This is a genomic window from Zobellella denitrificans (assembly GCF_002237365.1).
Classification (GTDB): domain Bacteria; phylum Pseudomonadota; class Gammaproteobacteria; order Enterobacterales; family Aeromonadaceae; genus Oceanimonas; species Oceanimonas denitrificans.
In genome coordinates this window covers 1-44,556 of the sequence record NZ_NMUO01000022.1, presented here as the reverse complement: position 1 = coordinate 44,556, position 44,556 = coordinate 1, and the positions used below count along the sequence as shown (strand labels likewise).

At 62.7% G+C, this 44,556-nt stretch carries 42 protein-coding genes; 35 read left to right on the top strand and 7 right to left on the bottom strand.

Features of this window, described 5'->3' with window-relative positions; genetic code table 11:
• From rlmD to mazG, 3 genes are all read left to right on the top strand, one after another.
• Window positions 1-924, top strand: a 924-nt coding sequence (gene rlmD, locus CGX12_RS06975) for a 23S rRNA (uracil(1939)-C(5))-methyltransferase RlmD (protein WP_094039175.1), incomplete at its 5' end; no start/stop codon positions are given.
• A gap of 9 nt (window positions 925-933) precedes the next feature.
• Complete coding sequence (gene relA / locus CGX12_RS06970; RefSeq protein ID WP_094039172.1) at window positions 934-3,147, top strand: GTP diphosphokinase; 2,214 nt, start codon at window positions 934-936, stop codon at window positions 3,145-3,147.
• Between the two features lie 11 nt (window positions 3,148-3,158).
• Entirely contained in the window at window positions 3,159-3,962 is an 804-nt protein-coding gene (mazG, locus tag CGX12_RS06965) for a nucleoside triphosphate pyrophosphohydrolase (RefSeq protein WP_094039171.1), read from the top strand.
• A 127-nt stretch (window positions 3,963-4,089) separates the two neighbouring features.
• Here the strand turns inward: mazG and ptsG are convergent, their stop codons facing one another.
• Window positions 4,090-5,529, bottom strand: a complete 1,440-nt coding sequence (gene ptsG, locus CGX12_RS06960) for a PTS glucose transporter subunit IIBC (protein ID WP_094039170.1) — start codon at window positions 5,527-5,529, stop codon at window positions 4,090-4,092.
• A gap of 230 nt (window positions 5,530-5,759) precedes the next feature.
• On the opposite strand from ptsG, the gene CGX12_RS06955 reads away from it, so the two are divergent.
• Window positions 5,760-6,416 (top strand): tetratricopeptide repeat protein, encoded by a 657-nt coding sequence (locus tag CGX12_RS06955; protein ID WP_094039169.1) that lies wholly within the window; start codon window positions 5,760-5,762, stop codon window positions 6,414-6,416.
• A 136-nt stretch (window positions 6,417-6,552) separates the two neighbouring features.
• Complete coding sequence (locus CGX12_RS06950) at window positions 6,553-7,002, top strand: Rrf2 family transcriptional regulator (RefSeq protein ID WP_094039168.1); 450 nt, start codon at window positions 6,553-6,555, stop codon at window positions 7,000-7,002.
• A 2-nt stretch (window positions 7,003-7,004) separates the two neighbouring features.
• Here the strand turns inward: CGX12_RS06950 and CGX12_RS06945 are convergent, their stop codons facing one another.
• Window positions 7,005-8,273: an HlyC/CorC family transporter gene (locus CGX12_RS06945; RefSeq protein WP_094039167.1), complete on the bottom strand. Its 1,269-nt coding sequence runs from the start codon at window positions 8,271-8,273 to the stop codon at window positions 7,005-7,007.
• 67 nt (window positions 8,274-8,340) lie between these two features.
• A complete protein-coding gene (locus tag CGX12_RS06940) occupies window positions 8,341-9,129 on the bottom strand; it encodes a cytochrome C assembly family protein (protein ID WP_176442017.1) in 789 nt (262 codons plus the stop codon).
• A gap of 145 nt (window positions 9,130-9,274) precedes the next feature.
• On the opposite strand from CGX12_RS06940, the gene ffh reads away from it, so the two are divergent.
• The 6 genes from ffh (at window position 9,275) to CGX12_RS06910 (ending at window position 14,061) form a co-directional block, all read left to right on the top strand.
• Entirely contained in the window at window positions 9,275-10,657 is a 1,383-nt protein-coding gene (gene ffh / locus CGX12_RS06935) for a signal recognition particle protein (RefSeq protein ID WP_094039165.1), read from the top strand.
• A gap of 122 nt (window positions 10,658-10,779) precedes the next feature.
• The gene (gene rpsP, locus CGX12_RS06930) at window positions 10,780-11,031 is read left to right on the top strand and encodes a 30S ribosomal protein S16 (protein ID WP_094039164.1); all 252 of its coding nucleotides are present in this window, start codon (window positions 10,780-10,782) and stop codon (window positions 11,029-11,031) included.
• Window positions 11,032-11,054: 23 nt separating this feature from the next.
• Complete coding sequence (gene rimM / locus CGX12_RS06925) at window positions 11,055-11,576, top strand: ribosome maturation factor RimM (RefSeq protein WP_094039163.1); 522 nt, start codon at window positions 11,055-11,057, stop codon at window positions 11,574-11,576.
• Between the two features lie 27 nt (window positions 11,577-11,603).
• Entirely contained in the window at window positions 11,604-12,350 is a 747-nt protein-coding gene (gene trmD / locus CGX12_RS06920) for a tRNA (guanosine(37)-N1)-methyltransferase TrmD (protein WP_094039162.1), read from the top strand.
• Window positions 12,351-12,382: 32 nt separating this feature from the next.
• Complete coding sequence (rplS, locus tag CGX12_RS06915) at window positions 12,383-12,745, top strand: 50S ribosomal protein L19 (protein ID WP_094039161.1); 363 nt, start codon at window positions 12,383-12,385, stop codon at window positions 12,743-12,745.
• A 149-nt stretch (window positions 12,746-12,894) separates the two neighbouring features.
• Window positions 12,895-14,061, top strand: a complete 1,167-nt coding sequence (locus CGX12_RS06910) for an MFS transporter (RefSeq protein ID WP_094039160.1) — start codon at window positions 12,895-12,897, stop codon at window positions 14,059-14,061.
• 46 nt (window positions 14,062-14,107) lie between these two features.
• Here the strand turns inward: CGX12_RS06910 and mutH are convergent, their stop codons facing one another.
• A complete protein-coding gene (gene mutH / locus CGX12_RS06905; protein WP_094039159.1) occupies window positions 14,108-14,824 on the bottom strand; it encodes a DNA mismatch repair endonuclease MutH in 717 nt (238 codons plus the stop codon).
• A gap of 639 nt (window positions 14,825-15,463) precedes the next feature.
• Between mutH and rppH the strand changes: the two genes are divergently transcribed.
• The 8 genes from rppH (at window position 15,464) to CGX12_RS06865 (ending at window position 24,310) form a co-directional block, all read left to right on the top strand.
• On the top strand, window positions 15,464-15,976 hold the full coding sequence (rppH, locus tag CGX12_RS06900; RefSeq protein ID WP_094039158.1) for an RNA pyrophosphohydrolase: 513 nt from the start codon (window positions 15,464-15,466) through the stop codon (window positions 15,974-15,976).
• Window positions 15,977-16,004: 28 nt separating this feature from the next.
• Window positions 16,005-18,263, top strand: coding sequence for a phosphoenolpyruvate--protein phosphotransferase (gene ptsP, locus CGX12_RS06895; protein WP_094039157.1), 2,259 nt, complete (start codon window positions 16,005-16,007; stop codon window positions 18,261-18,263).
• Window positions 18,264-18,324: 61 nt separating this feature from the next.
• A complete protein-coding gene (lgt, locus tag CGX12_RS06890; RefSeq protein WP_094039156.1) occupies window positions 18,325-19,143 on the top strand; it encodes a prolipoprotein diacylglyceryl transferase in 819 nt (272 codons plus the stop codon).
• The gene (gene thyA, locus CGX12_RS06885) at window positions 19,140-19,934 is read left to right on the top strand and encodes a thymidylate synthase (protein ID WP_094039155.1); all 795 of its coding nucleotides are present in this window, start codon (window positions 19,140-19,142) and stop codon (window positions 19,932-19,934) included. Before lgt ends, thyA begins: the two co-directional genes overlap by 4 nt.
• Window positions 19,935-20,116: 182 nt before the next feature.
• The gene (nhaA, locus tag CGX12_RS06880; protein ID WP_094039154.1) at window positions 20,117-21,307 is read left to right on the top strand and encodes a Na+/H+ antiporter NhaA; all 1,191 of its coding nucleotides are present in this window, start codon (window positions 20,117-20,119) and stop codon (window positions 21,305-21,307) included.
• Window positions 21,308-21,753: 446 nt separating this feature from the next.
• Window positions 21,754-22,950 carry a Na+/H+ antiporter NhaA gene (nhaA, locus tag CGX12_RS06875; protein ID WP_094039153.1) on the top strand — a complete coding sequence of 399 codons (1,197 nt, stop codon included), beginning with the start codon at window positions 21,754-21,756 and terminating at the stop codon, window positions 22,948-22,950.
• A gap of 87 nt (window positions 22,951-23,037) precedes the next feature.
• Complete coding sequence (nhaR, locus tag CGX12_RS06870) at window positions 23,038-23,982, top strand: transcriptional activator NhaR (protein ID WP_094039152.1); 945 nt, start codon at window positions 23,038-23,040, stop codon at window positions 23,980-23,982.
• 28 nt (window positions 23,983-24,010) lie between these two features.
• On the top strand, window positions 24,011-24,310 hold the full coding sequence (locus tag CGX12_RS06865; RefSeq protein WP_094039151.1) for an ArsR/SmtB family transcription factor: 300 nt from the start codon (window positions 24,011-24,013) through the stop codon (window positions 24,308-24,310).
• Window positions 24,311-24,470: 160 nt separating this feature from the next.
• Here CGX12_RS06865 and rpsT read toward each other — a convergent pair whose 3' ends face one another.
• On the bottom strand, window positions 24,471-24,731 hold the full coding sequence (gene rpsT, locus CGX12_RS06860) for a 30S ribosomal protein S20 (protein WP_094039150.1): 261 nt from the start codon (window positions 24,729-24,731) through the stop codon (window positions 24,471-24,473).
• A gap of 197 nt (window positions 24,732-24,928) precedes the next feature.
• Between rpsT and murJ the strand changes: the two genes are divergently transcribed.
• From murJ to ispH, 6 genes are all read left to right on the top strand, one after another.
• On the top strand, window positions 24,929-26,485 hold the full coding sequence (murJ, locus tag CGX12_RS06855) for a murein biosynthesis integral membrane protein MurJ (RefSeq protein ID WP_094039149.1): 1,557 nt from the start codon (window positions 24,929-24,931) through the stop codon (window positions 26,483-26,485).
• Window positions 26,486-26,552: 67 nt separating this feature from the next.
• A complete protein-coding gene (gene ribF, locus CGX12_RS06850; protein ID WP_094039148.1) occupies window positions 26,553-27,500 on the top strand; it encodes a bifunctional riboflavin kinase/FAD synthetase in 948 nt (315 codons plus the stop codon).
• Window positions 27,501-27,505: 5 nt separating this feature from the next.
• Window positions 27,506-30,331, top strand: coding sequence for an isoleucine--tRNA ligase (gene ileS, locus CGX12_RS06845; RefSeq protein ID WP_094039147.1), 2,826 nt, complete (start codon window positions 27,506-27,508; stop codon window positions 30,329-30,331).
• Window positions 30,331-30,819: a signal peptidase II gene (gene lspA, locus CGX12_RS06840; RefSeq protein ID WP_094039146.1), complete on the top strand. Its 489-nt coding sequence runs from the start codon at window positions 30,331-30,333 to the stop codon at window positions 30,817-30,819. The genes ileS and lspA overlap by 1 nt, the downstream gene beginning before the upstream one ends.
• Entirely contained in the window at window positions 30,816-31,262 is a 447-nt protein-coding gene (gene fkpB, locus CGX12_RS06835) for an FKBP-type peptidyl-prolyl cis-trans isomerase (protein ID WP_094039145.1), read from the top strand. The genes lspA and fkpB overlap by 4 nt, the downstream gene beginning before the upstream one ends.
• 1 nt (window position 31,263) lies before the next feature.
• A complete protein-coding gene (gene ispH / locus CGX12_RS06830; protein ID WP_094039144.1) occupies window positions 31,264-32,208 on the top strand; it encodes a 4-hydroxy-3-methylbut-2-enyl diphosphate reductase in 945 nt (314 codons plus the stop codon).
• Here the strand turns inward: ispH and CGX12_RS06825 are convergent.
• Both CGX12_RS06825 and CGX12_RS06820 read right to left on the bottom strand, forming a co-directional pair.
• Complete coding sequence (locus CGX12_RS06825; protein WP_176442016.1) at window positions 32,192-33,274, bottom strand: sensor domain-containing diguanylate cyclase; 1,083 nt, start codon at window positions 33,272-33,274, stop codon at window positions 32,192-32,194. The two genes, ispH and CGX12_RS06825, sit on opposite strands and share 17 nt — an antisense overlap.
• 149 nt (window positions 33,275-33,423) lie before the next feature.
• Window positions 33,424-33,816 (bottom strand): type IV pilin protein, encoded by a 393-nt coding sequence (locus tag CGX12_RS06820; protein WP_094039143.1) that lies wholly within the window; start codon window positions 33,814-33,816, stop codon window positions 33,424-33,426.
• Window positions 33,817-33,910: 94 nt separating this feature from the next.
• Here CGX12_RS06820 and CGX12_RS06815 point away from each other — a divergent pair, with 94 nt between their 5' ends.
• The 10 genes from CGX12_RS06815 to CGX12_RS06770 all read left to right on the top strand — a co-directional run.
• Complete coding sequence (locus CGX12_RS06815; RefSeq protein ID WP_094039173.1) at window positions 33,911-34,396, top strand: GspH/FimT family pseudopilin; 486 nt, start codon at window positions 33,911-33,913, stop codon at window positions 34,394-34,396.
• Window positions 34,390-35,058, top strand: a complete 669-nt coding sequence (locus CGX12_RS06810; RefSeq protein WP_094039142.1) for a PilW family protein — start codon at window positions 34,390-34,392, stop codon at window positions 35,056-35,058. The genes CGX12_RS06815 and CGX12_RS06810 overlap by 7 nt, the downstream gene beginning before the upstream one ends.
• Window position 35,059: 1 nt before the next feature.
• Window positions 35,060-36,214, top strand: a complete 1,155-nt coding sequence (locus CGX12_RS19840; RefSeq protein ID WP_094039141.1) for a pilus assembly PilX N-terminal domain-containing protein — start codon at window positions 35,060-35,062, stop codon at window positions 36,212-36,214.
• 4 nt (window positions 36,215-36,218) lie between these two features.
• Complete coding sequence (locus CGX12_RS06800; protein ID WP_094039140.1) at window positions 36,219-38,294, top strand: type IV pilus modification PilV family protein; 2,076 nt, start codon at window positions 36,219-36,221, stop codon at window positions 38,292-38,294.
• Between the two features lie 73 nt (window positions 38,295-38,367).
• Entirely contained in the window at window positions 38,368-39,987 is a 1,620-nt protein-coding gene (locus CGX12_RS06795; RefSeq protein WP_094039139.1) for an NAD+ synthase, read from the top strand.
• A gap of 10 nt (window positions 39,988-39,997) precedes the next feature.
• Window positions 39,998-40,336 carry a nitrogen regulatory protein P-II gene (gene glnB, locus CGX12_RS06790; RefSeq protein ID WP_094039138.1) on the top strand — a complete coding sequence of 113 codons (339 nt, stop codon included), beginning with the start codon at window positions 39,998-40,000 and terminating at the stop codon, window positions 40,334-40,336.
• 122 nt (window positions 40,337-40,458) lie between these two features.
• On the top strand, window positions 40,459-40,968 hold the full coding sequence (luxS, locus tag CGX12_RS06785; protein WP_094039137.1) for an S-ribosylhomocysteine lyase: 510 nt from the start codon (window positions 40,459-40,461) through the stop codon (window positions 40,966-40,968).
• 130 nt (window positions 40,969-41,098) lie between these two features.
• Window positions 41,099-43,429 (top strand): ribonuclease R, encoded by a 2,331-nt coding sequence (gene rnr, locus CGX12_RS06780; RefSeq protein WP_094039136.1) that lies wholly within the window; start codon window positions 41,099-41,101, stop codon window positions 43,427-43,429.
• A gap of 78 nt (window positions 43,430-43,507) precedes the next feature.
• Window positions 43,508-44,245, top strand: a complete 738-nt coding sequence (gene rlmB, locus CGX12_RS06775) for a 23S rRNA (guanosine(2251)-2'-O)-methyltransferase RlmB (protein ID WP_094039135.1) — start codon at window positions 43,508-43,510, stop codon at window positions 44,243-44,245.
• 17 nt (window positions 44,246-44,262) lie between these two features.
• Window positions 44,263-44,556: GNAT family protein (locus tag CGX12_RS06770; RefSeq protein ID WP_497044636.1), on the top strand; the 294-nt coding region annotated here is incomplete at its 3' end.

The window sequence follows — 44,556 nt, the reverse complement described above, 5'->3', positions numbered from 1 at the left end:
AGGCAGATCCACCGGCGGGTGCCCCGGCTGGCGATCCGCCGCCAGGGCAAGGGGGTGGCGCTGGGCTTTCGCCGGCACCAGTCCCACGAACTGGTGGAGATCGACCATTGCGGCGTGCTGGCGCCATCCCTGTCGGCCCTGATCCCGCCCCTGCGTGCCCTGCTCAACCGGCTGCAGGCGGTCAGGCAGCTCGGCCACCTGGAACTGTACCAGGCGGCCGAAGGCATCGCCCTGCTGCTGCGTCACGGCGGCGCCCTGTCCAACCGGGATCTGGACAGCCTGCTGGCCTTCGCCCAGGAGCGGGAACTGGCGCTGTTTTTACAGGACGATGTCGGCCGGCGCCCTTTACATGTTCCCTTTCCGCTTTATTATCAAATAGATAATATTAAGCTTTCGTTTACTCCCGGGGACTTTATCCAGATCAATGGCCGGCTCAACGAACAGCTGGTGCGTCAGGCGCTGGCCTGGCTGGCGCCCGAGCCCGGGCAAGCGGTGCTGGATTTGTTCTGTGGCGTGGGCAATTTTTCCCTGCCGCTGGCCGCGGCCGGACATCCCGTGGTCGGGGTGGAGGGAGTGATGGAGATGGTGGAGCAGGCCCGCGGCAACGCGGAAGACAACGACCTGCCCGGAGCCCGCTTCCATAGGGCCGATCTGGCCGCCGACTTCACCGCCGAGTCCTGGGCCCGGCAGGGCTTCGGCGCCGTGCTGCTGGATCCGGGGCGGGCCGGGGCCGAGCAGGTGATGCCCTATCTGCTGAAGCTCTCGCCGCGGCGGCTGCTCTACGTCTCCTGCAACCCGGCCACCCTGGCCCGGGACAGCGAGGCCCTGCTGGCGGGGGGCTACCGGCTCGCCCGCCTCGGCCTCATTGATATGTTCCCCCATACGGCCCATTGCGAAGCGATGGCCTTGTTTGAACTCAGTTAAGGGACGCTTATGGTTTCAGTGCGCGACACCCACCTCAGATCAACCTTCAGCCTGGCGGAATGGGCGGCGGCCCTGCCGCTGGATGCCAGGGAGCGGGAGCAGCTGACGGCGGTCTACGACTATTGCCGCCGGTTGGGGGCGCCCGCCGAGGTGGAGCAGCGACTGCACGCCCAGGGCGTGGAGATGGTGGGCATACTGCTGACCCTGAGCATGGATCTGGATACCCACAAGGCGGCCCTGCTCTATCCCTTTCTGGAAAGCGGTTACCTCGGCCTGGAGCGGGCTCGGGAAGATTTCGGCGACAATATCGCCCGCCTGCTGCAGGGGGTGGCCGACATGGAGGCCATCCGCTCGTTGCAGCATGTGCACAGCGACAAGAGTTCCGAGGCCCAGGTCGACAGGGTCCGTCGCATGCTGCTGGCCATGGTGGAAGACGTACGGGCCGTGGTGATCAAGCTGGCCGAGCGGATCACCTGCCTGCGCGAGGTGAAAAGCGCCGACGAGGAGACCCGGGTGCTGGTGGCCAAGGAGATCGCCAACATCTATGCGCCGCTGGCCAACCGGCTCGGCATCGGCCAGCTCAAATGGGAGCTGGAGGATCTGTCGTTCCGCTACCTGCATCCGGACACCTACAAGCGCATCGCCAGGTTGCTGGACGAGAAGCGGCTGGCGCGGGAAGCCTATATCGACAACTTCGTCGCCGGGCTCAAGGCGGCGCTGCGCGACGCGGGCATCGAGGCCGAGGTGTACGGCCGGCCCAAGCACATCTACAGCATCTGGCGCAAGATGCAGAAGAAGCACCTGGACTTCGACGAGCTGTTCGATGTGCGCGCGGTGCGGGTGGTGACCAAGCACCTGCAGGACTGCTACGCGGCCCTGGGGGTGGTGCACACCCAGTGGCGCCACATCCCCCGGGAGTTCGACGATTACGTGGCCAATCCCAAACCCAACGGCTACCAGTCCATCCATACGGTGGTGATCGGGCCCGAGGGCAAGACGGTGGAGATCCAGATCCGCACCGATCAGATGCACCAGGATGCGGAACTGGGGGTGGCGGCCCACTGGAAGTACAAGGAAGGCGCCGTCGCCGCCAGGCAGAGCGGCTTCGAGGAAAAGATCGCCTGGCTCAGGAAACTGCTGGCCTGGCAGGAAGACATGGCCGAGAGCGGCTCCCTGGTGGACGAGCTGCGCAGCCAGGTGTTCGAGGACAGGGTCTATGTGTTCACGCCCAAGGGGGAAGTGGTGGACATGCCCGCCGGCGCCACCCCGCTCGATTTCGCCTACTACATCCACAGCCAGATCGGCCACCGCTGCATCGGCGCCAAGATCGACGGCCGCATCGTGCCCTTCACCTACCAGCTGCAGACCGGTGACCAGGTGGAGATCATCACCCAGAAGCAGCCCAATCCCAGCCGGGACTGGATGAACCCCAACCAGGGCTTCTTGCGCACCAGCCGGGCCCGCTCCAAGGTGGCCACCTGGTTCAAGAAGCAGGACAGGGACAAGAACATCCACGCCGGCCGCGAGGTGCTCGACAAGGAGCTGGACCGCCTGGGGCTGACCTTCTCCCAGATCGACAAGAAGGCGCTGGAGCGGTTCAACGTGGCCACCCTGGACGATCTGCTGGCCGGCATCGGCGGCGGCGACCTGCGCATCAACCAGCTGCTCAATTACCTGCAGGGGCAGCACAAGAAGCCGACCAGCGCCGAGCAGGACGAGCAGGTGCTGCGCCAGCTGGAGCAGAAGGCGGCGAAGAAGCCACAGGATCACAAGGCCCATGGCCATATAGTGGTGCAGGGGGTGGGCAACCTGTTGACCAACACCGCCCGCTGCTGCCAGCCGATACCGGGCGACGAGATCGTCGGTTTCATCACCCAGGGGCGGGGCATCTCCATCCACCGGGCCGACTGCGAGCAGCTCAAGGAGCTGGCGGCCCAGCACCCGGAGCGGATGGTGGACGCGGTCTGGGGCGAGAACTATTCCGGCGGCTACAACCTCACCATGCGGGTGGTGGCCAACGACAGATCCGGCCTGCTGCGGGACATCACCACCATCCTCGCCAACGAGAAGATCAACGTGATGGGCGTCAACAGCCGCTCCAACCGCAAGCAGCAGACCGCCATCATCGACATGGAGCTCGAGGTCTACAATATCGATACCCTGAGCCGGACCCTGGCCAAGATCAGCCAGTTGCCGGACATACTGGAAGCCAAGCGGCTGTAACGGGAGCAAGGATGGAACATTACAACTACTCGCTCGGCGATCTGCTGGCCATCATGGCGGCGCTGCGGGATCCGGAAAACGGCTGTCCCTGGGATCTGAAACAGGACTTCGCCAGCATAGTGCCCTACACCCTGGAAGAGGCCTACGAGGTGGCCGACACCATAGAGCGGGGGGCGCTGGCGGAGCTGCCCGGGGAACTGGGCGACCTGCTGTTCCAGGTGGTGTTCTATGCCCGCCTGGGGGAGGAGCAGTCATTGTTCAACTTCGGCGACGTGGTGCAGTCCATCAGCCACAAGCTGGTGGCCCGCCATCCCCACGTGTTCGGCAACGCCGACTTCGACAGCGAAGAACAGGTCAAGGCCAACTGGGAAAACACCAAGGCCGAGGAGCGAAGAGCCAAGGACGCCGCGGCCACCAGCGCCCTGGACGACATTCCCCGCAGCCTGCCGGCGCTGTCCCGGGCCAACAAGATCCAGAAGCGCTGCGCCGCGGTCGGCTTCGACTGGCGTGAACTGCCGCCGGTGGTGGACAAGATCCGCGAAGAGCTGGACGAAGTGATGGCCGAGCTGGACGAGCCGGAGCGGGATCAGGACAGGGTGGCGGACGAGCTCGGCGATCTGCTGTTCGCTACCGTCAACCTGGTACGCCACCTCAAGCAGGATCCGGAGGCGGTACTGCGCCGGGCCAACGACAAGTTCGAACGCCGTTTCCGGGCGGTGGAGCAGGCGCTGCGGGCCGATGGCAAGGACAGCCGGGCCTGCAGCCTGGAAGAGCTGGACGGTTACTGGAACCGGGTCAAGCGGCAGGAGTCCTGAACAGCTGTTGATGACCTTTGCGAAGCTTGCCCCGTGATCGACTTATGCGGTTATGGCAACGACTTTGTCATCAAACAAAAAACGCCACCCCTGCGGGTGGCGTTTTGCTATCGGCGGAATAACGGGATCAGTTGTCCCTGATCCAGTGATCCATGTCGGTCTTCAGGTTGTCGGAACGGGTGCCGAAGATGGCCTGTACTCCGGAGCCGGCCACCACCACGCCGGCGGCGCCCAGCTTCTTCAGTTGGGCCTGGTCCACCTGGGCCACGTCCTTCACGCCCACCCGCAGCCGGGTGATACAGGCGTCGAGGCTGGCGATGTTGTTCTTGCCGCCGAAAGCGGTGACCAGTTGCTCGGCCATTTCGGAGCCGCCCTGTTTGGCGCCTTCCTCGCTGGCCTCTTCCCGGCCCGGGGTCTTCAGATCCAGCTTGACGATGGCGACCCGGAACAGGGTGTAGTAGAGGGCGCCGTAGGCCAGGCCCAGGATGGGGAACATCCAGCCTTTGGTCGATTGCGAGAAGAACACCACGAAGTCGATAAAGCCGTGGGAGAAGGTCATGCCGTGCTTCATGCCCAGCAGTATGGTCAGCACATAGGCGGAGCCGGCCAGCAGGGCGTGGATGCCGTAGAGCACCGGCGCCACGAACATGAAGGCGAACTCGATGGGCTCGGTGATGCCGGTCAGGAAGGAGGTCAGGGCGGCGGAGATCATGATGCCGCCGACCTTGGCGCGGTTTTCCGGCTTGGCGGAGTGCCAGATGGCAATGGCGGCGGCGGGCAGGCCGTACATCTTGAACATGTAGCCACCGGCCATGTTGCCGGCGCTGGGATCGCCGGCGATATAGCGGGCAATTTCGCCGCGGAACACTTCACCGGCGGCGTTGGTGTAGGTGCCGGCCTCGAAGAAGAAGGGCACGTTCCAGATGTGGTGCAGGCCGAAGGGGATCAGCGCCCGCTCCACCACGCCGTAGATGCCGAAGGCCAGGGCCGGGTTCTGGTAGGCGGCCCAGTCGGAGAAGCTGTTGATGGCGCTGCCGATGGGCGGCCAGATAAAGGACAGGGCCACGCCGGTGAAGATGGCGGTGACGCCGGTGATGATGGGCACGAAGCGCTTGCCCGCGAAGAAGCCCAGGTAGTCGGGCAACTGGATGCGGTAAAAGCGGTTGAACAGGTAGGCGGCGATGCCGCCGGCGATGATGCCGCCGAGCACGCCGGTATCGGTCAACTGTTTGATCAGGGTAGCGTCGGTGGCCGGATCCAGGCCGGTGACGATGGGGCCCATGACGCCGATGGCGGCGGTCAGCACGAAGTAACCGACCACGGCGGCCAGGGCGGCCACGCCGTCGTTGTTGGTGAAGCCGAGGGCCACACCGACGGCGAAGATCAGCGGCAGGTTGCCGAAGATGGCGCCGCCGGCCTGGGCCATCAGCATGGACACGATATGGGGCAGCCAGCTGAAGTCGGCGGCACCGATACCGAGCAGCAGGCCGGCCACCGGCAGCACCGATACCGGCAGCATCAGCGACTTGCCGACTTTCTGCAGGTTGGAAAAGGCGTTTTTAAGCATAAAAAACACTCCAGGACAAAGGATGTAACGGATTTTCAGGTAGTATAGAAGCTTGTTGGCCATATATTGATTGAATCGATTCAGCTTGTGCAACCCGGAGTGTAAAAAGGGGGATCGAGTGCGCATTTCGCCGGCGTTTATCGGTAACAAAGCAACAGTTTCTTACAAAACGTTACACAAGGCTCAACCTTTGCCAGGCGGCGCCGATAGATAGCCCAGGAGGACGACCGATGAAGCGAATATCCTGTTTACTATTGCTGTGCTGCAGCCTGCAGGCCTTTGCCCAAGAGCGGGATCCGGCTGCCTCCGGCACGGTCGCGACCGACGATCTCAGGGCCGTGCCCCTGTACGAGGAGCACGAGCTGATCCGCTGGATCAACGACAACCGCCACCTGCAGCAGGTGCGGGACAAGGATAACTGTCAACTGGTGCAGGATATCGAGGCCAGGGCCGAGGTACTGCGGCTGCCTTCCTACCAGTTCCTGTGGGGGGACATGCTGGCCTGGGGGGTCTGTGTGCCCAAACAGCCACGGCGGGGCATGGCGATGATCTGGAAGGCGGCGGAGCAGGGCTTGCCGGCGGCGCTGGAACAGCTGGGCCGGTATTACTACAGCGGCACCCTGGTGCAGCAGAACCGGGAGCGGGCCGCGCCCCTGATGCAGGAGGCCGCCAGCCTGGGCTTCGAGAAGGCCCAGTTCACCTGGGCCCGCTGGCTGCTGGAGGGCGCCGGCAGCCCGCTGGACTATCCCCAGGCCTATCTGTGGCTGAAGCAGATAGTCACCGCCGATCCGGCCCGGCACCGGGAGGCGGAGCGCCTGAGCCAGGGCCTGGCCGCCCGCATGCCGCCCCACAAGGTCAAGGAGCTGAACCACCAGCTGCTGTTCTGAACCGGAATGCCGGCGGGCGTCGTGCTCCGGCGCCCGCTACCGGGACGCGCTTGTCATCGCCGACATTTCATGTCACCTTAGTGCACTAATGTGTATCATGTATATATATTAGCCGCCGACCCAGGATACCCGCTGAATGAAGCTGACCACCTATACCGATTTCGGACTGAGAGCCATGATGTACCTGGCCACCCTGCCCAGGGGCGAACTGACCAGCGTCGCCCATGTCTCCAGGCTGTACGATGTGTCCCGCAACCACATGGTCAAGGTGGTCAACCAGCTGGCGCGGGAAGGCTACATCCATGCGGTACGGGGCAAGAATGGCGGTATCCGCCTGGCCCGGGCGCCGGAAGACATCAATATCGGGCAGGTGATCCGCAGCCTGGAACACAACCTCAGGGGCATCGACTGCGGCAGCCCGGCCTGTTACCTGGTGCCCGCCTGTCGCCTGAAGGATGCCCTTCAGCTGGCGATGGAAGCCTTTCTACGGGTGATGGAAAGCTATACCCTGGCCGACCTGGTGGGCAACAGGGACGAACTGACGGTGATCTTCAGGCAGCTCGAGCCGCGTGCCAGTCAGGCCTGAACTCAGGACCGGTAGTATTGGGGCAGCACCCGGGCCAGTTTCACCATGTTGTTTTCCACTTCCAGTATTTCGATGGGGTAACCCGCCAGCCGCAGGCCTATATTGGCCTGGGGGATCTCTTCCAGGTATTCCAGGATCAAACCGTTGAGGGAGCGGGGGCCGTCGGTGGGCAGCGCCCAGCCCAGTTCCTTGTTGATGTCCCTGATGCTGGCCGAGCCCTCGATCAGGTAGGAGCCGTCCTCCTGGGGCTTGATCTCGTCGCTCAGGGTCGGGCTGATGGTGGTGGTGAAATCGCCGACGATCTCCTCCAGAATGTCGTCCAGGGTGACCAGGCCCTGGATGTCGCCGTATTCATCCACGATAAGGCCGATGCGCTCCTTGTTGCGCTGGAACTTGAGCAACTGCACGTTGAGCGGGGTGGCCTCGGGGATGTAGTAGATTTCGCGCACCGCCCGCATCAGGCTCGACTTGCTGAACTCCTCCTTGGCCAGCAGGCGCAGGGCGTCGCGGGCATGGATAAAGCCCAGGGCGTCGTCGATGCTGTCCCGGTACAGCAGGACCTTGGTGTGCGGGCTCTGCAGCAGCCGCCGGCTGATGGTCTTCCAGTCCTGGGTCACGTCGATGCCGTAGATCTCGTTGCGCGGCACCATGATGTCGTCCACCGTCACCTTTTCCAGATCCAGGATGGACACCAGCATGTCCTGGTGGCGGCGGGGGATCAGGGCGCCGGCCTCGTTGACGATGGTGCGCAGCTCCTCCGAGCTGATGGCGGTATCCTCCCGGCCCTGGGGATTGATGCGCAGCAGCGCCAACAGGCCGTTGGAGATGGCGTTGATGGTCCACACCGCCGGGTAGAGCAGCACCATCAGCGGCTTGAGCAGAAAGGAGGCCGGAAAGGCGACCCGTTCCGGATAGAGCGCCGCCAGGGTTTTGGGGGTGACTTCGGCGAAGATCAGCACCACTATGGTCAGGGCGATGGTGGCCACGGCCACGCCGTAGTCGCCGAACAGGCGGATGGCGATCAGGGTGGCGATGGCCGACGCCAGTATGTTGACCAGGTTGTTGCCGATCAGGATCAGGCCGATCAGCCGGTCGGGGCGGGCCAGCAGTTTTTCGACCCGGGTGGCGGATTTGTGCTTGTTCTGGGCCAGGTGGCGCAACCGATAACGGTTGAGCGACATCATGCCGGTTTCGGAACTGGAAAAAAAGGCGGAGATAAAGAGTAAGGCTATCAGGATACCGGTAAGGGTACCCGTGGATATGTCGTCCAAGCAGACCGTCCTGTGTAAAAAAGCTGATCAATTTCTAAGGGTTTAGGCCGGTACTGTCAAGTCGCGGCTAACCCAGCAGTACCTCGCGCACGAAACGGCTGCCGAAATAGGCCAGGGTCAGCAATACGCTGCCGGCCACGCTGGTCCAGATCACCTTGCGTCCGCGCCAGCCGAGGCGGTGGTGTCCCCACAGCAGGCCGACATAGACGCACCAGGCCAGTATGGTGAGGATGGCCTTGTGGGCCTTGCCGGGGCTGAACATCTCCTGCAGGAAGAAGAGCCCGCTGGAGATGGACAGGGTCAGCAGCACCACCCCGACGAAGATGAGGCGGAACAGGTAGCGTTCTATGGTCATCAGCGGCGGCATCGCCGGCAGGTTGGACAGCTTGTGCTTTTTCAGCCGGTTGTCGAGAAAACCCAGCAGGATGGCGAGCAGGCAGGCGATCACCAGCAGGGAGTAGGAGATAAGCCCCAGGCCGATGTGCAGCAGCACCGCCGGACGGGTTTCCAGATGCATGCCATAGTAGCTCGGCAACAGCAGGTCCGCCGCCAGCAGCAGGCCGGCAAAGCCGTAGACCAGCGGCATCAGCAGCCAGACGTTGAACCGGCTGACCAGCAGGGTCATCAGTGCACAGATGATCAGGCTGACGACGGAGGCCACGTTGAGCATGCTCAGGTTCTGGCCGGGAACCAGCACCACGGTGTCGAACAGCCAGAGCCCATGCAGGCCCAGCGCGAACAGCGCGGCCAGCAGGCCATAGCGGCGGCTCTGGCTGTGGGGGTTGAGCAGATGGTGCACACAGGCGAAGGCCGCCAACAGATAAAAGGCCATCGCCAATACAGCAAGCAATTCCATAGTGAACGTAAGCCATTAACCGGTAAAATAAAGAAGGACGGCCAGTATACCCCCAAGGGAAGCCATGTCGCTACCTGAGGTCGCTTAAGTTCGGCCGGCAACTTGGGTATACTGGTCGCAATTTTCGCCAATTGCGGACTCAGTCATGTTTGAAAATCTCACCGAACGGTTGTCGCGCACCCTGAAGAACATCAGCGGCCGCGGGCGCCTCACCGAAGAAAATATCAAAGAGACCCTGCGCGAGGTGCGCATGGCCCTGCTGGAGGCCGACGTGGCCCTGCCGGTGGTGCGGGACTTCGTCAACCGGGTCAAGGAACGGGCGGTGGGCCAGGAGGTTTCCAAGTCCCTGAGCCCGGGCCAGGCCTTCATCAAGATAGTCAACGCCGAGCTGGTGGCGGTGATGGGCGAGGCCAACGAGGCGCTCAACCTGGCGGTCACTCCGCCGGCGGTGATCCTGATGGCGGGCCTGCAGGGGGCCGGTAAGACCACCTCGGTGGGCAAGCTGGCCAAGTTCCTGAAGGAACGGCACAAGAAGAAGGTGCTGGTGGTGAGCGCCGACGTCTACCGGCCGGCGGCGATCAAGCAGCTGGAGACCCTGGCGGCGGATCTGGGGGTGGAATGCTTCCCCAGCCGGGCGGACCAGAAGCCGGTGGACATCGGCCGCAATGCCGTGGACCATGCCCGCAAGCAGTTCTTCGACGTGGTGCTGGTGGATACCGCTGGCCGGCTGCACGTGGACGAAGAGATGATGGCCGAGATCCAGCAGCTGCACGCGGCCATCGAGCCTGTCGAAACCCTGTTCGTGGTGGACGCCATGACCGGCCAGGACGCGGCCAATACCGCCAAGGCGTTCAGCGAGGCGCTGCCGCTGACCGGTGTCATCCTCACCAAGGCGGACGGCGATGCCCGGGGCGGTGCCGCCCTGTCGGTGCGCCACATCACCGGCAAGCCGATCAAGTTCATCGGTGTCGGCGAAAAGACCGACGCCCTGGAGCCCTTCCACCCGGACCGCATCGCCTCGCGTATCCTCGGCATGGGCGACGTGCTCTCGCTCATCGACCAGATGGAGCGTTCGGTGGACAAGGGCAAGGCGGCCGAAATGGCCCAGAAGCTGAAAAAGGGCAAGGGCTTCGATCTGGAGGACTTCCGCGACCAACTGGTGCAGATGCGCAACATGGGCGGCATGATGAGCCTGATGGACAAGCTGCCGGGCATGAACCAGCTGCCGGACAACGTCAAGGATCAGGTCAACGACAAGCTGACGGTGCGGATGGAGGCCATCATCAACTCCATGACGCCGAAGGAGCGCCGCCATCCGGATCTGATCAAGGGGTCGCGCAAGCGCCGCATCGCCCTGGGTTCCGGCACCGATGTGCAGGAGGTCAACAAGCTGCTCAAGCAGTTCACCCAGATGCAGAAGATGATGAAGAAGATGTCCGGCAAGGGCGGCATGCGCAAGATGATGAGCCAGATGCAGGGACTGATGGGCCCGGGCGGACTGGGCGGCGGTCGGCGCGGTCCCTTCTGAGGCCGGGGCCGGGCCAAGCCGGTTGCATTCTCGCCGGATCGGAGTACAATTGCGCGGCTTATTTTAAGCCGGGGTTCGCATTGTCTGCGAACCTTGTTTGTTTCAAGTAAATAGAGGACGGTATGGTAACCATTCGTTTACAACGTGGTGGCGCGAAAAAGCGTCCGTTCTACCAAGTAGTCGTTGCTGACAGCCGCTACGCCCGCGATGGCCGTTTCATCGAGCGCGTTGGCTTCTTCAACCCGATCGCTTCCGGCCAGGCAGAAAAACTGCGTCTGGACCTGGAGCGCATCAATCACTGGGTAGGCCAGGGCGCCAACGTGTCCGATCGCGTAGCCAAGCTGATCAAAGACGCTGCCAAAGCCGCAGCCTGAGTCTTGACGGGTAGGGAGTTAAGGTGAGCGAACCTGTAGTAGTAGGCCAACTGGGCGCCGTTTACGGCATTAAAGGTTGGTTGAAGGTCAACTCCTTTACCGACCAGCCGGAAGGCATTTTCGATTACCGGCCCTGGCTGGTGAGAGATGGCAAAGGCTGGCGCGAAATCCAGGTGACTGGGTGGAAGCGTCACAACAAGGGGCTCATCTGCAAGCTGGCCGATATCGACCAGCGGGAAGAGGCCCAGGCACTGACCGGTGTCGACATCGCGGTAAGCGCGGATGCATTTCCGCCCCTGCCGGAAGATGAATTTTACTGGCGCGATCTGATCGGTTGTCGGGTGCTCAACACCAGGGGCTATGATTTCGGCCTGGTGGAGCAACTGATGGAAACCGGCTCCAACGACGTGCTGGTGGTCAAAGCCAATGCCAACGATGCATTTGGTCAACGGGAACGGTTGATCCCGTTTTTGGAAGATCAGGTGATCAAGTCCGTGAACCTTCAGGACAAAATCATCGAAATTGATTGGGATCCGGATTTTTAATTCCAGTCGCACCGCGCGGAGAGAATCATGTGGATAGGGGTGGTCAGCCTCTTCCCGGAGATGTTCCGGGCAGTATCCGACTATGGAGTAACCGGTAGGGCCGTCAAGGACGGTCTGCTGACATTTGAATGCTGGAATCCGCGGGATTTCACCCGGGACAGACACCGCACTGTCGACGACAGACCCTACGGGGGCGGGCCCGGAATGCTGATGATGGTCCAGCCCCTGCGCGATGCCATCGCGGCGGCGCGGGCGGCGGCAGGCGAGGGAGCCAGGGTGATTTACCTGTCCCCCCAGGGCCGCAAGCTGGACCAGCAAGGCGTGCGCGAACTGGCCGGCCAGGAGAAGCTGATCCTGGTGGCGGGACGCTACGAAGGAGTGGATGAGCGCGTCATCCAGGCCGATATCGACGAAGAGTGGTCGGTCGGCGATTACGTGCTCAGTGGCGGCGAATTGCCGGCCATGGTGCTGATCGATGCGGTGGCCCGTCTGGTGCCCGGCGTCCTGGGCGACATGGCGAGTGCGGAGCAGGATTCCTTCAGTGAAGGTTTGCTGGATCATCCCCACTACACGCGCCCGGAGCAACTGGCGGGAATGGCCGTTCCCAAAGTGTTGCTCAGTGGCAACCACGCCGAGGTGGCACGCTGGCGAATGCAGCAGTCGTTGGGCCGGACCTGGTTAAGAAGGCCGGAACTCTTGAACAACCTAGCTCTGACTGACGAGCAAGAGCAGCTTCTTGCCGAATTTGTCCGCGACTGTCGCGGCAAGCAGTAGAGTTTTCAGTTTACCCTAGGTAAGGAAATATCATGAGCAACATCATCAAGCAGCTTGAAGAAGAACAATTGCGCAAAGATATCCCCGACTTCGGTCCGGGTGATACCGTGCGCGTACAGGTACGCGTTGCCGAAGGCGGCAAAGAGCGTCTGCAGGCCTACGAAGGCGTGGTCATCGCCAAGCGTAACCGCGGTCTGCACTCTTCCTTCACCGTACGCAAGATCTCCAGCGGTGAAGGCGTTGAGCGTACCTTCCAGACTCACAGCCCGCTGATCGGCAGCGTGGAAGTGAAGCGTCGTGGTGCCGTCCGCCGCGCCAAGCTTTACTACCTGCGCGACCGTGCCGGCAAGTCTGCTCGTATCAAAGAGCGTCTTACCGCCAAGAACGGCAAATAAGCCAAGCCGGTTCGGCTGTCGAAAAAGGCCCGCGATTGCGGGCCTTTTCGTTTTCCATCCATCCCGGATCTTTCATGGCCTGAGCGGGCTGTCCATTTACCGGTAAACTGGCTAGGATGATCCTTTCCTTTGATTTCAAGGATGTTTCCATGCCCATTACCGTTTGGGGCCTGGCCATCGCCCAGGCGCTGCTGGCGTCGGGCAATATCCTGCTGGTGTCGGTATCGGCGCTGATCGGCCAGCACCTGGCGGCGGATCCCCTGTTCATCACCCTGCCGGTGGCCTGCCAGTTTCTGGGGCTGATCCTCTCCACCCTGCCCGCCGCCCACCTGATGCAGACCCTGGGGCGCAAGACCGGCTTCGTGCTCGGCAATGTAATCGGCTTGCTCGGCACCTGGGTGGCCCTGCAGGGACTGGCGGCGACCAGCCTGGCCGGCTTCACCCTGGGCACCTTCCTGATCGGCATCGCCATCGGAGTGGGCCAGCAGTACCGTTTCGCGGCCCTCGAAGCCTGCGACAGCAGCCTGCATCCTAGGGCCATCAGCCTGGTGATGGCCGGTGGCGTGCTGGCGGCGGTGCTCGGTCCCAACCTGGCGGTCTGGTCCCGCGACTGGTATGCGGCCAACCCCTACGGCGGCGCCTTTTACGGCCTGTCCGGCCTCTATGTGGTGGCGTTGCTGCTGATCCTGCTGCTGCCCCTGCCCAGGGCCCGGCCGGTGAGCCAGGCGGAACGGGTGCGCTCCTACGGCGAGCTGTGCCGCCAGCCGCTGTTGCTGGCGGCGGTGGCCTCGGGCATGATCGGCTATGGCATCATGGTGCTGCTGATGACCGCGACCCCACTGGCGATGGATCACCACCGTCACGACTTTTCCGACACCGCCCTGGTGATCCAGTGGCATGTGCTCGGCATGTTCGTGCCTTCCTTTTTCACCGGCCATCTGATCCGGCGCTTCACCACCCGCCGGGTGATCCTCTGGGGCTGCGCCGCCCTGCTGCTGAGCGTGGCGATCAATCTTTCCGGCCAGGGCTTCTGGCATTACTGGTGGGGGCTGCTGTGGCTCGGCATCGGCTGGAACTTCACCTTTATCGGCGCCACCCATTTGCTGACCTTCAGCTACCAGCCGGCGGAGAAGGCCAAGGTGCAGGGCATGAACGATTTCCTGGTGTTCGGTGCCGCCGCCCTGGGCAGCCTTTTCTCCGGCCAGGGCGTCGCCCTGCTGGGCTGGGCCTGGCTCAACCTCCTCGCGATTCCCTGGATACTGCTGGTGTTGGTGCTGATCTGGCGGCTCAAGGCCGGTGAGCCGGTGGCGGCTTAGGCGCCTTGTCTCGGCGGCATGAGGCCTGGCGCCTCACCCCTCGCGGCTACAGCATAAAGTGGCGCGCCAGCAGGGCGCCGGTGAAGGGGGTCTTGAGGTAGAAGCCCCGCGGCAAGGTCAAGATCGGCTCCCCCCGAGGGCCGATCGCCTCGGTCAGGGCCCGGCTGTTGGCGGCCTTGGGCCGCAGTTGCAGCACCTGACCGTGGCGGGCGGTGATCTCCTGCACCCGTCCCAGGCTTATCAGTTCCATCAGCTCTTCCCAGTCCTGGCGCAGCAGTCGATCTTCCTCCAGGTCGGGTGTCCACAGCAGGGGCTGGCCGATGATCCTGTCACCGGGGGCGATTCCCCGTTCCCCCAGTACCGGTATCCACAATACCCGGGACAGCTTGTTGCGCACATTACTGTGCTCCCAGCGCAGGCCGGCGATATCGGTGAGCGGCGCCACACAGACAAAGGTGGTTTCCAGCGGCTTGCCGGCGGCATCGACGGGAATGCTCTTGAGCTCGACACCCAGTTCGGGAAAGTCCTGTTCGGGTTTGGAGCCGGCGCTGGCCCCCAGGGCCAGTTCCAGCAGTTGCCCCGTCCAGCCCTTGTCGCGCCGCAGGTGGGCGGGCACCGGCAGGTCCAGCCGCCCGGCCAGTTCGCCCAGGGGCAGGCCGGCCAGTTGTTCGGCCCGGGACAGCAGAGCTTCGATGGTCGGGGGACGTGAAATGGGGTTGCTCAATTTTTGCTCGCTCTCCGGGGCCGCTTTCAGGTGTGACATCTATCGTGTTTATCATTATAACTATTTGATTTTAATGACAGTATTGCTGTCTTTCGGGAAGGTTTCCGAAGGACGGGATGATATACCGGTTTTACCCGAGTATAAACATGCTGTTGCACAGCCTTATCCACAGAAACACTGGATAACTGTATTGCCGGCATGGCGGGGGGATTTTTCCGACCCTGGACAAGGCCAGGATCAGGTTTTTTTTCTTGCCGTTAACCCGGGAGCAACCCAGGCTCTGTGGATAAGTTGGTGGTGGTGGATCTTTAAGCTATCGGACTTATTCACACTGGGCCCAGCGAGGTTGATGCTGTGAAAAGATCCAGCTCGATCCTTTTTTATGGTGTTAAGTTATTGATTTATTTTTGACTTGCATTCTGTGTTTGGTAACCCTCGGTATGATGAAAGTCGCTGACAGCGCGGTGGAACGCAAGCTATACAACCTTTGTCACAAGCTTATCCACACGATTTGGGGGCAATCGATCGCCACAAGATCCTTTTTCTGTTTATAACTATTGACAGTAACCCAAGTTATTCAACATCCGGCCGTGTTGCCCTTGCTGCAGCACCATTTGCCGGGAATAGGGGAATATGGAACAATCATCCTTATGTTAGCTTTATTAGTCTGGTGATTGCGTGATAGATGGCGACGGTTTTCGTCCCAATGTAGGCATAGTGATCTGCAATCGCAAAGGCCAGGTGTTATGGGCCAGACGCTACGGGCAGCATTCCTGGCAGTTTCCCCAGGGCGGCGTGGACGACGGCGAAACGCCGGAGCAGTCCATGTACCGGGAGTTGTACGAGGAGATAGGGCTCAGGCCCGAAAACGTCACCCTGCTGGCAGTCACCCGCCACTGGCTCAAGTACAAGTTACCCAAGCGTCTGGTGCGGTGGGATAGCAATCCCGTGTGCATCGGTCAAAAACAGAAATGGTTTCTGTTGCGATTGGATTCGGATCATGAATCGCAGATCGAGTTCGGTTGCCACGGGCATCCGGAATTCGACGACTGGCGCTGGGTCAGCTACTGGTACCCGGTGCGCCAGGTGGTGTCTTTCAAGCGGGAAGTATATCGACGGGTGCTGCGGGAGTTCGCGCCCATAGTGATGGCGGAGCAGGGCCGCAAAGACGGGCGACGGCGGCACCGCTAGCGCGATTGACATTAAGGAGTAGGCGGCAGTGTTAAAGGAATTGCGGGAAATCGTTCAGCGGGTGACGGCCAGCTCCGATCTCAACGAAGCCATGTCCGAACTGGTCAAGAAGACCCGCGAAGCCATGCATGTGGACTGCTGCTCCATTTATCTGCGCCAGGATCTGGAACAGGCCTACCTGCTCGCCGCCACCGACGGCCTGGCGGTCGAGGCGGTGGGCCATGCCAAGATCCCGCTGGGGGAGGGCATCGTCGGCCTTATCGGCGAGAAGGAAGAGCTGATCAACCTGGCCGACGCCCAGCACCATCCCAAGTTCAAATACCTGCCCGAAGCCCATGAAGACGCCTTCAAGTCTTTCCTCGGCGCGCCCATCATCCACCAGCGCAAGGCCCTGGGGGTGCTGGTGGTGCAGCAGAAACAGGTCCGGCTGTTCGAGGAGGGGGAAGAATCCTTCCTGGTGACCCTGGCCTCCCAACTGGCCACGGTGATCGCCCATGCCGAGGCCAAGGGCAACCTCAAGTCTCCCAACTGGCACGGCATGCTGCGCGGTCTGGCCGGCTCTCCTGGCGTGGCCATCGGCCGGGCCTGGGTATGGCGGCCCAGGGTCGAGTTGAACCAGGTCAAGGCCCGCAAGGGCGACGACGTGGCCGCGCAGCACGAGCGTTTCGACAAGGTGCTGATCCAGGTGGAGGACGAACTCGACAGCATGGCGCTGCGCTTCAAGGAGTCTCAGGCCAGCGAGTCGGTGGCGGTGTTCGAGGTCTACCAATACATCCTCAAGGATCCGGTGTTCATCGGCCTGATCCGCGAGGAGATCGAGCGGGGCTGGACCGCCGGCAGCGCGGTCAAGCGGGTGTGCGAAAAGCAAATCGCCCAGTTCTCCACCATGTCCGATCCCTACCTGCGGGAGCGGGCGGCGGATGTACGGGATCTGGGGCAACGGCTGCTGACCCGGCTGATCCATGAAGACGAAGGTCCCCTGACGTTGGCCGAGCCCATCATACTGGTGGCGGACGAGATCAGCGCCACCCTGATCGCCGAGATCCCCCGGGACAAACTCAGGGGCATCGTTTCCGCCAAGGGGTCCATCAACTCCCACGCCGCCATCCTGGCCCGGGCCATGGGCATCCCCGCCGTCATGGGCATCGACCATTCCTTCGAACTGCTGGAGGAGCGCACCCTGATCGTCGACGGTTACAGTGGCGAACTGCTGGTGGAGCCGGTCGCCTCCGTGTTAAGGGAATACCGCCGGCTGATCGCCGAAGAAGCCCAGATGGACGAACTGTTCGCCACGGTGCGCAACGAGCGTTCGGTCACCCGGGACGGGGTCACGGTGTCGTTGCTGCTCAACGCGGGCCTGAGCGCCGATACCGATATCGCCATGAACGACGCGGCCGACGGGGTGGGGCTGTTCCGCACCGAGATCCCCTTCATGATGCGGGATCGCTTTCCCTCCGAGCAGGAGCAGGCCAGCAATTACCGCCGGGTATTGACCAGTTACGTGGGTAAGCCGGTATGCATGCGCACCCTGGACGTGGGCGGCGACAAGCAGTTGCCCTACTTCCCCATAGTGGAAGAAAACCCTTTTCTCGGCTGGCGGGGCATCCGCCTCACCCTGGATCACCCCGAGATCTTCCTGGTCCAGCTCAAGGCCATGCTGCGCGCCAGCCAGGGGCTGGACAACCTGTCCATCATGCTGCCCATGGTGGGCAACCTGGACGAGGTGCGGGTGGCGCGCCGGCTGCTGGACAGGGCCTGGCGCGAGGTGTCGGCCGAAACCGGCGAACAGCAGGGGGTGATCCGTTATCCCAGCCTGGGGGTGATGATCGAAGTGCCTTCCCTGCTCTACCAGCTGCCGGAGCTGGCGCCTTTGGTGGATTTCTGGTCGGTGGGGACCAACGACCTGACTCAGTACCTGCTGGCGGTGGATCGCAACAACGGCCGGGTGGCGGACATCTACGACGCCATGCACCCGGCGGTGTTGCGGGCGCTGCAGCAGATCATCGACGCGGCCCGCCGCTACGCCAAGCCGGTGTCCATCTGCGGCGAGCTGGCCGGCGACCCGGTCGGGGTGCTGGTGCTGCTGGCCATGGGCTACCGCCGTTTCAGCATGAACAACAGCAATATCATGCGTATCAAATACATAGTGCGCCAGTCCCGTACCGACGAACTGAAGAAGGTATTTCAGGAAGCCTTGAGCCATCAGCATAGCGGCGCCTTCAAGGGCGTCTTCGGCCGCTACCTGGAAGAGCGGGGGCTGGGCGGCCTGTTGCGCCCCGGGCGTTAGGGCTTGGCATCCTCATCCGAGGGCGGCACAATACCGCTTTTGTTTTTGACGGGGTAAGCGCATGTCTGATAGCCACTGGGTGTTTCCCGGGTTCGATCCCATCGCCTTCCAGCTGGGGCCGCTGGCGGTCCACTGGTACGGCCTTATGTATCTGCTGGGCTTTGTCTTCGCCTGGTGGATGGCCAACCGGCGGGCGGCACAGCCGGGCTCCGGCTGGACCAGGGATCAGGTGTCCGATGTGTTGTTCTACGGTTTTCTCGGCGTCATCCTCGGCGGCCGCCTGGGCTATGTGTTTTTCTACCAGTTCGACACCTTCCTGGCCGATCCCCTCTACCTCATCAAGATCTGGACCGGCGGCATGTCCTTCCACGGCGGCCTGGTCGGGGTGCTGGTCGCCCTCTGGCTGTTCGCCCGCAAGCAGAAGAAGACCTTCTTCGCGGTCTCCGACTTTATCGCCCCGCTGATCCCCTTCGGCCTGGGGGCGGGCCGCATCGGCAACTTTATCAACGGCGAGCTGTGGGGGCGGGTCACCGAGGTGCCCTGGGGCATCATCTTCCCGGCGGCGGGCGCATTGCCGCGACATCCGTCCCAGCTCTACCAGTTCGCCCTGGAAGGGGTGGCGCTGCTGCTCATCCTCAACCTGGCCTGGCGCCTGAAGGCCCCGCGCGGCGTGGTGTCCGGCCTGTTCCTGCTGTGCTACGGCCTGTTCCGCTTTATGGTCGAGTTCGTGCGCGAGCCGGACGCCCACCTCGGCGTCTACCTCAACCTGTTCAGCATGGGGCAACTGCTGTCCATGCCGATGATGGTGGCGGGAGCGATAATGTTATGGGCCGCCTGCCGGCGCCCGCAATGGTTTGCCAACGGAGAAAAAACCGCATGAAGGCCTATCTGGAGCTGATGCAGCATATCCTGGACCAGGGCGAGCAGAAGGAGGACAGGACCGGTACCGGCACCCTGTCGGTATTTGGGTACCAGATGCGATTCAACCTGCGCGAGGGCTTCCCCCTGGTGACCACCAAGAAGTGCCACCTCAAGTCCATCATCCATGAGCTGCTGTGGTTTCTGAACGGGGACACCAATATCGCCTACCTCAAGGACAAGGGCGTCAGCATCTGGGATGAATGGGCCGATGAGCGCGGCGATCTGGGTCCCGTTTACGGCCACCAGTGGCGCAGCTGGCAGGGAGCCGACGGCCGGGTCATCGATCAGATAAGCCTGGCCCTGGACACCATCAGGCACAATCCGGACAGCCGCCGCATCATCGTCTCGGCCTGGAACGTGGGCGAACTGGACCAGATGGCGCTGGCCCCCTGCCATGCCCTGTTCCAGTTCTACGTGGCCGGCGGCAGGCTGTCCTGCCAGCTCTACCAGCGCAGTTGCGATGTCTTCCTCGGCTTGCCGTTCAATATCGCCAGCTACGCCCTGCTGACCCATATGATGGCCGAGCAGGCGGGGCTGGAGGTGGGCGATTTCGTCTGGACCGGGGGCGACGTGCACCTTTACAGCAACCACCTGGAGCAGGCCCGGCTGCAACTGAGTCGTGAGCCCCGGCCGCTGCCGACCCTGCGCCTGGCCCGCAAGCCCGAGTCCCTGTTCGATTATGCCTTTGAGGATTTTGTCCTGGAAAATTACCAGCCGCACCCCCATATCAAGGCGCCGGTGGCTATCTGAACGGTATTTTTATTGTTAATAATGTTAACTCTTGGTGGTAAGTTTTGTTTTTGTATCGGATATACTAACGTCTAATTGTAAAAATATTCGTTTTTATCGAGTCTTTAAGCAGAAACAACCGATTACTCCCCGGCAGATGAGCTGATTACACTCGGGTGATTCCGAGTTGTGGAGTCTCATCTATGTCAAGCGTATTGAAACGATTTATGGCCATGGAGTCGGCCAGTGGCATCCTGTTGATCCTGGCCGCCCTGGCTGCGATCCTGATGGCCAACAGTGGCTGGGCCCATCTCTATACCACCTTTCTCGATACCCGGGTCCAGGTGCGCATCAGCGCCCTGGATCTGGACAAGCCGCTGCTGTTGTGGGTGAACGACGGCCTGATGGCGCTGTTTTTCCTGTTGATCGGCCTCGAGGTCAAGCGTGAGCTGGTGGAAGGGGCCCTCTCCCGTCGGGAGCAGGCGATCTTTCCCGCCCTGGCGGCCCTCGGTGGCATGGTCTTTCCGGCCCTCTGGTTCCTGCTGTTCAATGCCGACGATCCCCTGACCCAGAACGGCTGGGCCATTCCCGCCGCCACCGACATTGCCTTTGCCCTGGGGGTAATGGCCCTGCTCGGCAAGCGGGTGCCGCTCAGCCTCAAGGTATTCCTGCTGGCGCTGGCCATCATCGACGATCTGGGGGTGATCCTCATCATCGCCCTGTTCTACAGCCATGGTCTCTCCCTGCCTCCTCTTGGCATAGCCCTGCTCGCTATCGTCGGACTGCTGCTGCTCAACCGCAGCCGGGTCGGCAGCCTGGCTCCCTACCTGCTGCTGGGGCTGGTGGTCTGGGTGGCGGTGCTCAAGTCCGGCATCCACGCGACCCTGGCGGGAGTGCTGCTGGGCTTTCTGGTGCCCCTGTACCATGCCGGCGGTTCTCCCTCCAAACGGCTGGAGCATGCCCTGCATCCCTGGTGCGCCTTCCTTATCCTGCCGCTGTTTGCCTTCGCCAATGCCGGGGTGTCCTTGCAGGGGCTGTCGCTGGGCGATCTTTCCTCCGCCCTGCCGCTGGGAGTCATGATGGGACTGCTGGTGGGCAAGCCCATGGGGGTCTTCCTGATCAGCTGGCTGGCGGTGAAGCTGCGTATCGCCCAGTTGCCGGCAGACGTCTGCTTCAGGCAGATCTTCGCGGTGTCGGTGCTGTGCGGCATCGGCTTCACCATGTCCATCTTCATCACCTCCCTGGCCTTCGTCGGCCACGCCGACCTGGCCAACCTGTCCCGGCTGGGGATACTGTTGGGCTCGACCCTGGCGGCCCTGATCGGTTACACCATGTTGCACCTGGCCCTGCCCCGGGCCCAACCGGCGATGGCCGGGGAGTCGGTCCGGGCCTGAGCGGCCGGATTAACCCAGCAGGCGGCCGGGCCTTTAAGCCCGGCCGCTTTCATGATGGTGGGGCCCGTTTCCATAAGAGGGAGGCTTTGTCGCGGCGCAATGGCAACCACCCGGAGCAGGCCCGGCTGCAACTCGGCCGCGAGCCAAGATCTTTGCCCGGAATGTGGTTGGTGCACCGCCCGGCATCACTGTTCGGGTATCTTTATTGATATATTATTCTGATTGAACGCCACTCTATCCCTCATATAAAAGCACCTGTGGCGATTTGACAGATTTTTGTTTTTAAATAAATCTTAACTTAAGATTAATATTTCAATTTCATCGGCATTGATGAGTCATTTCGCTCTTTAGTTCGTTTTTCCCGAGGTGTTAATCAGAAAAAACCGATGACTACCTCTGTGACAAGCTGATTGCACTCGGGCCAGCACTTTGAGAAGGAGCTCAATATGTCTCGTGTGCTTAAACGCTTTCTGGCCATGGAATCGGCCGCCGGGGTGTTGCTGATCATCGCCGCCCTGATCGCCATGCTGATGGCCAACACCGCCCTGGCCGGTATTTATCAGGAGGTGCTCAATACGAGCATCCAGCTGCGCATCGGTGAACTGGATCTGCACAAGCCCTTGCTGCTGTGGGTAAACGACGGCCTGATGGCGGTGTTCTTTTTGCTGGTGGGACTCGAGGTCAAGCGGGAGATGGTGGAGGGGGCGCTCTGCACCCGCGAAAAGGCCCTGTTTCCGGCGCTGGCCGCCATCGGCGGCATGCTGTTTCCCGCCCTCTGGTTCATGCTGCTGAATCTCGGCGAGCCGGTCAACCAGAGCGGCTGGGCCATTCCCGCCGCCACCGACATCGCCTTTGCCTTGGGGGTGATGACGCTGCTGGGCAAGCGGGTACCGCTCAGCCTCAAGGTGTTTCTGCTGGCCCTGGCGATCATCGATGATCTGGGTGCCATCATCATCATCGCCCTGTTTTACAATCATGGCCTGGAGCTGACGGCGCTGGCGTCAGCCGGCCTGGGCATTGCCGGCCTGATGTGGCTGAACCGGGCCCGGGTGTGCAATCTGGTGCCCTATCTGGTGCTGGGTTGGATCGTCTGGGTGGCGGTGCTGAAGTCGGGTCTTCACGCCACCCTGGCCGGGGTGATACTGGGTTTCCTGATCCCGCTCTACGGCCACCGTTTCTCGCCGTCCAAGCAACTGGAGCAGTTTCTCAACCCCTGGTGTGGCTTTATGATACTGCCGCTGTTCGCCTTCGCGAACGCCGGCGTGTCGCTGGAAGGGCTGTCGTTCGCCGACCTGTCCTCGACCCTGCCCCTCGGCATCATGGCGGGGCTGCTGCTGGGCAAGCCCATGGGCATCTTTCTGTTCAGCTGGCTGGCGGTGCGCCTGGGTTATGCCCAGTTGCCGGCCGGTGTCGGCTTTAGACAGATCTTCGCGGTGTCGGTGCTGTGCGGTATCGGCTTCACCATGTCCATTTTCATTTCATCGCTGGCCTTCGCCGAACAGGCCCAGTTGGCCAACCTGGCCCGGCTCGGCATCCTGATGGGCTCCAGCATGTCGGCCGTGGCCGGCTATGTGATGCTGAAACTGGTGCTACCGCAGCCGGCACCGGAGCACGAGAAGCAGGCGCACACGCAACCGATCTAGGGCATTGCCGCCTGTCCCATGCCGGCCGGGTATTCAAACCCGGCCGCTTTCATTATGATGGGGCCTGTATCCATGGGAGATGGTGCTTTGTCACACCTGAATTACAACCACCTGTATTATTTCTGGATGACCCAGAAGAAGGGCTCGGTGACCAAGGCCGCCGAGGCGCTGTTCCTGACGCCGCAAACGGTCACCGGTCAGATCCGCCAGCTGGAACAGCGCCTGGGGGGCAAGCTGTTCAAGCGCAAGGGGCGTCAACTGGAGGCGAGCGAGCTGGGGCAACTGGTGTTCCAGTATGCTGACCGGATGTTCAGCCTGTCCTATGAGATGCTGGATATCGTCAACTACCGCAAGGAAGATCACCTGGTGTTCGAGGTGGGCATCGCCGATGCCCTGTCCAAACGCCTGGCCAGCCGGGTGCTGCTGTCGGTGATCCCCAACGACGGCTCCATCCACCTGCGCTGCTACGAGTCCACCCACGAGATGCTGCTGGAGCAACTGAGCCAGCACAAACTGGACATGATACTGTCCGACTGCCCGGTGGATTCGGCCCAGCACGCCGGTCTGCTGTCCAAGAAGCTGGGGGAGTGTGACATCGGCTTTTACTGCCGCGAGCCCCTGCCTACCCGGCCCTTTCCCGCCTGCCTGGAAGAGCGGCGGTTGCTGATCCCGGGCAGGCGCACGGCCATGGGGCGGCAGCTACGCCACTGGCTGGAGGTGCAGGGGCTCAAGCCCCAGATCCTGGGCGAGTTCGACGATGCCGCCCTGATGAAGGCCTTCGGCTTTTTCAACCAGGGCATCTTCGTGGCGCCGGCCATCTACCGGGACGCCATACTGCAATACCAGCCGGTGGTGGAGATTGGCCGGGTGGAAGAGCTGAAGGAAGAGTATTATGTCATTTTCGCCGAGCGCATGATCCAGCATCCGGCGGTGAAGCGGCTGTGCGAAAGCGATTTTACCTCGCTGTTTTCCGGGCTGGACGATTTTTCCGCGGTGACGCCACCCGCCACCTTTGACAGTGAACTGAGTTGAGAACCGGAATGTGAACACCATGACGGCATTGAATATCGAAGAGATGGAAGCCAACGCCGGCCAGGCGGTGAAGCTGCTCAAGGCCCTGGCCAACGAGCGGCGGCTGTTTATTTTGTGCCACCTGCTCGACCAGGAACTGTCGGTCGGCGAGATGAACCAGCATCTGGGCCTGAGCCAGTCCGCCCTGTCCCAGCACCTGGCGATACTGCGCAACGACGATCTGGTGCAGACCCGCAAGGAGGCCCAGACGGTGTTTTATTCCCTAAAGAGCGAAGAGGTGCGGGAAGTGATCGCCCTGCTGCACCGGCTTTACTGTCGTGAAGAGTGAGGGGGGAGGAGTTAGGGAAAGTGGAGTGAGCCCGGACTGTGCCTGAAAATTAGGACAAAGCAGATGACGGGGGCTATGCTCACGTCTCACGCCCCGCCGTTGAGCAGGCAATAAAAAACCGGCGCCAGGCCGGTTTTTTTAACGCCAGGATAAAGCCGTATTACAGGGCCTTGATCTGGGCGTTCAGGCGGCTCTTGTGGCGAGCAGCCTTGTTCTTGTGGATCAGGCCTTTGGTGGCCATGCGGTCCAGCAGCGGCTGAGCAGCGTTGAAGGCTTGCTGAGCGTTGGCCTTGTCACCGGTAGCGATGGCGGCAACTACTTTCTTGACGTAGGTGCGCACCATGGAGCGGCGGCTGGCGTTGTGCTTACGGCGTTTCTCTGCTTGAATCGCGCGTTTCTTAGCAGATTTAATATTAGCCAAGGTAAAACTCCTAAAACTGTCTTAGCGAGTGTTCTTAAAAGGCCGAGGAATATGCCTTTTTCACCGCTGATTGTCAATTGATTTGTGCAAATAAACACCGCCCTGTGGCAAGGCACAGGGCAGGGGGTTAAACTGTCGCCCGGATTCTAGCAGCATTCCCCTGCATTCAGCAATTTTCTTACCGTGAGGTTTTCATTTTGAGCAAGGCGCTTTTGCGATCGGGCATCGTCGTGTCCGCCATGACCCTGGTTTCCCGGGTGCTTGGCCTGGTCCGCGACGTGGTGATCGCCAACCTGATGGGGGCCGGAGCGGCGGCCGATGTGTTCTTCTTCGCCAACCGCATTCCCAATTTTCTGCGCCGCCTGTTCGCCGAGGGCGCCTTCAACCAGGCCTTCGTGCCGGTGATGACCGAATACAAGCAGACCCGCAGCTTCAAGGACACCCAGGATCTGCTGGCGGCGGTGTCCGGCACACTGGGGTTGATCGTGACCGGGGTGACCCTGGCGGGCATGATCGGCTCCGGGGTGGTTACCGCCCTGTTCGGCGCCGGCTGGTTTATGGAGTGGCTCAAGGGCGGGCCCGAGGCACACAAGTTCGAGCTGGCCTCGCTGCTGCTGAAAATCACCTTCCCCTACCTGTGGTTTATCAGTTTCACCGCCATGGCCGGGGCCATCCTCAACACCTTCGGCAAGTTCGCGGTGTCCTCCTTCACCCCGGTGTTCCTCAACGTGGCGCTGATCGCGGCGGCGCTCTGGCTGTCGCCGAGGCTGGCGCAGCCCGAGCTGGGCCTGGCCATCGGCGTCTTTGCCGGTGGTCTTATCCAGTTCCTGTTCCAGTTTCCCTTCCTGGCCCGATTGCACCTGCTGGTCCGGCCGCGCTGGGCCTGGCATCACCCCGGCGTAGTCAAGATCCGTACCCTGATGATCCCGGCCCTGTTCGGGGTCTCGGTGAGCCAGGTCAACCTGTTGTTCGACACCATGCTGGCCTCCTTCCTGGCCACCGGCTCCATCAGCTACCTGTATTATTCGGACCGGCTGCTGGAGTTCCCCCTCGGGCTGTTCGGCATCGCCATCGCCACCGTGATCCTGCCGGCCCTGTCCAGCCGGCATGTGGACGACGCCAGGGACGGCTTTGCCGCCACCATGGACTGGGGAGTGCGCATGGTGCTGCTGATGGGCTTCCCCGCCATGCTGGGGCTGATTGTGCTGAGCGAACCCATGCTGCGGGTGCTGTTTATGCGCGGTGAGTTTGGCATGGCGGAAGTGGCGGCGGCGGGCAAGAGCCTGGTGGCCTATGGCCTGGGGCTGCAGGCCTTTATGCTGATCAAGGTGCTGGCGCCGGGCTACTACGCCCGCCAGGACACCCGTACCCCGGTGCGTTTCGGCATCATCGCCATGGTGGCCAACATGGTGTTCAACGCCATCCTGATCTTCCCCCTCGGCTATGTGGGCCTGGCCCTGGCCACGGCCCTGTCGGGCATGCTCAACGCCGGCCTGCTGGCCTGGGGCCTGCGCCGGCTTGATGTCTATCGTCCCGGACGCCAGACCGGTCTGTTCGCCCTCAAGGTGGCCCTGGCGGGCTCGGGTATGGCGGCGCTGCTCTGGTATCTGTCGCCGCCGCTGGCGGTCTGGGTCGAGTGGAGCCTGGCCCGCAGCAGCCTGCACCTGCTCGGCTACATCGCCGCGGGTGCTCTTTGTTATGGCGCGCTGCTGCTCTTGGCCGGCGTGCGGATTAAGCACTTCAAAACCGGGTAGCAAGGGCTGATCCTGAAGGCCGCCTGAGTTATAATCCGCCGATTTGCAGGGGCCGGCAGCGGGGTTTATGGAGCTTATTCGCGGCATTCACAACATCAAGCCATGGCATCACGGCTGTGTGCTGACCATCGGCAACTTCGATGGCGTGCATCTGGGGCACCAGGCGGTATTGCGCCGCCTCACCGAGCAGGCGCGCCGGCTCGGGGTGCCGTCCTGCGTCATGGTGTTCGAACCCCAGCCCCAGGAGTTGTTTGCCGGGGCCGAGGCGCCGCCCCGGCTGACCCGATTGCGGGAGAAATACCTGCAACTGGCGCGGCTCGGCATCGACCGCCTGCTGTGCGTGCGCTTCAACGCCGCCTTCGCCGCCCAGTCGCCGGACGATTTCATCCGCGGCCTGTTGGTCGACCGGCTCGGCGTGCGCTTTCTGGTGGTGGGCGACGATTTCCGCTTCGGCCGCAACCGGGGCGGGGATTTCGAACTGCTTACCCGGGCCGGGCGCGCCTTCGATTTCGAGGTGGTCAGTACCCAGAGCTGGCGGATGAACAGCCAGCGGGTCAGCAGCACCCTGATCCGCGAGGCTCTGGCGGCGGGGCGGCTGGATGACGCCAACCAGATGCTGGGGCGCCCCTTCAGCCTGCACGGCCGGGTGGCCCATGGCAACAAGCTGGGGCGGACCATCGGCTTTCCCACCGCCAATGTGGCGCTCAAGCGCCAGGTGATACCGGTGTCCGGGGTTTATGTGGTGGAGCTGCTGCTCGGCGGTCGGCATTATCCCGGGGTGGCCAATATCGGCCACAAGCCCACCGTCAGCGGCACCCGCGCCCTGTTGGAAGTCCACCTGTTCGACTTTGCCGGCGATATCTACGGCAGGCAGGTGGAAGTGGAACTCCGCCACAAATTGCGGAACGAACAAAAATTCGCATCCTTTGCACTGTTAAAGGAGCAGATTCAACGCGATGCCGCCGCCGCCCGCCACTGGCTGGGGCTGGCGCCATCAGAACCGAACGGAATGTAGGACTCATGAGCGACTATAAAAATACCCTGAATTTGCCCGAAACGGAGTTTCCCATGCGCGGCAACCTGGCTCAGCGCGAGCCGGAGATGCTCAAGCGCTGGCTCGAAGAGGACCTGTACGGTGCCGTTCGTCGCGCCAAGGCCGGCAACAAGCCCTTTATCCTTCACGACGGTCCTCCCTACGCCAACGGCAGCATTCACATCGGTCACTCGGTCAACAAGATCCTCAAGGACATCATCGTCAAGTCCAAGGGGCTGCTGGGCTACGACTCCCCCTACATTCCCGGCTGGGATTGCCACGGCCTGCCCATCGAACTGAAGGTGGAAGGCAAGGTCGGCAAGCCCGGCGTCAAGGTGTCCGCCGCCGAATTCCGCGAGGCCTGCCGGGCCTACGCCAAGGAGCAGATAGAAGCGCAGAAGACCGACTTTATCCGTCTGGGCGTGCTGGGTGACTGGGACAACCCCTACCTCACCATGAACTTCGACACCGAAGCCAACATCATCCGCGCCCTGGCCAAGATCATCGACAACGGCCACCTGCACAAGGGCTCCAAGCCGGTGCACTGGTGCACCGACTGCGGTTCCGCCCTGGCGGAAGCGGAAGTGGAATACGAGGACAAGCGCTCGCCGGCCATCGACGTGCGCTTCCGGGCGGTGGACGAGGCGGCCGCCGTGGCCAGCTTCGACTGCGCCGACGGCCACGTCGGCCAAGGCCCGGTATCGGTGGTGATCTGGACCACCACCCCCTGGACCCTGCCGGCCAACCGGGCCGTGGCCCTGCACGCCGAGCTCAACTATGCCCTGGTGCAGGTGGAGGGCGACAACCCCGAGCGGCTGATCCTGGCCGCCGATCTGGTCAAGGACGTGATGGACCGCGCCGGCATCGCCCATTACCACAACCTGGGCTATTGCCAGGGCGCCGCGCTCGAGCTCAAACGCTTCCGTCACCCCTTCTACGACTACGACGTGCCCGTGGTGCTGGGTGACCACGTCACCACCGACTCGGGCACCGGCGCCGTGCACACCGCCCCCGGCCACGGCCAGGAAGACTTCGCGGTGGGCCAGAAATACGGCCTGGAAGTGGCCAACCCGGTGGGCGGCAACGGCGTCTACCTGCCCGACACCGAACTGTTTGCCGGCCAGCACGTGTTCAAGGCCAACGACGCCGTGGTGGAGGTGCTCAAGGAGCGCGGCGCCCTGCTGCACCATGAGGCCTACAATCACTCCTATCCGCACTGCTGGCGCCACAAGACCCCCATCATCTTCCGCGCCACGCCCCAGTGGTTTATCAGCATGGAGCAGGCCGGGCTGCGCAGCCAGGCGCTGCAAGAGATCCGCAAGGTGCAGTGGGTGCCCGAGTGGGGCCAGAACCGCATCGAGGCCATGGTGGAAAACCGCCCCGACTGGTGTATCTCCCGCCAGCGCACCTGGGGCGTGCCCATCGCCCTGTTCGTGCACAAGGGCACCCAGGCCCTGCATCCCCGCGCCACCGAATTGATGGAGCAGGTCGCCAGGCGGGTGGAACAGGCCGGCATCCAGGCCTGGTGGGATCTGGATCCCGCCGAGCTGCTGGGTGAGGAGGCGGAGCAGTACGAGAAGGTGCTGGACACCCTGGACGTCTGGTTCGACTCCGGCTCCACCCACGCCTCGGTGGTGGACGTGCGCCCCGAGTTCCAGGGCCACCCCGCCGACATGTACCTGGAAGGCTCGGATCAGCATCGGGGCTGGTTTATGTCGTCGCTGATGATCTCCACCGCCATGAAGGGCCACGCCCCCTACCGGCAGGTGCTGACCCACGGCTTCACCGTGGACGGCCAGGGCCGCAAGATGTCCAAGTCCATCGGCAACGTGGTCAGCCCCCAGGAAGTGATGAACAAGCTGGGCGCCGACATACTGCGGCTGTGGGTGGCGAGCACCGACTACTCCGGCGAGATGACGGTGTCCGACGAGATCCTCAAGCGCAGTGCCGACGCCTACCGTCGCATCCGCAACACCGCCCGCTTCCTGCTGGCCAACCTGAACGGCTTCAATCCGGCCACCGACATGGTGGCGCCGGAAGACATGGTGGTGATCGACCGCTGGGCGGTGGGGCGTGCCCGGGCCATCCAGCAGGACATCACCAAGGCTTTTGACGAGTACAACTTCCACCTGGTGACCCAGAAGCTGATGCAGTTCTGCTCGGTGGAGATGGGCTCCTTCTACCTGGACGTGATCAAGGACCGCCAGTACACCGCCAAGGCCGACAGCCTGGCGCGCCGCTCCTGCCAGACCGCCCTCTACCACATCGTCGAGGCCCTGGTGCGCTGGATGGCACCGATCATGAGCTTTACCGCCGACGAGATCTGGGCATTGCTGCCGGGCGAGCGGGATCGCTTCGTGTTCACCCAGGAATTCTACGACGGCCTCTTCGGCCTGGCCGAGGGCGAGTCGCTGAACGACGCCTTCTGGGCCGAGCTGCTCAAGGTGCGCCAGGCGGTGAACAAGGCGCTGGAAAACGCCCGCAACGACAAGGTGATCGGCGCCGGCCTGGAAGCCGAGGTGACCCTATTCGCCGACGAGGCCCTGGCCACCCGGCTGGCGGGACTGGAGGACGAGCTGCGCTTCGTGATGCTCACCTCCAGGGCAGTGGTCCGCCCCCTGGCCGAGGCCGAGGGCGCGACCGACACCGAACTGGCCGGGCTCAAGGTCCGGGTGGCCAAGAGCGACGCCGCCAAGTGCGATCGCTGCTGGCACCATGTGGAGGACGTGGGCAGCCACGAGGGCCATGAGGGCATCTGTGGCCGCTGTGTGTCCAACGTGGCCGGGGACGGCGAAGTTCGCCGGTTCGCCTGATGAAGCCATTGTTCGATACCGGTCTGCGCTGGTGGTGGCTGGCCATCGTCGCCATGGTGCTGGATCAGGTCACCAAGTGGTTGACCGTGTCCTACCTGGAGTACGGCTACCCGGGGGTGCAGATCACCCCCTTCTTCAACCTGGTGCACGTGTACAACCCGGGGGCGGCCTTCAGCTTCCTGGCCGATCAGGGTGGCTGGCAGCGCTGGTTCTTCGCCGGCCTGGCCTGCGCCGTGACCGTGCTGCTAAGCGTCTGGATGTACAAGGCGCCCAAGAGCGCCCGCTGGCTGCCGGCGGCCTATGCCTTGATCATCGGCGGTGCCGTGGGCAACGTGATCGACCGCCTGGCCCTGGGCCATGTGGTGGATTTTCTCGACTTCTATGTGGGCAACTGGCACTGGCCCGCCTTCAACCTGGCCGACAGCTTCATCTTCGTCGGCGCCGCCATGATCATCATCGACAGTTTCAGGAAGGACAGCCCCCAATGAGCAAACAGATAGGTCCGAGCAGCGAGGTGCTGTTTCACTTCACCATCAAGCTGGAAGACGGCTCGGTGGCCGACAGCACCCAGCTGCACGGCAAGCCCGCCAGGCTGCAGATGGGCGACGGCAGCCTGACCCCCAATTTCGAGGCCTGCCTGCTGGGGTTGTGCGAGGGTGACAAGTCCAGCTTCGAGCTGGCGCCGGACGACGCCTTCGGCCCGGTCAACCCGGACAATATCCACCATATGGAGCGCAGCCGCTTCGGTGCCGACCTCGAGCTGGAGGAGGGCGCCATCCTTTCCTTTACCCAGCCCAACGGCGCCGAAATCCCCGGCATAGTGCGCGGGGTGGCCGGCGACTCGGTGACCGTGGATTTCAACCATCCCCTGGCCGGGCGCACCGTGATCTTCGAGGTGGAGATCCTGGCCGTGGATCAGAACGGAGCCTGACATGGAGATATTACTCGCCAACCCCCGCGGCTTCTGTGCCGGCGTGGACAGGGCCATCAGCATAGTGCAGAGCGCCCTGGAAAAATTCGGCGCGCCCATCTATGTGCGCCACGAGGTGGTGCACAACCGCTATGTGGTGAACAAGCTCAAGGACGCGGGGGCGGTGTTCGTGGACGAGCTGGACCAGGTGCCGGACGGCAATATCGTCATCTTCTCCGCCCACGGCGTGTCCAAGGCGGTGCGGGAAGAGGCCAAGCGCCGCGGGCTCAAGGTGTTCGACGCCACCTGCCCGCTGGTGACCAAGGTACACATGGAGGTGCACCGGGCCAGCAAGAAGGGGATTGAGACCATCCTTATCGGCCACGCCGGCCACCCGGAGGTGGAAGGCACCATGGGCCAGTACGAGAGCGCCGAGGGCGGCATGTACCTGGTGGAAAGCCCGGCCGATGTGGCGGGCCTGGTGGTGAAGCACCCGGACAACCTCACCTTCGTGACCCAGACCACCCTGAGCGTGGACGAAACCTCGGACGTGATCGACGCCCTGCGCGCCCGTTTTCCCACCATAGAGGGGCCGCGCAAGGACGACATCTGCTACGCCACCCAGAACCGGCAGGACGCGGTGCGGGAGCTGGCCGCCAAGGTGGATCTGCTGCTGGTGGTGGGCTCGCGCAATTCTTCCAACTCCAACCGGCTGCGGGAGCTGGCCGAGAAGATGGGCACCCGCGCCTATCTGATCGACTGCGTGGAGATGGTCGAGCCGGCCTGGCTCGAGGGCGCGGCGCGCATCGGCGTGACCGCGGGCGCCTCGGCCCCCGAGGTGCTGGTACAGGAGGTGATCTCCCACCTGCAGGCCCTGGGCGGCAGCACAGTGGTGGAACACCCGGGGCGGGAAGAGAACATCGTGTTCGAGGTGCCCGCCGAACTCAAGGTCAGATCGGTGTCCTGACGCCGGCGCCGTTCACCGGATCCTGGGGCGACGACGCCACCAGGGTCCGGTTCCTGCCTTCTTCCTTGGCCCGGTACAGGGCCTGATCCAGCTGCTTGAGGATGGCCGCCAGGCCGAGTTCCGGGTCGAGCCCGATAAGGCCGATGCTGATCGTGATGGTCGGCCTTGGTTCCGGCGTATTGACCGGGGTGTCGGCCAGGGTTGTTCTCAGCCGTTCCGCCACCACCAGGGCTCGGCCCGGATCGGTACGGGGCAGCAGCACCAGGAATTCCTCACCCCCCCAGCGCCCCACGGTATCCGTGGCCCGGAACATCCTGCGGGCGATGCGGGCGAAATGGATCAGAGCGTCGTCCCCCACCTGGTGCCCGTAGTCGTCGTTGAGCTGCTTGAAATAATCGATATCGATCATCAGCAGGGTGGCCGGCTCCGGCCTGGACTGGAGCCGGCTGTGGTACTGTTTCAGCAGGGTACCGAAGGCGCGGCGATTGGCCAGGCCGGTGAGGGGATCCGTGGCCGCCAGCACGGCCAGTTTTTCCCGGGTCTGATCCAGATCGCTGAGCATTTCCGCCTGCTGCCGGTTGATGCGACCCAGCTCCAGCAGGCGCATCACCTGGCGAGCCAGGGCCTGCAACAGGGCGAGTTGCTCTTCCGTCAGGGTTCTGGGGAGATAATCCAGTACGCAGAGGGTGCCGAGCGGCAGCCCTTCCGGCGTGCGGAGCAGGGCGCCGGCATAAAAACGCAGGTAGGGTTCGCCGGTAACCAGCGGATTGCTGGCAAAGCGGGGATCCTGGCGGGTGTCCGGCACCACCAGCAGCTCCTGCTCCAGCAGGGCATGAACACAGATGGAGATATCCAGCGGGGTCTCGCGCACGCCCAGGCCTATCTCCGACTTGAACCACTGCCGCTCTTCATCGATGAAGTTGATCACCGCCACCGGGGCGTTGCAGAGGTGGGCGGCCAGCCGTGTAATGTCGTCGAAGGCGGGCTCGGGGGGCGTATCGAGGATATGGTAGCGACTCAGGACCGCCAGCCGTTGCTGCTCCGACCCGATAATGTTCCCCTTCATTGATTGCTCTCCTGGCGGGAAGTGGCTTAACGTTTCGATTTGTCTTCCCGTGGATGCGGCTCTTGACGGCCCGTTCGCACAGCCTGCGGCTGATAGTAGTCCAGAGTATGAGCCGGGCTCTGTCAAAATGCCATTGTTTTGTGCCCCTGCTAACGCCAGCAGGCGTCGGGCGTTTTGTTGCTGTTGCGATCCAGGGTCAGTACATTGCAAGGGGTGCCGCCTTCCTTGTCGTTTTGCTGGCTGGAGCCGGACTTGGCGGTGGCGGTAAGGGTATAGCCGGCGCCGGAAGTCGAGGTGCTGAAGCCATAGTGGGCGTTTTCGGTGGGGCTGATCAGGTTTTCCGCGGCACTGGTGTAGGCGGGGTTGGAAATGCGCCATTCCTCCTGGCGGAGCTGCATGCGGTAGAGGGTCTGGATCGCTTCGATGCGCTTGCTCTTCATCAGGTAGCTGGCGAAGGACGGATAGGCGATGGCGGCAATGATCGCCAGCACCGCCACCGTGATCAGCAGCTCTATCAGGGTGAATCCTCGCCTTGCGTGCATCCCGCCTTTCCTTGTCGAAACCCGGCCTTTGGGTAAAGCTTAACCCAAGCCGCGCCTTTTGCAGGGACAGGCGGCCGCCTTCATGGAGAAGCAGATGACACGGGGTCAGACAGGTCTCACATTGGTTGAGCTGCTGGTGGCTATTGCCGTTTTGGCGGTGCTGCTGACCCTTGCCGTGCCCAGCTTTCAGGAGCTGCGCCAGCAATATCAGGTGCGCAGCGCCGGCATGGTCGTCTACTCGGATCTGCAACTGGCGCGGAGCGAGGCGATCAAGCGCAACCGGGCGGTAACGGTGTGCTTCAGTGGTTTGAATAGCACCAACTGGAGCTACCAGTTGCGGGATTCCGCCGACTGCTCCGGCGCCGTGCTGGAAAACGTCGATGGGCAGAATTTTCCTGCTGTCACCCTCACCGCCAGCTATGGCGGCAACCTGCTCACCTTCCGCCCCCGGCGTAATACCCTGAACTCCGGCAACGTCACCCTGTCCGACGGCAGCTACGACATCAAGGTGATGACCTGGAACAACAGCATTATCCGCACCTGCTCCGATGACAGCCTGCTGGGGGTGCCGCCATGTTGATGACGATAAAGCAGCAGCAAGGCATGAGCCTGGTGGAAATGCTGGTATCGCTGGTGGCGGGCCTGGTGGTGGTGGCCGGCGGGATTTCCCTCTTCACCTCGGTGATCGTCTCCGGCAATACCACCCTGATGCTGTCCCGCCTGAACCAGGACGTGCAGGCGGTCACCGATATCATTGCCCGGGATATCCAGCGGGCGGGGTATCATCCCAGCGCCGCAGTAGAGATGGCCGATGAGGTTTCTCCGGCCCTGTCGGTGGCCCGGAAATACATCTTTTCCACCACAGCCGACCTCTATACCGCCGCCGGTGACACGAAACCCAACTGCATCAGGGTCAAGTACTGGGATCCGGAGCCGGCTTCGGGTACCGGTAGCGTTGTCCGGACTTATGGCTATGCCTCGTCCAGCAAGTTGCTGCGGGTGAATACCCTCTACAGTGAACCCAGTAGTGCCGCCCTGGCCAGTGCCGACTGCACCACCGGGGCCCAACTGGTATCCAGTCCGGAAGTGCGGATAGACAACCTGAGTTTCGAACTGGTTTCCGGCAGTACTCCCACCGGAGTGCGGGCGGTGAATATCCGCATTAGCGCCTCCCATGCCAGAAACCCGGATCTGTCCATCAGCCTGGAGCGACGGGTAAAGGTAAGAAACGATGGCTACTGATATGAAAAATAGCATCCACGGCGGCTTCACCACCCTGGCGGTAACCTTGATACTCTTGTCAATACTGGTGGCGGTATCGGCCTTTATCGGCAAGGTGCTGATCGCCGACAAGCGGCTGACCCTGAACGAAATCGAATACCGGGTAGCCATGGCGGCGGCCGAAAAGGGCATAGCCGAGGCGATGGCGGAGCTCAAGATCAATCCCGCCGCCACGGCCATCTCCGGCAGTATCGCCACCGCCGCCGCCAATGGCAGCTACCAGGTGACCATTAGCCCCAACGGGGTGGCGGATGTCACCGATATCATTTCGGTGGCCACCCTGGACAGCGGCACCACCGCCACCGTCACTGTGCAGGTGGCGGAGCGGGGGATCCTGAACCCTAATAACTCTGGACCGGCCGCGCCCTTGCTGGTGGCCGGCACCCTTCCCGCCAACGGCACCATCACCATAGTGGCCAACCCCAACGGCGGCGGTCCCGGCGTGCCCGTGTCCATCTGGTCGGCCGGAGACGTCAATATTGGCGGCAATGCCACGACCTGCGGCCTCGATGAATATCAGAACGGTGGTTGCAACAAGGAGAACGCCTACAGCTACAAGTCGGGCAGTGAAAGCATTATCGGCCCGGATATCGTCGCCAACGATCCCGACTTTCCCGATGATCTGGTGGACTATGTGTTCGGGGAGCCGGATACCGCCGAAGGCTGGGCCAGGATAGAATCGCGGGCCACGGCGATCGTCAACAGCTGCGATGATCCCAGGATCACCGGCGGTGCCGGCGTTTTTATCGTGGAAAACGTATCGGACTGCACCATCAATTCGATTGGAACCCAGTCGGCACCTGTAGTGCTGATCACCAAGGACAGCAACCTCACCATCAACGCCAACAGCCAGGTTTATGGCTTGGTCTTTGCCTACGACTCCAACCCGGCGGATGGGGACAACTATGACATCAAAATCAATGGCGGCGCCGAGTTCTTCGGCATGATGCTGGCCAATCATAACAATATCGATCTGCCCAACGGCACTTATGCCGCCATCTACGACCCCGAGGTGCTGTGCAATATCAACTTCTGCAATGGGGGGGGCTCGGGGCCTGGCGGCAACCCCTTTGTCGCCATCAGCCATGTGCCCGGCAGCTGGAAGGATTGGGAGTAAGGCGATGAGGAGACAGAACGGCTTCGGCCTGTTGGAGGTGATGATTGCTTTTATTCTGGTGGCGGTCACGGCGGGAACCCTGCTGCAACTGAACAAGGTCTACCTGGAATACAGCCGGGACGGCCGTTACCGGGAAGTGGCGCTGCGCCTGGCCGAGTCGAAACTCGATGAGCTGAGGGGCTTTGACAGCATCGCCGATTACCAGGCCATAGTAGGCAGCAGCTCTCCCGAGTCGGTCCGGGTGGACGATACCGATTATGCCATCGAGTGGGAAGTAACGGATTATGGCTGGGACGGCAGCGCCTGGGTGACGCCGCCCCCTTCGGGGGTGGCTTCCGGGAAGAAGGAGATCGAAATCGCCGTGGGCTGGAGCCAGCCCGATGGCGATGAGGTTCTGCTGGCCGAATCGGTGCTGTCCCCCAACCTGTCCATCGGCAGCGGCCCCTTCGGCACGGGAAATGATAAGGCGGAGCTGGGCATGGGTGGGCCCGATGTGGTTCATACCCCCGGCACCTTTCCCACCGTGATCCCCGTGGAGCTGGGTGATGGCCTCAAGCAGGAAACCAGCCGACCGCTGCCCAAGGTCGCTCGGCAAGGCAACAGCGAAAGCACCAGGGTCAGCTTCAGCACCGTGGTCTATGATGGCGGCAATATCAGCCGGCAGGAGCAGGAGCTGGTTTCGGTGTCCTGTGCCTGTACCATCACCAGCAGCGAGGATGCCAGCCTGCCCGCGCAGCGCTCCATTATCGGCGAGCTGTCCTACTGGCTCAGGGGGGGCTCGGCCAGCAAGGCGAGAGGCACGGCGGCCAATCACCAGGATCCCCTCTGCGGACGCTGCTGTGCCCATCATTTCGACGGCAGCGCCAATGAATTCAGTAACTGGTACGATCTCCTGAAATGGCAGGCGGCCAATGGCCCTCATGGCCCTCATGGCCATTACAGCGGCAGCCCGGGCAGTTGGGTCCAGGCAACGTCGTTGGGCAACCCTTACTGGGAAGCCTGTCGGCTGGCGCGTATCAACGGCGTCTACGAACTGGCCAACGACTGGAACCTGGTCGCTTTCAATATCTTCGATGCCGACCTGTTGCTGCAGCCGGCGGTGCAGGCTGCCTACCAGGACTATGTGAAAATGGTGGCGCAAGAATATATCCGCAGCCAGGTTGAGGATGGGAGTAGCTTCAATACGGCCGGTTATTACTCGCCCATGGATTTTTCCAACTATCTTGATGAACAGGGAATAGTGCCCACCACGGACTTGGAAATCATCCCCGGTCCCAGACAATTGATGGCCAGGGGTATCTATGTGGATATGATCTCCCCCGATTACCGCGCTGCCCTGTTAAATGGAGTGATGGATGGGAATGAGCAGGCAACACCGGACAACCTGTTGCGGTATGTGCCCTTCTATGAGGTCAACCTGACGTTGCTGGCTGACTGGCAGCCAACCGATAGCACTGTGGCCTCCGTCACCAGTGAGCCGGTTCAGACCGTAGTAGATTCCAGCCAGAACTATTACGGCGTTTACAGCCGGGGGCTGGTGGACGGCAAACAGGCGGGCGGGCCCGTGACCATCACGGCGACTATCAGGCGTAGCAATAGCGGTATAACCGCCTTCAGGCCGCTGTCGGAATTTGAAGAAAGCGATGTTTTAAGTTCCCAACTGCAGGTGACCGTATTAAGCACCGATGGGCTGTCCAGCGTCTCCGGCCAGATAAAGTGCATTACCTACAGGGTAACAGGGCAGAACACCAAGGAAGAGAAGTGCAGCGATGCCCAGTTCGGCAATATCACCGTCTCCATCAATGGTGGCTCATGCGGGAAAACCACCGCCGGCCAGGGTGGCAACCAGACCATTAGTTATGTTTGCTACGTTGATCCTGACACGTCGGCAACCCTGACGGCCAATGTTCCCTCTGATGCTGGCTATGTGGTTATTCCACCCCCTCCAGCCCCGGCGGAAACCAATACCTGGACGGTCGAAGTGCCAGGGGAAGAGCCCACCAGTGTATCCGGCGGCTGTCTGCTGGTGGTGGTCAACAAGCCGGACTCGGTCATCATGCCGGCCAGTTGCCAGCCCTAGTCATGATGGGGCCTGACAAGCCCCTCTTCTTTCTTTACTATGCAGCTATCAGGACTCAACCACAGACAGACCCATGTCCCAACACCTCACCCTGGCCCTGGCGCAGCTCAATCTGACCGTGGGCGCCATCGAAGCCAACACCGATGCCATGCTGGCCGCCGCCGGGCGGGCGGCGGAGCAGGGCGCCGAACTGGTGCTCTTTCCCGAGCTGGCCATCACCGGCTATCCGCCGGAAGATCTGCTGTTTCGCCACGATCTCTACCAGCGGGTGGACGCGGCCCTTGCCCGGATGGCGGCGGCAAGCCTTCACACCGCCCTGGTGGTGGGGCACCCCTGGCGGCAAGACGGCAAGCTCTACAACGCCGCTTCCTTTTTTTACCAGGGCCAGTTGCTGGGCCGCTACTTCAAGCAGCTGCTGCCCAACTACGGTGTCTTCGATGAAAAACGCTACTTCAGCGCCGGCGATGCCTCCTGCGTCATCGACTTCAAGGGCCACAAGCTCGGCCTGCTGATCTGCGAGGACGTGTGGGAGCCCGCGCCCATGGCGGGCGTCAGTGCCGCCGGCGCCGAGCTGGTGCTGAGCCTCAATGCGTCTCCCTACCACAGGGGCAAGGCCTGGATCCGCGAAAGCCTGCTGGCCCAGCGCAGCAAGGAGAACGGCTTGCCCCTGCTGTATCTGAACCTGGTGGGCGGCCAGGATGAACTGGTGTTCGACGGCCGCTCCAAGGTGTTCAACGCCGCGGGCGAACTGACCCAAAGCCTGGCCCCCTTCGAGGAACAGCTGGCGCTGGTGCGCCTGGCCGACAAGGCACCGGTGGCGGCCGAGATCCGGCCCGCGCTGGACCCCCTGGCCGAGGTCTACCAGGCGCTGGTGCTGGCCACCCGCGACTACGTCAACAAGAACGGCTTCAACGGCGCCGTGCTGGGCCTGTCCGGCGGTATCGACTCGGCCCTGACCCTGGCCATCGCGGTCGACGCCCTGGGCGCCGAGCGGGTGCAGGCGGTGATGATGCCCTTCCGCTACACCGCCTCCATGAGTGTGGAAGACGCGGAAGAGGAAGCCCGCCACCTGGGCGTGGAGTTCAATATCGTGTCCATCGAACCCATGTTCGACGCCTTTATGGGCCAGCTGGCGCCCCTGTTCGAGGGCACCGAGCGCGACACCACCGAGGAGAACCTGCAGGCCCGGGCCCGGGGCGTGCTGCTGATGGCCATTTCCAACAAGCGCCGTCGCCTGGTGCTGACCACCGGCAACAAGAGCGAGGTGGCGGTGGGCTACTGCACCCTCTACGGCGACATGGTGGGGGGCTTCGCGCCGATCAAGGACGTGCCCAAGACGCTGGTGTTCGAGCTGGCCAAATACCGCAATACCCTGGGCTATGTGATCCCCCAGCGGGTCATCGACCGGCCGCCTTCCGCCGAGCTGGCGCCGGATCAGCTCGACCAGGACAGCTTGCCCCCGTATGATGTGCTGGATGCCATCCTCGAAGCCTATGTGGAGCAGGACAAGTCCCTGGAGGAACTGCTGGCCGCCGGCTTTGCCGAGGCCGAGGTGCGCCGGGTGATCAAACTCGTGGATATCAACGAATACAAACGCCGCCAGAGTGCGGTGGGGCCGCGGATAACACCGCGCAACTTCGGCAAGGACCGGCGTTACCCCATCACCTCCGGGTTTGGCAAAATAAATTGGTAAGGAGCCACCGATGAAGAAGATCGAAGCCATCATCAAACCCTTCAAGCTGGACGACGTGCGCGAAGCCCTGGCCGAGCGCGGCATCACCGGCATGACGGTGTCCGAAGTCAAGGGTTTTGGCCGCCAGAAGGGGCATACCGAACTGTATCGCGGCGCCGAATACATGGTGGACTTTTTGCCCAAGGTCAAGCTGGAGCTGGTGGTGCAGGACGACCTGGTCGAATCCTGCATCGAGGCCATCGAAACCACCGCCCGCACCGGCAAGATCGGCGACGGCAAGATTTTCGTGTTCGATGTGGGCCAGGTGATCCGCATCCGCACCGGTGAGCAGAACGAAGAAGCGGTGTGAAAACCCGGCACAGGGGGCGGGGCCAGGGAGCCATCCCGGGTCACCAATTCCCGGCCCCCGGTTTCCACCACCCGGCTTTTTTGCCACAATTGCCCGTTATTGATTGAATCGAGGAATACCCCATGCCACTGCTGGACAGTTTTACCGTCGACCATACCCGTATGGAGGCCCCGGCGGTGCGGGTCGCCAAGACCATGGCCACCCCCCACAACGACACCATTACCGTGTTCGATCTGCGTTTCTGTTTGCCGAACAAGGAAATCCTGTCGGAGAAGGGCATCCACACCCTGGAGCACCTGTTCGCCGGCTTTATGCGCAACCACCTCAACGGCAATGGCGTGGAGATCATCGACATCTCCCCCATGGGCTGCCGTACCGGCTTTTACATGAGCCTGGTGGGCGCGCCGGACGAGCAGCGGGTGGCCGATGCCTGGAAGGCGGCGATGGAAGATGTGCTCAAGGTGGAGGCGCAGTCCCAGATCCCCGAACTGAACGAGTACCAGTGCGGTACCTATGCGATGCACTCCCTGGACGAGGCCAAGGCCATTGCCCGCAACATTATCGAGCGTGGCATCGGTATCAACAGCAATGAAACGCTCAAACTGCCGGACGAGATGCTGAAAAACCTCTAACGTCACCGGCTTCCCCCAGCGGCACGGCGCCCGGCCCAAGCAAGCACTGGCTTAACCGGGTGTCCTGTCACTCTTTATTCTTTCTCTGCTGATATACTTCCCTTATTGCAGTGCTCAAATGGACCACTTTATGTCACAACACCAAGATCCTTTCCTTCAACGGGAAGCCGAAAAATACGAAAACCCCATTCCCAGCCGGGAATTCATCCTGGAGCACATCAAGGCCCGGCAGACGCCGGTCTCCCGGGATGAGCTGTTTGCCGAACTGACGCTGGAAGGCGAAGAGCAGGCCGAAGCCCTGCGCCGTCGCCTGCGCGCCATGGAGCGGGACGGCCAGCTGGTGTTCACCCGCAACCAGTGCTATGCCCTGCCCGACAAGCTCAACCTGGTGAAGGGCCATGTCATCGGCCACCGGGAGGGATTCGGCTTCGTGCGCCCCGACGACGGCGGCGACGACCTCTTCCTGGCCCAGCGCGAGATGGACGCCCTGATGCACGGCGACTACGTGCTGGTGCAGCCCCTGCGCTTCGACGCCCGGGGCCGGCGCGAGGCCCGCCTGGTGCGCCTGCTCCAGTCCCGCGACCTGAGCGTGGTGGGGCGCTATTTCGTGGAGCAGGGCGTCAGCTACGTGGTGCCGGACGACAGCCGCATCGCCCAGGACATCCTTATTCCCCAGGGCGAGACCATGGGCGCGCGCATGGGCCAGGTGGTGGTGATCGCCATTACCCAGCGGCCCACCAAGCGCATGACCGGCATCGGCAAGGTGACCGAGGTGCTGGGCGAGACCATGGATCCGGGCATGGAGATCGAGATCGCCCTGCGCAGCCATGGTATTCCCCATGTCTGGCCGGAAGAGGTCAAGCAGGAGATCGCCAAACTGACCGAACAGGTGCCCGAGGAGGCCAAACAGGGCCGCAAGGATCTGCGCGATCTGCCCCTGGTGACCATCGACGGGGAAGACGCCCGCGACTTCGACGACGCCGTTTACTGCCAGCCCAAGCGTTCCGGCGGCTGGCGGCTGTGGGTGGCCATCGCCGACGTATCCTACTATGTGCGTCCCGGCACCGGACTCGACAACGAAGCCTACCAGCGCGGCAACTCGGTGTACTTCCCCGAGCAGGTGATCCCCATGCTGCCCGAGGTGCTGTCCAACGGCCTGTGCTCGCTCAATCCCCAGGTCGATCGCCTGTGCATGGTGGCGGAGATGACGGTCTCCGCCACCGGCAAGCTGTCCGGCTTCAAGTTTTACGAGGCGGTGATGAACTCCCATGCCCGCCTGACCTACACCAAGGTGGCCGCCATCCTGGAAGGGGACGAGGGCCTGCGCGAGCGTTACGCGCCCCTGGTGCCCCACCTGGAAGAGCTGAACCGGCTCTACCAGGCGATGAAGGAGGCCCGCCACCAGCGCGGGGCGGTGGAGTTCGAGAGCGAGGAAACCCGCTTCGTGTTCAACCCCCAGCGCAAGATCGAGCGCATCGTGCCCCTGGTGCGCAACGATGCCCACAAGATCATCGAAGAGTGCATGATCATGGCCAACGTGGCCGCCGCCCGCTTTATCGAGAAGCAGGACGCCCACGCCCTGTTCCGGGTGCACGACAAGCCGGGCGAGGAAAAGCTCACCGGTTTCCGCAGCTTCCTCGGCGAGCTGGGGCTGGAACTCAAGGGCGGGCTGGAGCCGCAGCCGGCGGACTATGCCCTGCTGGCCGAGCAGATCAAGGACCGGCCGGACGCCGAGCTTATCCAGACCATGCTGCTGCGCTCCATGAAGCAGGCGGTCTACCAGGCCGACAACATGGGCCACTTCGGGCTGGCGCTGAAGTCCTATGCCCACTTCACCTCGCCCATCCGCCGCTACCCGGATCTGGTGCTGCACCGGGCCATCAAGTTCCAGCTGGCCAGGCTGCAGGGCAACCCCAGCGGCAAGTGGACGCCCACCGGCGGCGTTCACTACCAGTACGACGAAGTGGCGCCCATGGGCGAGCATTGCTCCCTGACCGAGCGGCGGGCCGACGACGCCACCCGCGACGTGGCCGACTGGCTCAAGTGCGAATACATGCTCGACCACGTGGGCAGCGAGTTCGGCGGCACCATCGCCAACGTCACCGGCTTCGGCTTTTTCGTGCGCCTGGACGAGATCCATATCGACGGCCTGGTGCACATCTCCAACCTGCAGAACGACTACTACCAGTTCGATCCGGCCCGTCAGATGCTCATCGGCGAGACCTTCCGCCGCCGCTACCGGCTGGGCGACAAGGTCAAGGTCAAGGTGATGGCGGTGAACCTGGACGATCGCAAGATCGACTTCGAACTGGTGGAAGAGGCGCTGCCCGCCGGTGCCAAGACCGGCAAGGGCGCGAAAAACCTCAAGTCGCGCCAGCGGGCCAAGCCCAAGAGCGGCGGCAAGGCGGAGGCCAAGCCGGCCGACAAGGGTGGCCGGTCCAAGAGCAGAAAGCGTCGCTGATCAAGTCAGGGATTGGAGACCGGGGATTGGGGATTAGCCCCGGCCCGGTCTCCAATCCCCCCATCCCCGAGATAACACATGAGTAGTGAACTGATTTTCGGCATCCACGCCCTGGATGCCGCGTTGGAATCCCATCCCGAACATATCCTCGAAGTCTGGCTGCTGAAAGGCCGGGACGATGCCCGCCTGCAGGGGCTGCAAAGCCGGTTGCAGGCGGTGGGGGTCAAGGTCCAGTTCGCCAGCCGCCAGACCCTGGACGGCAAGGCGGAAGGTCACCAGCACCAGGGCGTGGTGGCCCGGGTCAAGGCGCAGCCGGCCCTGAACGAGGCGGATCTGGACGCCCTGCTCGACAGCCAGCCCAATCCCCTGCTGCTGGTGCTGGACGGCGTCACCGATCCCCACAACCTGGGCGCCTGCCTGCGCACCGCCGATGCCGCCGGGGTGCACGGCGTCATCGTGCCCAAGGACAAGTCCGCCGGCCTGACGCCGGTGGCGCGCAAGGTGGCCTGCGGCGCCGCCGAAACGGTGCCGCTGTTCCAGGTGACCAACCTGTCCCGCACCCTGCGCAGCCTGCAGGGCAGGGGGGTCTGGGTGCTGGGCACCGCCGGCGAGGCGGACCACAGCCTGTACCAGGCCAAACTGACCGGGGCCCTGGCGCTGGTGATGGGCGCCGAGGGCAAGGGCATGCGCCGGCTGACCCGGGAGCACTGCGACGAACTGGTGAGCATCCCCATGGCGGGGTCGGTGTCCAGCCTGAACGTATCGGTGGCCACCGGCATCTGCCTGTTCGAGATGGTGCGCCAGCGCTCCCTATGATGGACGGAGAAGGTGCCATGCACTGGCAGCTCGCCGCCTTCGATGAGCTGAGTGCCGCCCAGCTCTACCAGATGCTGGCGCTGCGCTGCGAGATCTTCGTGGTGGAGCAGGACTGTGCCTATCAGGATCCGGATGGTCTGGATCTGCATCCGCAAACGCGCCATCTCAACCTGTGGCGGGGCGGGCAGCTGCTGGCCACCGCCCGGCTGCTGGGGGGGGGGGGGGAGGGGGCGCGGGGGGGTGGGGGCTGTATCTTCTATCCCATCGGCGCTGCCGGCCCGGAGGGGCGTGCTGGCTGTGCGTGTCTGCCG

What these genes read in the sequence shown, in the direction of transcription:
- nhaA (WP_094039154.1), top strand. Translation starts at nt 20,117, where the DNA reads ATGTCAAGCGTATTGAAACGATTTATGGCCATGGAGTCGGCCAGTGGC.
- ribF (WP_094039148.1), top strand. Translation starts at nt 26,553, where the DNA reads ATGGAGCTTATTCGCGGCATTCACAACATCAAGCCATGGCATCACGGC.
- thyA (WP_094039155.1), top strand. Translation starts at nt 19,140, where the DNA reads ATGAAGGCCTATCTGGAGCTGATGCAGCATATCCTGGACCAGGGCGAG.
- CGX12_RS06795 (WP_094039139.1), top strand. Translation starts at nt 38,368, where the DNA reads ATGTCCCAACACCTCACCCTGGCCCTGGCGCAGCTCAATCTGACCGTG.
- lspA (WP_094039146.1), top strand. Translation starts at nt 30,331, where the DNA reads ATGAAGCCATTGTTCGATACCGGTCTGCGCTGGTGGTGGCTGGCCATC.
- CGX12_RS19840 (WP_094039141.1), top strand. Translation starts at nt 35,060, where the DNA reads ATGAAAAATAGCATCCACGGCGGCTTCACCACCCTGGCGGTAACCTTG.
- CGX12_RS06950 (WP_094039168.1), top strand. Translation starts at nt 6,553, where the DNA reads ATGAAGCTGACCACCTATACCGATTTCGGACTGAGAGCCATGATGTAC.
- trmD (WP_094039162.1), top strand. Translation starts at nt 11,604, where the DNA reads ATGTGGATAGGGGTGGTCAGCCTCTTCCCGGAGATGTTCCGGGCAGTA.
- CGX12_RS06815 (WP_094039173.1), top strand. Translation starts at nt 33,911, where the DNA reads ATGACACGGGGTCAGACAGGTCTCACATTGGTTGAGCTGCTGGTGGCT.
- CGX12_RS06910 (WP_094039160.1), top strand. Translation starts at nt 12,895, where the DNA reads ATGCCCATTACCGTTTGGGGCCTGGCCATCGCCCAGGCGCTGCTGGCG.
- CGX12_RS06825 (WP_176442016.1), bottom strand. Translation starts at nt 33,274, where the DNA reads ATGAAGGGGAACATTATCGGGTCGGAGCAGCAACGGCTGGCGGTCCTG.
- glnB (WP_094039138.1), top strand. Translation starts at nt 39,998, where the DNA reads ATGAAGAAGATCGAAGCCATCATCAAACCCTTCAAGCTGGACGACGTG.
- ispH (WP_094039144.1), top strand. Translation starts at nt 31,264, where the DNA reads ATGGAGATATTACTCGCCAACCCCCGCGGCTTCTGTGCCGGCGTGGAC.
- ileS (WP_094039147.1), top strand. Translation starts at nt 27,506, where the DNA reads ATGAGCGACTATAAAAATACCCTGAATTTGCCCGAAACGGAGTTTCCC.
- ffh (WP_094039165.1), top strand. Translation starts at nt 9,275, where the DNA reads ATGTTTGAAAATCTCACCGAACGGTTGTCGCGCACCCTGAAGAACATC.
- relA (WP_094039172.1), top strand. Translation starts at nt 934, where the DNA reads ATGGTTTCAGTGCGCGACACCCACCTCAGATCAACCTTCAGCCTGGCG.
- luxS (WP_094039137.1), top strand. Translation starts at nt 40,459, where the DNA reads ATGCCACTGCTGGACAGTTTTACCGTCGACCATACCCGTATGGAGGCC.
- rpsP (WP_094039164.1), top strand. Translation starts at nt 10,780, where the DNA reads ATGGTAACCATTCGTTTACAACGTGGTGGCGCGAAAAAGCGTCCGTTC.
- rnr (WP_094039136.1), top strand. Translation starts at nt 41,099, where the DNA reads ATGTCACAACACCAAGATCCTTTCCTTCAACGGGAAGCCGAAAAATAC.
- lgt (WP_094039156.1), top strand. Translation starts at nt 18,325, where the DNA reads ATGTCTGATAGCCACTGGGTGTTTCCCGGGTTCGATCCCATCGCCTTC.
- CGX12_RS06940 (WP_176442017.1), bottom strand. Translation starts at nt 9,129, where the DNA reads ATGGAATTGCTTGCTGTATTGGCGATGGCCTTTTATCTGTTGGCGGCC.
- rplS (WP_094039161.1), top strand. Translation starts at nt 12,383, where the DNA reads ATGAGCAACATCATCAAGCAGCTTGAAGAAGAACAATTGCGCAAAGAT.
- mutH (WP_094039159.1), bottom strand. Translation starts at nt 14,824, where the DNA reads ATGTCACACCTGAAAGCGGCCCCGGAGAGCGAGCAAAAATTGAGCAAC.
- fkpB (WP_094039145.1), top strand. Translation starts at nt 30,816, where the DNA reads ATGAGCAAACAGATAGGTCCGAGCAGCGAGGTGCTGTTTCACTTCACC.
- CGX12_RS06955 (WP_094039169.1), top strand. Translation starts at nt 5,760, where the DNA reads ATGAAGCGAATATCCTGTTTACTATTGCTGTGCTGCAGCCTGCAGGCC.
- ptsG (WP_094039170.1), bottom strand. Translation starts at nt 5,529, where the DNA reads ATGCTTAAAAACGCCTTTTCCAACCTGCAGAAAGTCGGCAAGTCGCTG.
- nhaA (WP_094039153.1), top strand. Translation starts at nt 21,754, where the DNA reads ATGTCTCGTGTGCTTAAACGCTTTCTGGCCATGGAATCGGCCGCCGGG.
- rlmB (WP_094039135.1), top strand. Translation starts at nt 43,508, where the DNA reads ATGAGTAGTGAACTGATTTTCGGCATCCACGCCCTGGATGCCGCGTTG.
- mazG (WP_094039171.1), top strand. Translation starts at nt 3,159, where the DNA reads ATGGAACATTACAACTACTCGCTCGGCGATCTGCTGGCCATCATGGCG.
- CGX12_RS06820 (WP_094039143.1), bottom strand. Translation starts at nt 33,816, where the DNA reads ATGCACGCAAGGCGAGGATTCACCCTGATAGAGCTGCTGATCACGGTG.
- CGX12_RS06800 (WP_094039140.1), top strand. Translation starts at nt 36,219, where the DNA reads ATGAGGAGACAGAACGGCTTCGGCCTGTTGGAGGTGATGATTGCTTTT.
- CGX12_RS06810 (WP_094039142.1), top strand. Translation starts at nt 34,390, where the DNA reads ATGTTGATGACGATAAAGCAGCAGCAAGGCATGAGCCTGGTGGAAATG.